The 57,671-nt window shown below is 70.6% G+C and carries 51 protein-coding genes (1 of these 51 running past the window's edge); 22 read left to right on the forward strand and 29 right to left on the reverse strand.

Annotated elements, in window-relative coordinates:
- Positions 1–207: 207 nt before the first annotated feature.
- The 5 genes from KLK06_RS56755 to KLK06_RS56775 all read right to left on the reverse strand — a co-directional run bounded on the left by KLK06_RS56755 (position 208) and on the right by KLK06_RS56775 (position 8,205).
- Positions 208–1,389: a hypothetical protein gene (locus tag KLK06_RS56755; RefSeq protein ID WP_214644224.1), complete on the reverse strand. Its 1,182-nt coding sequence runs from the start codon at positions 1,387–1,389 to the stop codon at positions 208–210.
- A gap of 154 nt (positions 1,390–1,543) precedes the next feature.
- Entirely contained in the window at positions 1,544–2,782 is a 1,239-nt protein-coding gene (locus KLK06_RS56760) for a glycosyltransferase (protein ID WP_214644225.1), read from the reverse strand.
- On the reverse strand, positions 2,779–4,116 hold the full coding sequence (locus KLK06_RS56765; RefSeq protein ID WP_214644226.1) for an MFS transporter: 1,338 nt from the start codon (positions 4,114–4,116) through the stop codon (positions 2,779–2,781). The genes KLK06_RS56760 and KLK06_RS56765 overlap by 4 nt, the downstream gene beginning before the upstream one ends.
- Complete coding sequence (locus KLK06_RS56770; protein WP_214644227.1) at positions 4,113–6,542, reverse strand: MMPL family transporter; 2,430 nt, start codon at positions 6,540–6,542, stop codon at positions 4,113–4,115. Before KLK06_RS56770 ends, KLK06_RS56765 begins: the two co-directional genes overlap by 4 nt.
- Positions 6,535–8,205, reverse strand: a complete 1,671-nt coding sequence (locus tag KLK06_RS56775) for a fatty acyl-AMP ligase (protein WP_214644228.1) — start codon at positions 8,203–8,205, stop codon at positions 6,535–6,537. Before KLK06_RS56775 ends, KLK06_RS56770 begins: the two co-directional genes overlap by 8 nt.
- A gap of 188 nt (positions 8,206–8,393) precedes the next feature.
- Here KLK06_RS56775 and KLK06_RS56780 point away from each other — a divergent pair, with 188 nt between their 5' ends.
- The gene (locus KLK06_RS56780; RefSeq protein ID WP_214644229.1) at positions 8,394–9,644 is read left to right on the forward strand and encodes an MFS transporter; all 1,251 of its coding nucleotides are present in this window, start codon (positions 8,394–8,396) and stop codon (positions 9,642–9,644) included.
- Here KLK06_RS56780 and KLK06_RS56785 read toward each other — a convergent pair.
- Both KLK06_RS56785 and KLK06_RS56790 read right to left on the reverse strand, forming a co-directional pair.
- Entirely contained in the window at positions 9,603–10,139 is a 537-nt protein-coding gene (locus tag KLK06_RS56785) for a hypothetical protein (RefSeq protein ID WP_214644230.1), read from the reverse strand. The genes KLK06_RS56780 and KLK06_RS56785 overlap by 42 nt on opposite strands.
- A gap of 102 nt (positions 10,140–10,241) precedes the next feature.
- A complete protein-coding gene (locus KLK06_RS56790; protein WP_214644231.1) occupies positions 10,242–10,793 on the reverse strand; it encodes a hypothetical protein in 552 nt (183 codons plus the stop codon).
- 165 nt (positions 10,794–10,958) lie between these two features.
- Here KLK06_RS56790 and KLK06_RS56795 point away from each other — a divergent pair, with 165 nt between their 5' ends.
- The 7 genes from KLK06_RS56795 (at position 10,959) to KLK06_RS56825 (ending at position 17,496) form a co-directional block, all read left to right on the forward strand.
- The gene (locus KLK06_RS56795; protein ID WP_214644232.1) at positions 10,959–11,588 is read left to right on the forward strand and encodes an IclR family transcriptional regulator; all 630 of its coding nucleotides are present in this window, start codon (positions 10,959–10,961) and stop codon (positions 11,586–11,588) included.
- 78 nt (positions 11,589–11,666) lie between these two features.
- On the forward strand, positions 11,667–12,836 hold the full coding sequence (locus KLK06_RS56800) for a homogentisate 1,2-dioxygenase (RefSeq protein WP_214644233.1): 1,170 nt from the start codon (positions 11,667–11,669) through the stop codon (positions 12,834–12,836).
- Complete coding sequence (locus tag KLK06_RS56805) at positions 12,833–13,588, forward strand: hypothetical protein (protein WP_214644234.1); 756 nt, start codon at positions 12,833–12,835, stop codon at positions 13,586–13,588. The genes KLK06_RS56800 and KLK06_RS56805 overlap by 4 nt, the downstream gene beginning before the upstream one ends.
- Positions 13,585–14,688 (forward strand): fumarylacetoacetase, encoded by a 1,104-nt coding sequence (fahA, locus tag KLK06_RS56810; RefSeq protein WP_214644235.1) that lies wholly within the window; start codon positions 13,585–13,587, stop codon positions 14,686–14,688. Before KLK06_RS56805 ends, fahA begins: the two co-directional genes overlap by 4 nt.
- Before the next feature lie 70 nt (positions 14,689–14,758).
- Positions 14,759–15,916, forward strand: coding sequence for an Ig-like domain-containing protein (locus KLK06_RS56815; protein ID WP_214644236.1), 1,158 nt, complete (start codon positions 14,759–14,761; stop codon positions 15,914–15,916).
- A 72-nt stretch (positions 15,917–15,988) separates the two neighbouring features.
- Entirely contained in the window at positions 15,989–16,420 is a 432-nt protein-coding gene (locus KLK06_RS56820) for an NfeD family protein (protein WP_214644237.1), read from the forward strand.
- 2 nt (positions 16,421–16,422) lie between these two features.
- A complete protein-coding gene (locus KLK06_RS56825) occupies positions 16,423–17,496 on the forward strand; it encodes an SPFH domain-containing protein (protein WP_214644238.1) in 1,074 nt (357 codons plus the stop codon).
- A 21-nt stretch (positions 17,497–17,517) separates the two neighbouring features.
- Here the strand turns inward: KLK06_RS56825 and KLK06_RS56830 are convergent, their stop codons facing one another.
- Positions 17,518–18,117 (reverse strand): hypothetical protein, encoded by a 600-nt coding sequence (locus tag KLK06_RS56830; RefSeq protein ID WP_214644239.1) that lies wholly within the window; start codon positions 18,115–18,117, stop codon positions 17,518–17,520.
- Positions 18,118–18,634: 517 nt separating this feature from the next.
- Positions 18,635–19,810 (reverse strand): Gfo/Idh/MocA family protein, encoded by a 1,176-nt coding sequence (locus KLK06_RS56835; RefSeq protein WP_214644240.1) that lies wholly within the window; start codon positions 19,808–19,810, stop codon positions 18,635–18,637.
- A gap of 177 nt (positions 19,811–19,987) precedes the next feature.
- On the opposite strand from KLK06_RS56835, the gene tdh reads away from it, so the two are divergent.
- From tdh to KLK06_RS56855, 4 genes are read left to right on the forward strand one after another with little or no spacing between them, the layout of a single operon-like run.
- Entirely contained in the window at positions 19,988–21,016 is a 1,029-nt protein-coding gene (tdh, locus tag KLK06_RS56840; protein WP_214644241.1) for an L-threonine 3-dehydrogenase, read from the forward strand.
- On the forward strand, positions 21,016–22,191 hold the full coding sequence (locus tag KLK06_RS56845; protein WP_214644242.1) for a glycine C-acetyltransferase: 1,176 nt from the start codon (positions 21,016–21,018) through the stop codon (positions 22,189–22,191). The genes tdh and KLK06_RS56845 overlap by 1 nt, the downstream gene beginning before the upstream one ends.
- A gap of 18 nt (positions 22,192–22,209) precedes the next feature.
- Positions 22,210–23,196, forward strand: a complete 987-nt coding sequence (locus KLK06_RS56850) for a LysR family transcriptional regulator (RefSeq protein WP_214644243.1) — start codon at positions 22,210–22,212, stop codon at positions 23,194–23,196.
- Positions 23,197–23,205: 9 nt separating this feature from the next.
- Positions 23,206–24,378: an MFS transporter gene (locus KLK06_RS56855; RefSeq protein WP_214644244.1), complete on the forward strand. Its 1,173-nt coding sequence runs from the start codon at positions 23,206–23,208 to the stop codon at positions 24,376–24,378.
- Between the two features lie 57 nt (positions 24,379–24,435).
- On the opposite strand, the gene KLK06_RS56860 is transcribed toward KLK06_RS56855, so the two are convergent.
- The 7 genes from KLK06_RS56860 to KLK06_RS56890 form a co-directional block, all read right to left on the reverse strand.
- The gene (locus KLK06_RS56860; protein ID WP_214644245.1) at positions 24,436–26,052 is read right to left on the reverse strand and encodes a GTPase; all 1,617 of its coding nucleotides are present in this window, start codon (positions 26,050–26,052) and stop codon (positions 24,436–24,438) included.
- Positions 26,049–27,812, reverse strand: coding sequence for an ABC transporter (locus KLK06_RS56865; protein ID WP_250907624.1), 1,764 nt, complete (start codon positions 27,810–27,812; stop codon positions 26,049–26,051). The genes KLK06_RS56860 and KLK06_RS56865 overlap by 4 nt, the downstream gene beginning before the upstream one ends.
- 9 nt (positions 27,813–27,821) lie before the next feature.
- Positions 27,822–28,478 carry a response regulator transcription factor gene (locus KLK06_RS56870; RefSeq protein ID WP_250907635.1) on the reverse strand — a complete coding sequence of 219 codons (657 nt, stop codon included), beginning with the start codon at positions 28,476–28,478 and terminating at the stop codon, positions 27,822–27,824.
- A 65-nt stretch (positions 28,479–28,543) separates the two neighbouring features.
- Positions 28,544–29,965, reverse strand: coding sequence for a HAMP domain-containing sensor histidine kinase (locus KLK06_RS56875; RefSeq protein WP_214644247.1), 1,422 nt, complete (start codon positions 29,963–29,965; stop codon positions 28,544–28,546).
- Positions 29,965–30,660, reverse strand: a complete 696-nt coding sequence (locus KLK06_RS56880) for a response regulator transcription factor (protein ID WP_214644281.1) — start codon at positions 30,658–30,660, stop codon at positions 29,965–29,967. The genes KLK06_RS56875 and KLK06_RS56880 overlap by 1 nt, the downstream gene beginning before the upstream one ends.
- Positions 30,661–30,674: 14 nt before the next feature.
- On the reverse strand, positions 30,675–31,865 hold the full coding sequence (lhgO, locus tag KLK06_RS56885; protein WP_308168999.1) for an L-2-hydroxyglutarate oxidase: 1,191 nt from the start codon (positions 31,863–31,865) through the stop codon (positions 30,675–30,677).
- The gene (locus KLK06_RS56890) at positions 31,862–32,884 is read right to left on the reverse strand and encodes an NAD-dependent epimerase/dehydratase family protein (protein ID WP_308169000.1); all 1,023 of its coding nucleotides are present in this window, start codon (positions 32,882–32,884) and stop codon (positions 31,862–31,864) included. Before KLK06_RS56890 ends, lhgO begins: the two co-directional genes overlap by 4 nt.
- A 39-nt stretch (positions 32,885–32,923) precedes the next feature.
- Here KLK06_RS56890 and KLK06_RS56895 point away from each other — a divergent pair, with 39 nt between their 5' ends.
- Positions 32,924–33,421, forward strand: a complete 498-nt coding sequence (locus tag KLK06_RS56895) for a GNAT family N-acetyltransferase (RefSeq protein ID WP_308169001.1) — start codon at positions 32,924–32,926, stop codon at positions 33,419–33,421.
- A gap of 70 nt (positions 33,422–33,491) precedes the next feature.
- Here the strand turns inward: KLK06_RS56895 and KLK06_RS56900 are convergent, their stop codons facing one another.
- A complete protein-coding gene (locus KLK06_RS56900; RefSeq protein ID WP_214644249.1) occupies positions 33,492–34,310 on the reverse strand; it encodes an NAD(P)H-binding protein in 819 nt (272 codons plus the stop codon).
- A gap of 55 nt (positions 34,311–34,365) precedes the next feature.
- Between KLK06_RS56900 and KLK06_RS56905 the strand changes: the two genes are divergently transcribed.
- Complete coding sequence (locus KLK06_RS56905) at positions 34,366–34,785, forward strand: helix-turn-helix domain-containing protein (RefSeq protein ID WP_214644250.1); 420 nt, start codon at positions 34,366–34,368, stop codon at positions 34,783–34,785.
- Positions 34,786–34,798: 13 nt separating this feature from the next.
- Positions 34,799–35,173 (forward strand): hypothetical protein, encoded by a 375-nt coding sequence (locus KLK06_RS56910; protein WP_214644251.1) that lies wholly within the window; start codon positions 34,799–34,801, stop codon positions 35,171–35,173.
- Here KLK06_RS56910 and KLK06_RS56915 read toward each other — a convergent pair.
- On the reverse strand, positions 35,170–38,400 hold the full coding sequence (locus tag KLK06_RS56915; RefSeq protein ID WP_214644252.1) for an AfsR/SARP family transcriptional regulator: 3,231 nt from the start codon (positions 38,398–38,400) through the stop codon (positions 35,170–35,172). The two genes, KLK06_RS56910 and KLK06_RS56915, sit on opposite strands and share 4 nt — an antisense overlap.
- 246 nt (positions 38,401–38,646) lie before the next feature.
- On the opposite strand from KLK06_RS56915, the gene KLK06_RS56920 reads away from it, so the two are divergent.
- Positions 38,647–39,207: a hypothetical protein gene (locus KLK06_RS56920; protein WP_214644253.1), complete on the forward strand. Its 561-nt coding sequence runs from the start codon at positions 38,647–38,649 to the stop codon at positions 39,205–39,207.
- 73 nt (positions 39,208–39,280) lie between these two features.
- Here KLK06_RS56920 and KLK06_RS56925 read toward each other — a convergent pair whose 3' ends face one another.
- Positions 39,281–40,138, reverse strand: a complete 858-nt coding sequence (locus KLK06_RS56925; RefSeq protein WP_214644254.1) for a helix-turn-helix transcriptional regulator — start codon at positions 40,136–40,138, stop codon at positions 39,281–39,283.
- 151 nt (positions 40,139–40,289) lie between these two features.
- On the opposite strand from KLK06_RS56925, the gene KLK06_RS56930 reads away from it, so the two are divergent.
- Positions 40,290–41,213, forward strand: coding sequence for an NADP-dependent oxidoreductase (locus KLK06_RS56930; RefSeq protein ID WP_214644255.1), 924 nt, complete (start codon positions 40,290–40,292; stop codon positions 41,211–41,213).
- A gap of 19 nt (positions 41,214–41,232) precedes the next feature.
- Here the strand turns inward: KLK06_RS56930 and KLK06_RS56935 are convergent, their stop codons facing one another.
- Together KLK06_RS56935 and KLK06_RS62870 are read right to left on the reverse strand one after the other, a co-directional pair.
- Complete coding sequence (locus tag KLK06_RS56935) at positions 41,233–42,240, reverse strand: hypothetical protein (protein WP_214644256.1); 1,008 nt, start codon at positions 42,238–42,240, stop codon at positions 41,233–41,235.
- A gap of 7 nt (positions 42,241–42,247) precedes the next feature.
- Positions 42,248–43,522: an MATE family efflux transporter gene (locus KLK06_RS62870; protein ID WP_214644257.1), complete on the reverse strand. Its 1,275-nt coding sequence runs from the start codon at positions 43,520–43,522 to the stop codon at positions 42,248–42,250.
- A 52-nt stretch (positions 43,523–43,574) separates the two neighbouring features.
- Here KLK06_RS62870 and KLK06_RS56945 point away from each other — a divergent pair, with 52 nt between their 5' ends.
- Complete coding sequence (locus KLK06_RS56945; RefSeq protein WP_214644258.1) at positions 43,575–44,543, forward strand: aldo/keto reductase; 969 nt, start codon at positions 43,575–43,577, stop codon at positions 44,541–44,543.
- 95 nt (positions 44,544–44,638) lie between these two features.
- Here KLK06_RS56945 and thpR read toward each other — a convergent pair whose 3' ends face one another.
- The 4 genes from thpR to KLK06_RS56965 all read right to left on the reverse strand — a co-directional run bounded on the left by thpR (position 44,639) and on the right by KLK06_RS56965 (position 48,476).
- Positions 44,639–45,196: an RNA 2',3'-cyclic phosphodiesterase gene (thpR, locus tag KLK06_RS56950; RefSeq protein WP_214644259.1), complete on the reverse strand. Its 558-nt coding sequence runs from the start codon at positions 45,194–45,196 to the stop codon at positions 44,639–44,641.
- A 22-nt stretch (positions 45,197–45,218) separates the two neighbouring features.
- The gene (locus KLK06_RS56955; protein ID WP_214644260.1) at positions 45,219–46,442 is read right to left on the reverse strand and encodes an MFS transporter; all 1,224 of its coding nucleotides are present in this window, start codon (positions 46,440–46,442) and stop codon (positions 45,219–45,221) included.
- 23 nt (positions 46,443–46,465) lie between these two features.
- A complete protein-coding gene (locus tag KLK06_RS56960) occupies positions 46,466–46,918 on the reverse strand; it encodes a MarR family winged helix-turn-helix transcriptional regulator (protein WP_214644261.1) in 453 nt (150 codons plus the stop codon).
- A gap of 115 nt (positions 46,919–47,033) precedes the next feature.
- Positions 47,034–48,476: an NCS2 family permease gene (locus KLK06_RS56965; RefSeq protein ID WP_308169003.1), complete on the reverse strand. Its 1,443-nt coding sequence runs from the start codon at positions 48,474–48,476 to the stop codon at positions 47,034–47,036.
- 82 nt (positions 48,477–48,558) lie between these two features.
- On the opposite strand from KLK06_RS56965, the gene KLK06_RS56970 reads away from it, so the two are divergent.
- On the forward strand, positions 48,559–48,774 hold the full coding sequence (locus tag KLK06_RS56970) for a DUF2530 domain-containing protein (protein ID WP_308169004.1): 216 nt from the start codon (positions 48,559–48,561) through the stop codon (positions 48,772–48,774).
- 91 nt (positions 48,775–48,865) lie between these two features.
- Complete coding sequence (locus KLK06_RS56975) at positions 48,866–50,374, forward strand: alpha/beta hydrolase (protein WP_214644263.1); 1,509 nt, start codon at positions 48,866–48,868, stop codon at positions 50,372–50,374.
- A gap of 45 nt (positions 50,375–50,419) precedes the next feature.
- Here KLK06_RS56975 and KLK06_RS56980 read toward each other — a convergent pair whose 3' ends face one another.
- Together KLK06_RS56980 and KLK06_RS56985 are read right to left on the reverse strand one after the other, a co-directional pair.
- A complete protein-coding gene (locus KLK06_RS56980) occupies positions 50,420–53,470 on the reverse strand; it encodes a sacsin N-terminal ATP-binding-like domain-containing protein (RefSeq protein WP_214644264.1) in 3,051 nt (1,016 codons plus the stop codon).
- Positions 53,471–53,571: 101 nt separating this feature from the next.
- On the reverse strand, positions 53,572–54,372 hold the full coding sequence (locus KLK06_RS56985) for a DUF3027 domain-containing protein (RefSeq protein WP_214644265.1): 801 nt from the start codon (positions 54,370–54,372) through the stop codon (positions 53,572–53,574).
- Positions 54,373–54,541: 169 nt separating this feature from the next.
- On the opposite strand from KLK06_RS56985, the gene KLK06_RS56990 reads away from it, so the two are divergent.
- Entirely contained in the window at positions 54,542–56,152 is a 1,611-nt protein-coding gene (locus tag KLK06_RS56990) for an MFS transporter (protein ID WP_214644266.1), read from the forward strand.
- Here the strand turns inward: KLK06_RS56990 and KLK06_RS56995 are convergent.
- A complete protein-coding gene (locus KLK06_RS56995; RefSeq protein WP_214644267.1) occupies positions 56,149–56,544 on the reverse strand; it encodes a cold-shock protein in 396 nt (131 codons plus the stop codon). The genes KLK06_RS56990 and KLK06_RS56995 overlap by 4 nt on opposite strands.
- A 91-nt stretch (positions 56,545–56,635) precedes the next feature.
- Positions 56,636–57,256 carry an HAD family hydrolase gene (locus tag KLK06_RS57000; protein ID WP_308169006.1) on the reverse strand — a complete coding sequence of 207 codons (621 nt, stop codon included), beginning with the start codon at positions 57,254–57,256 and terminating at the stop codon, positions 56,636–56,638.
- Between the two features lie 102 nt (positions 57,257–57,358).
- Between KLK06_RS57000 and KLK06_RS57005 the strand changes: the two genes are divergently transcribed.
- A protein-coding gene (locus tag KLK06_RS57005) for a hypothetical protein (RefSeq protein ID WP_214644269.1) crosses the window boundary here: on the forward strand, positions 57,359–57,671 show its 5' portion. The gene runs 125 nt beyond the window's last position; the window shows 313 of its 438 coding nt (coding positions 1–313); its start codon is at positions 57,359–57,361; its stop codon lies off the right edge, out of view.

Below are 57,671 nucleotides of genomic sequence, written 5' to 3' on the forward strand. Positions count from 1 at the left end.
CGTACACACTCCCGCCGCTCCTGCTCCGCAGGCGTGTACCCACCCCTTTGCCCGTACCGCATACCTCGGTCGTACCGCACCAAAAGCGATCCGTCACGAGGCTAAGACTCTACGCATTCAATCTGTGTATCGGAAATAACGACAGAAGCGCGCCTCCGGCAGAGCCGAAGACGCGCCTTTTCTCATGTCGGTGAACGCCGCCGTATGTCAGGCGGTGTGCAGATACACCTGGCCGAACACCTCGGACAGCTTCTTGAGGTCCGTGTCCGTGTCGACTTCCGGCGCCGACGGGTCGTAGATCGTGGCCAGCCGGGGACGGATCGAGGTCAGCTTCTTGAGCTGCTCCCAGGTGGCGTTCTCCGCCCACTTCTCCCCGTACAACCTGCTGACCTGCCCCTGGTCATTCTGCCAGCGGGACCAGAGGTTGACCGTCTCGGCGGCGTCGGCCTGAAGCGGCGCGGCGATGCGGTCGGTGATCGACTTGGCCGCCTGCTCGGTGGTGAGCTGCGGCGAGCCCACGGTGGCGAAGCCGGCGTCTTCCGCGGCGATCTGACCGTACGCGTCCCACGCGCGCGCCCTGACCTGGATCCACTGGTTGCGCTGGGCCTCGGTGGCGTCGATCTTCCAGGTGGCGTACTCCGTCGCCAGGTGCCCGCCGTCCAGGGCGAGCTGGTCGACCAGGCCCTTGGTGAGCCAGGCGCCGATCCGCTCGGGGTCGAGCAGCGGGTACTTCTTGGTCATCTCGGTCTTGCACGCGTCGTTGGCGCCACAGCCGAGCAGCGGCACCACCGTGTGCACGGCCAGCTTCTTGCCCGGCGCGAGGTTGCGGAGCGTGGTCGTGGCCTCCGTGACGAACTTGTCCATCTCGTCAGCCGTCTCGAACGTCTTGTTGAACCCGAGCTGCGAGCTGAACCTGATCCCCACGGCCCCCTGCTGCGCCGCGACCGCGGCGACCTTCTTGGCCGCCTCGGCGAGCTTGCCCGACTTCCAGTCGTCGGCCAGCTCGGTGTCGATCCAGACGCGCATCCCGGCCGCGGCGGCGGCCTTGACGGCCTGGCCACCGGCGGTCTTCTCGGCGGCCTGGATCTCGGCCGCCGACAGGCCCTCGGGGTTGACGAAGCACTCTTCGCCGGACTGGCACTCGGGCGAGCCGCCGTCCTCGGCGCCCTCGACATCGGGCGAGTCGACGTCGTGCAGCTCGCCGTCGCCCTCGGAGTCGCTGGCGCACTCGTTGCCGGCTTCGGTGCAGTCGACGGTGATCGGGGCCAGCGGGCCCGCCTCTTGCAGGTGCTCGCCGTCGTTCGCGAGCCAGAAGTTGGCGATGTCGACCGCCTCTTCCGGCGTGGCCATCCAGCGGCAGACGACGTAGGCCGGCGTGTCACCGGACATCAGGTCGTTACAGCTACGCGGATCGTCCTCCGACCAGGCTGGAACGCCTATGCCTAACAGTGAGAGTGCCAATCCGATGACGAAAATCTTCCTCAGTCGCATGGCGCCTTACTCCAAGGGGTGATCGTGGACACATCGCACAATATCTTGATGATCAGTAACCTTCAATGAGATCAACGGCGTTCTTCACCCCGCGTTCAACCTTTAGTAGTTTCCCGAGTTGCGCCGCTTTTTCGTGATATTCCGGTATGGCTTGCAGCCGCGCGGCCAATGACCGCCCGCTCAGCGCCCTGATCGGCAACGGCGGCGGCCCCGCCCCCAACGCCGCCACCCTCCGCCCCCAGAACGGCTGGTCGGAGAAGAAAGGGCAGACGACATTGGGCACGCCGGCCGCCAGCCCCGCCGCCGTGGTCCCCGCCCCACCGTGGTGCACGACGGCGGCCATCCTCGGGAACAGCACCTCATGCGCCACCTCCCCCGCCGGGCAGACGTCCGCCGATGCCGCCACGGGCAACCCCTGGACCACCGCCCGCATCCCGGCCAGCCGCAATGCCGCGACCACCTGCTCGGCGACCGCCTCCGGCTCGTCCGGCACCATGCTCCCGAAACCGACGTACACGGGGGGCGGCCCATCGTCCAGGAAGCCGGCGAGGTCGGAGGGGAGCGAGCTGTCCGGCTCGAGTGGAAGGCGCCAGTAGCCGGTGAGGTGCACATAGTCGGGCCAGTCGGGCGGCCTGGGCACCACCAGCGGGCTGACCCCGCACAGCACCGGCACCCGATCCCGCCGGTCGGCCGCGAACGGGCTGCCCCGCAACGGCCGCAGCCCGAGCACCTGCCCGCGCAGCCGGTTCACCATGGGGCCCAGCATCAGCCAGCCGAGCCGTTCGACCACGGCATAGCTGGCCCGGTTGCCGATCCTGCCCAGGGTCCGGCGCGGGATCAGCGGGTTCGGGAACTCGCCGGTCGGCTCGCTGGGCTGGAACTGCAGGATCCCGTACGCCATGCCGTACCTCTCGTGCAGGTGCCTGCCGAAGGAGCCGAGGGCGGGCGCGAGGACCAGTTCGGCGTTGGCGCAGGCAGCGTCCACCTCGGCGAGGACAGTCGAGGCGAGGGGCTCGACGACGGCTCTGAGGCCTCGCACGAACCCCAACGGCCCGCTCCGCAACCACGCCTGTCCTTCCTCGCTCTCCACGATCGCGACCGGATCCGCCGTCAGCGCCGCGAACCGCCCGCCAACGCCTCCCGGGGGCTCACAGCGCCCGGCCGCCAGGTGTTGGTAGCGTTCCGGCGCCACGAGCGTGACCTCGTGCCCGCGCGCGCCGAACTCCCGAGCCAGCGCCACGCACGGCTGAATGTCTCCCCGCGATCCCAATGCCAGCACCGCGACCCTCACGGCAGTGCCAGCAAGGCGATCAATGCGCCCAGGAGGACGAGGGCCGCCGCCACCAGTAACCCGAGTGCGTACCCCTGAGAAAAGCTCCCGGCCTCGTGCACGATCACCCCAATAGCCGAAATCCCCAACAGGCCGGAAATCTCACGACTTACGGAGAAGATCCCACCCGCCACCCCGGCCCGAGACTCCGGCACCGCCCCCAGCACAGCCGACCCCAGCGGCATGGTCAACGCCGATCCCACCCCGATCGCGCAGACGGCGGGCCCCAACCGCTCCCACCCGTCCCCCGCCTCCAGGAACGCCGCCACGACCATCCCACCCGCCACCAGCACCAGCCCGCAGGCGACCGTCCTCCCGCTCCCCAGCCACCGCTCGACCATCGGCACCAGCGGCGTGACGACCACGACCAGCAACGCCAACGGCACGAACGCCACCCCAGAGGCCGTCGGCGTGAACCCGAGCACCCCCTGCAGGAACAGCGCGGTGTAGAAAAACACCCCATTGACCCCGAGCCCCCACAGCACCTGAGCCAGCACCCCACCCGCGAAACTCCTGACCGCGAACAGCCCCAGCTCCACCATCGGCTCCCGCGCCCGACGCTCCACGACCAGGAACAGCACTCCCCCGCCCGCGCATCCGGCCACCGCGAGCAGGACGGGCGGCGACGCCCAGCCGTACTCGCCTCCGTGGATCAGCGCGAACGTCCCGCAAGCCAGGAACACCACCGACGCCAGCGACCCGGGCACGTCCACCGTGCGCCGCTGTCCGGAGTGCGTTTCCGGTATCGCGACGGCGGCCAGTGCGATGACGGCCGCCCCCATGGGCACGTTGATCAGGAAGACCCAGCTCCAGTGGGCGTACTGGCTCAGGTACCCGCCGACCACCGGCCCCAGCGCCAGTGCACCGGCGCCGGACGCCATCCAGACGGCCACCCCCAGCGAGCGATCCGCCCAGCCCGCCAGTACGGCCAGCGTCGCGGGCAGGATGAGCGCCGCCCCGGCCCCCTGAGCCAGCCGCGCGGCGACCAGCGGCTCGATCGACGTGGCCAGCCCGGCAGCGAGCGACGCCCCGGTGAAGACGGTGAGTCCGGCGAGCAGCACCTTGCGCCGCCCGTACACGTCGGCCAGGCGGCCACCGGCGATCATGAGGCCGGCGAACGTCAGGATGTATCCGGTCGCGACCCATTCGAGCGCGCTCAGGCGGGTGTGGAGATCGCGCTGGATGCTGGGCAGGGCGACGGTGACCACGGTGTTGTCCAGCGTCGTCACAAACCCAGCCAAGCCGACGACCGTCAGGAGCAGCCGGGAGCGGGCGGGGGCCAAGGCCAGGGTCACGTGTCCACCTCCGCCCAGGTCCAGCCGGGTCCGTCGGGGTTCGCCCTGACGACCCTGGTACGACCGGCGGTGACCTTCTCCCAGGTGGGCCGCTGCGTCCCGGAGCGGAAAGCGTCCGGGTTGTCGGCGGCGGTGCTGTAGGGCCGCTTTCTGACCGGGCGCGAGGCGTGGAGCGGTGTGACGGGAGCGGGGTCGTTCCCGGGGCGGAGGCTGAGCGCTGTCCCAGGGCGCTGCTCCTCCGGCGGCGAAGATTCACGGAGCTCGATCCGCCGATGAACCCCCCGCAACACCCCCGGCAGCCACCAGTTCACCCCACCCAGCAACCGCATCGTCGCCGGCACCAGCAGCGCCCGCACGAGCGTGGCATCCACCACGATCGCCACGAACATCCCCACCCCGAGCAGCTTCACGATCGTGATCCCGGCCGTCGAGAAGGCCCCGATCACCACCAGCAACAGCAGCGCCGCGCTGGTGATGACGCCCCCGGTCCGCTGCAAGCCCGTCGCCACCGCCGCCGTGTTGTCGCCGGTCCGCAGCCACTCCGCCCGCACCCTCGACAGCAGGAACAGCTCATAGTCCATCGACAGCCCGAACACCACCGCCAGGATCAGCACCGTCACCGTGGCCTCGATGGTCCCCGTGGACGTGAAGTGCAGCCACGGCGCCAGGTGACCGTCCTGGAAGGCCCAGACGATCACGCCGAACGAGGCCCCGATCGAGAGGACGTTCATGAGCAGGGCCTTGACCGGCAGGACGACGGAGCCGAAGGCGGCGAACAGGAGCAGGAACGTCACCCCGCCGACCACCAGCGCCATCCACGGCAGCCGGCCGAGCAGGCTGGACATGAGGTCCATCTGGGCGGCCGTCGGGCCGCCTACGACGATCTGGCGGACGTTCGGCTCCGGGGCCATCGATCTGATGAGCGTCACCAGGTGCTGGGCCGCGTCCGACATGGGGTCGGAGGAGTAGCGGACCGCCAGGCGTACCGCGCCGTTGGGCTGGGAGAGGCCGGCGAGGTCGACGCCCGTGACCCCGGGCAGCTCGCGCAGGCGGTCGGCGAGGGGTTTGGCGTCGGTGGGGTCGATCGGGGTGACGGCGCTGATCGGGGAGTAGCCCTGGCCGAGGGGGCCGGGGGCGGCGGGACGGGTGGTGAAGGAGCGTTCGATGAGGACGTGGACGTCGATCGTGGCCATCGAGTTCTTGGCGAAGTCGCGGTCGACGGTCTCGGCGACGCGGCGGCTCTCGGCGGTGGCGGGCAGGACCCGGTGGTCCACGTTGCCGAACCGTACGTGGGCGAACGGCCCGGCCAGCGCGAGGAGCACGGACGTGACGGCGACCAGGTAGAGCACGGGCCGTTTCAGCACACTGGAGGCGATCGCGTGCCAGACCCCGGCGCCCGCGCGGGCCGCGCCGAAGCGGGGGGTGAGGCGGATGGCGTCCACGCGGGGACCCAGGACGGCGAGCGCGGCGGGCAGGACGACCAGCGCGGACACCATGGCCACCAGCACCACGGCCGCCGCGCCCAGCCCGATCGAGCGCAGGAACATCTGCGGGAACAGCAGCAGTCCCAGCAGCGAGGTCGCCACGGTCAAGCCGGAGAAGGCGACGGTACGGCCGGCCGTCGCCATGGTGCGCACCACGGCCTCACGGGTCGGGAGGCCGGAGCTGATCTGCTCGCGGAAGGCGGTCAGCACGAAGAGCGAATAGTCGATGGCCAGCCCGAGCCCGAGCATGGTGACGACGTTCAGCGCGAAGACCGAGACCTCCGTCACCTCGGTCAGCAGCCTGAGCAGCACGAGCGCGCCGAGTACGGCGAGCAGCCCGACGAGCAGCGGCAGCCCGGCGGCCACCAGGCTGCCGAACACCACCACGAGCATGACCAGCAGCACCGGCATGGAGATCGCCTCGGCGCGCGCCAGGTCGGCCGCCGTCTGGTCGTTGAGCTCCTTCAGCAGCGGCACCGAGCCGCCGACCTGGACCTGGAGGTTCGCGACGGGCAGCCGGTCCTTGATGGCGGCGTACGCCTGCTGCTTGGCGCCTTTCAGGGTGATCAGGGCGTAGGTGGCGTGCTCGTCGGTGGACATCAGCTCCTTGGAGCCGGTGGTCCAGTACGTGGCCAGCTTGCGGACGTACTGGGCGGGCAGGGCGCGCAGCGAGTCGTGCACGGCCTTCTTGAAGCGCGCGTCGCGCACCTTGACCTGCGGGTGCCGGTAGAGGACGACGACGTCGGGGGTGTTGCCGCTGTACCAGGCGTCGTTCCAGCCGGCGGCGGTGGTCGAGTCGGCGGCCGGGTCCGCGAAGCCACCGTCGGCCATCCGGCCGAACAGCTGCAGCCCGAAGGGCGCGGCCAGGATGGCCGCCACCAGGCTCAGCACCAGCAGCGTCCACCTGCCGCCGTAGATCAGGCGCCCCGCCGACTCAAACAAGGGCGCCCTCCAGGTACGCCCGCAGGCAGGCCCGCCGGGCGATCTTGCCGCTGGTCGTCCTGGGTACGCCGCCGGTGCCCGTCAGCACGAAGTCGTGCACGGATAAATCATGAAATTTCCGGACCGCTGCCCGTACCTGGGCCGCCACCTCGGCCGGATCGGCCTCCGCACCCCCACGCGACCGCTCGGCCACCACCACGAGCCGCTCGGTCTCTTCTCCCGGCACGGAGAAGGCCGCCACGTGGTCGCGGCGTACGGCCCGGTGCGCCTCCTGGACGGTGACCTCGATGTCCTGGGGATAGTGGTTGCGCCCGTCGACGATGATCAGGTCCTTGATCCGGCCGGTGATGTAGAGCAGCCCGTCGTACACGACCCCGAGGTCGCCCGTCCGCAGCCAGGTGCCGTCCTCGCCGTCCAGCACCGCGCCGAACACCTCGGCCGTGCGCAGGGGATCGCGCCAGTAGGCGCGCGCCACGTTCGGGCCCTGGACCCAGACCTCCCCCACGTGCCCGTCCGGCAGTGCCCGGCCGCGCTCGCCGACGACGCGCACCCGCTGACCTCCTGCCCGCCCGCACGACACCAGCGTGGTGAGGTCCCCGAACCCGCCGTCGTACGGCACGGCGCGGCCGTCGCGGAGCGCGTCGCGGTCGAAGGCCGTGGCCACGACGGCCTCATCGGGCCCCATGCCGGCGACGAAGACCGTGGCCTCGGCCAGCCCGTACGCCGGGGTGTGCGCCTCCGGCCGCAGCCCGCACCCGCCGAACGCGGCGTTGAACGCCTCGACGGTGCCGGGCCGTACCGGCTCCGCGCCGTTCAGCATGACCCGCACCCCGGACAGGTCCAGCCCCTCTTTGTCGGCCGCGCCGACCCTGGCCGCCGTGTACTCGAACGCGAAGTTGGGCCCCCCGGTATAGACGTCGTCGAACTCGCTGAGCAGCCGCAGCCAGCGCACCGGATGCATGACGAACGCCACCGGATCCATGAACGCCACCTGGTTGCCCGCCACCATCGGCAGCGCGACCGTCGCGACCAGCCCCATGTCGTGGAAGAGCGGCAGCCAGAGCGCCGCGACCGAGGTACGCGGCTCGGCCCGGAACAGCTCCCACAACTGCGCGGCGTTGGCCGCCAGGTTGCCGTGCGTGATCTCCACACCGGCGGGCGCCCGGGTGGAGCCGGAGGTGTACTGCAGGTACGCGAGATCGCCCGGCTCGACCCGTACGGCCGCCCACTCGTCGGCGAGCAGGTCGGAGACCGTGTCGACGGTGACCACCGCGGCCCCTGCGGCGAAGTCCCGCACGCCGGGCAGCGCGGCCGTGGTCGTGAGCACAGCGACCGGATCGGCGTCAGAGTAGGCGCGGGCCAGCCGGTCAGCGTGCCCCGGCAGGTCGGGCGCGAACAGCGGCACCGCCACGACCCCGGCGTAGAAGGTGCCGAGCACCGCCACCACGTACGCGAGCCCCTGGGGAGCCAGGATCGCCACCCGTTCGCCGGGCCCCGCGACCTCGCGCAGCCGTACGGCCAGCGCCCGCGCTTTGAGGTCGGCCCGAGCCCAGGTCAGCGTCTCGCGGGACCCGTCGCCCAGGTAGTCGACGAACGTGTAGGCGGGCGCGTCCGGGATCTCCCGCGCCCATCGCGCCACGCGCTGGATCAGTGCCTCGGGCATGCCCGGGTCCCCTCGCCGACTACAGGAACCTAGAAAATTACGGCAGAAGGAGCCTCGATTCTTGCCAAACGCCGGCACATTCCCCTTTCGGTCTTGTCAACGGCGTGACAAGCAGCGAGATATCCGGACGACAGCGATACCACGAACCCGCACAATAGTGAGCGTTTGGGCGATTAGGGGGCCACCAAGTGCACGGCTATCTTCACGATCTCGGCCTGCTCCGAGATCGGCGGTTCACGCTGCTGTTGACCACCAGGACCATGTCGGTGCTGGGCAGCGCCTTCGCTCCCGTGGCGCTCGCCTTCGGCATCCTCGCCCTGCCCGGCGCGGACGCCACCACGCTCTCGGTGGTGCTCACCGCCGAGGCGCTGCCGATGGTGGTGTTCATGCTGGTCGGCGGGGTGATCGCGGACCGGTTCCCCAGGTACAGGGTGATGATGGTCAGCGAGTTACTCAGCGCGCTGGCCTTCTTCGCCCTGGCCACGATGATGCTGACGGGCTGGACCCCGCTGCCCGCGATGGCGGCCGCCGCGGCGGCCAGCGGAGTGGCGATGGCGATGCTGTTCCCCGCGCTGACCGGCATCATCCCCGAGGTCGTGCCCGCCGACCGGCTGCAGGCCGGCAACGCGCTGCTCGGCCTGGGCGCCAACAGCTCGCGGGTGGCGGGCGCGGTGCTGGGCGGCGGCACGGTCGTGCTGTTCGGGGCCGGGTGGGCGCTGGCCGTGAGCGGGCTGATGTTCGCGGTGGCCGGGGCGCTGATCGCGGCGCTGCGGCTCACGCCCGGCCGGCGGGACGCGGCGGCCAAGCATTCGGTGCTGGCCGACCTGCGTGACGGGTGGCACGAGTTCAGGTCCCGGCAGTGGATCTGGGTGGTGGTCGCGCAGTTCTCCGTGCTCGTGATGGCGCTCCAGGCGGGTCACGGCGTGCTCGGGCCGCTGCTGGCCAAGGAGAGTCTGGGCGGGCCCGCGGCCTGGTCGGCGTTCCTGGCCGGTGAGGCGGTGGGCACGATCGTGGGGGTGATCGTCTCGCTGCGCGTCCGGCCCAGCCGGCCCATCCTGGTCGGGACGCTGCTCTGCCTGCCGTCCGCCCTGCCGTACGTGCTGCTGGGCGGCGGCGCGCCACTGTGGGCGATCGTGGCGGGCGCGTTCGTACTGGGCGTCTGCTTCGACGTGTTCGGCGTGCTGTGGCAGACGACCATGCAGCGCGAGATCCCGCCGGAGTCGCTGTCGCGGGTCAGCTCGTACGACGCGCTGGGCTCGATGATGTTCGGCCCGATCGGGCTCATGCTGGCCGGGCCGGTGGCGAACCTGGTCGGCACGCGGGCGGCGCTGCTGGGCTGCGCCGCCCTCGTCGTGCTGTCCACGCTCGCCGCGCTGCTGTCTCCCGGAGTGCGCAACCTACGCGCGCCCGTTCCGGTCGCCGAGAGCGTGCCGGGCTGAGTCACCCTGGGCCAGGTCGCGCCGGGCCGAGCGGAAGTACGCGTTGGCCCTCGGCTGGAACATCAGCGCCACGGCGCCGAGCACGGCCAGCACGTGCAGCACCCGGCTGCCGGCGAACATCAGGCCCATCGCGTCGGCCCCGGCGAATGCCTCGGCGAGGGAATGGCCGTCCATCAGCCATTGGATGGGCTCCATGACGAGCGAGAGCGTGCCGAACACGCCCAGCGTCACCGCCAGCGTCCAGCGGGCCCAGTTCCTGCCCTGCCTCAGGCGCAGCGCCAGGAAGACGGCCGTGACGAAGACAGCGAGCCGGATCCCGACGCCGGACAGCAGCTCGCCGGCCGAGGCCGTCCCCGTGGACAGCAGGTCGCCGACGACCAGGACGGTCTCGAACACCCCTGCCGCGACCGCGACCAGCCACAGCGTGGCGGCGGCCTGCACGGTGGGGGGCGGCTCGGTGGGGTTCGGCGCCGAGCGGGGCTTGAGCATGGTCATGACGGGCCTCCAGGGTGATCGCTTCCCGGCCAGTGTGCGCCGCGCGACCCCTCCGGATCAGGCCCGCCGTCCCCCGAATGCCTGGTCAGGCTGGCACTACCGTCAGATGACGATCAGCGTCACCACCACGCCCGCGCAGTTGCCCGCCAGGCAGATGCGGACGGGCACCTCGGACACCCCGGCGGCCTCCGGGATGCCGCCGATGTGGCCGTCGGGGCCGATCGTGACGCCTTCCGGCAGCTTGCCGTGGTCGGTCAAGGAGAACGTGGGTGGCACGCCCGTGGGCCCGCCCTCGATCGTGATCTGCTCGTCGTAACGGTTGCCCACCTTGCCGGGGAAGGCCAGCGCGCTCGGCTGCCAGGGCATGTTCCGCAGCACGACGATCGTGATCTGCTGATCGACGCAGTCCTGGCCACGGCAGAGCCGGACGGGCGCGGCGAAGGTGCCGGGACGCTGGGGCATGCCGTGCAGCCGACCCGCGGCGTCCAAGGTCACGCCCGGGGCGAGAGCGGCAGGACGGATGGTGAGGTCGTCCTCGAACGGCATCAGGTGATCATCCACCTCGATGCCCTGCGTGACGTAGAAGACGGTCTCGACGAGCCGCTTGGTCGGGGGATCCACGTGCAGGACGGGCAGGTCGCGCGACACGGCCACGGTCCGCGTGACCTCCGAAGGCAGTGCGGGAACCAATGCACACAAACCCAACCCGCCAACAACCAATCCCCACGCCAGCCGCATTTCGCCCCCCGGTCTGTCTCCCCGATACGTACCCCGGCACCGCGCAGCGTTACTCCTGGCTCACGCGTAGATAATCGGCTCATGGCCGCTGAATCCGCCCAGACCCTGGAACGCGGGCTCCGCCTGCTGAGACTGCTCGCCGACGGCAAGGGCGGGCGGACGCCCACCGAGCTGAGCGCCGAGCTGTCGCTGTCGCGGCCGGTGGTGTACCGGCTGGTGACCACGCTGCTCAGCGAGGGGTTCGTGCGCCGGGACGCCGAGGGGCGGGTGCATCTCGGGTTCGGGGTGCTCGTGCTGGCTCAGGCCGTACAACCGCTGCTTCGGGCGGCGGCGCTGCCGACGCTGCGGCGGCTGGCTGAGGACGTCGGCGCGACCGCGCACCTGACCGTCGCGGAGGGCGACGACGGGCTGGCCGTGGCGGTGGTCGAGCCGTCGTGGACGAACATGCACGTGGCCTACCGGGAGGGGTCGCGTCACTCCCTGCTGCTGGGCGCCGCCGGGCAGGCGATCCTGGCGCTGCGCGAGGGACGGGCCGACTATCTCGTGACAGAGGGGCAGTTGCAGGAGGGCGCGCGCGGCATCGCCGCGCCCGTGGCCGGGCTGCCGTGGCTGGAGGCGTCGGTCGGCGTGGTGACGTTCGGGCCGCTCGACGAGTCGGCCGGGCTGCGCGTGGTCGAGGCCGCCGTCGAGCTGGCCGGCGCGCTGGGTTGACATCGCCCGCCCCATGGCGGACGGTGGTTGCAGATAGAGGACACAGATGTCCGATAAACGGACGCTCGGGAGGCGACGATGCCTTACTACCGCGTCGTGGGCGAGGTGCCCCGCAAGCGGCACACCCAGTTCAGGCGGCCCGACGGCGGCCTCTACGCCGAGGAGCTGATGGGCGAGGAAGGCTTCTCGTCGGACTCTTCGCTGCTCTACCACCGTTACCTGCCGACCGCGATCGTCAAGGCCGAGGCCGTCACGCCGCCGGCGGACCTCCGCCTTGACCCGAACCTGCCGCTGTCGCCGCGCCACTTCCGCACCCAGGACCTCAGCAGCGCGGGCGACCTGGTGGCGGGGCGGATGCAACTGGCGGGCAATGCCGACGTCCGGTTGTCGTACGCCACCAGCGACCGGCCCAGCGAGCTCTACCGCAACTCCATGGGCGACGAGTGCGTGTACGTCCAGGCGGGCCGGGCCCGCTTCGAGTCGACGTACGGCGTCATCGAGGCCGGCGCGGGCGACTACATCGTCATCCCGACCGGCACGATCCACCGGTGGGTGCCCGACGGCCGGGTCAACGTGCTGGCCATCGAGGCGTCCGGGCACATCAGGCCGCCCAAGCGCTACCTGTCCCAGTACGGGCAGTTCCTGGAGCACGCCCCCTACTGCGAGCGTGACCTGCGCGGCCCGGCCGAGCCGCTCGTCGTCGAGGGCGAGGAGGTCCCGGTGCTGGTCCGCACCCGGGGCGGGCTGACCAGGCTGGTCTATCGCAACCACCCGTTCGACGTGGTCGGCTGGGACGGCTACCTGTACCCGTTCGCGTTCAACATCAATGACTTCGAGCCGATCGTGAAGAAGACGCACGCGCCGCCGCCGGTCCACCAGACGTTCGAGGGGCCGGGGTTCGTGGTCTGCTCGTTCTGCCCGCGCCCGCTGGACTTCCACCCCGAGTCTGTGCCGATCCCCTACAACCATCACAACGTCGACTCCGACGAGTTCATGTTCTACGTGGGCGGCGACTACTCGGCCCGCCAGGGCTCCGGCATCGACGTCGGCTCGATCTCGCTGCATCCGGCCGGCTTCACGCACGGTCCGCAGCCCGGGGCGGTGGAGGCGGTCATCGACGCGGTCAGCCGCGGCATCACGACCACCAGCGAGATGGCCGTGATGATCGACACCTTCCGCCCGCTCGACCTCGGCCAGGCCGCTCTGACCTGCGAGGACCCCGGCTACGCCTGGACCTGGGCCCGATGAACCTCTACATCGCACTGATCGACGACGCGGGCCTGTTCCCGCCGACCTCCCTGCACATGTCGGAGGCGCTGGCCCGCCACCAGCGCGACCAGGAGCGGGCCTCCCAGGTGCTGACCCACCGCTTCCTCTGCCCCGCCAGCCGCCTCGACGGGCTGCGCCGCGAGGACGCACCGCCGCGCCGGATCGGGCTGATCGTGGACACGCCGGAGATCCCGCCGTTCGACGATCTGCCCGTGGACTCGGTCGAGATCCGCGTGGACGCCCTCGCCCTGCTGCCCGAAGGCGGCCTCCCGCCGGGCGTGCGGCTGTTCGTCGAGGTGCCCGCCGGGAAGTACGTCGCCGACAGGCCCGAGGGCGCCGCGCTCAAGGTGCGCTGCGGCGGCTCGACCGCCGAGGATTTCCCGCCGGCCGAGCATCTCGCGGCGTTCATCCGGTTCTGCGCGGAGCACGACATACCGTTCAAGGCCACCGCCGGGCTGCACCACGCCGTACGTCATTTCGACCCCACGCTCGGCGTCGACCGGCACGGCTTCCTCAACCTGCTGCTCGCCGTCTGTGAGGCCGTGGAGCAGCGCGACCCCGTGCCCGTGCTGCGCACCACGGATGTGAGCCACCTCGTACGACTGGCCCGCGCCGTGTCCGAGGAGACGGCGAAACGGGCCAGGGCGCTGCTGGTGAGCTACGGCTCGTGCAACACCGGCGCACCACTGGACGATCTACGCGTGCTGGGACTGATCGAGGAGGACGCGTGACCTGGGGTGCCGACAATCTGCCCTACGGGGTGTTCTCCCGGCGCGGCGAGGCGCCACGGGTGGGCGTGCGCTACGGCGACCGGGTCCTCGACCTGGCCGCCGCGCTGCACGACGAGGTCTTCGCCGCACCCACCCTGAACCCCTTCATGGCCAGGGGGCGCACCGCCTGGCACGACACGAGAACGCTGATCGCCAACAAGCTCACCTCCGACCTCGCGATCACCGAGCCGCATCTGGTCCCGCTGGACCAGGTGCGGCTGCACATGCCGTTCGAGGTGGCCGACTACGTCGACTTCTACTGCTCGCTGGAGCACGCCACCAACCTCGGCCGGATGTTCCGGCCCGGCACCGAGGGGCTGCTGCCCAACTGGCGGCACCTGCCCGTCGGCTACCACGGCCGGGCGGGCACGGTCGTGCCGTCCGGGACGCCGATCACCCGGCCGCACGGCCAGCTCGGGGCCGGGCGGTTCGGGCCGTCCGCCAAGCTCGACCTCGAAGCCGAGCTGGGCTTCGTGATCGGCGTGCCGTCCGAGCTCGGCACGCCCGCCGGGGCCTTCGAGGACCACGTGTTCGGGGTGACGCTGGTCAACGACTGGAGCGCGCGCGACATCCAGGCATGGGAGTACGTGCCGCTCGGGCCGTTCCTGGGCAAGTCGTTCGCCACCTCGATCTCGCCGTGGATCACGCCGCTGGAGGCGCTGCCCCGGATCCCCGGCCGCGCGCAGGATCCCGAGCCGCTCGACTACCTGCGCAGGCACGGCGACTGGGGACTGGACGTCGCCGTCGAGGTGTCGCTCAACGGCGAGGTCGTGTCCCGTCCGCCGTACTCCGGTATGTACTGGACACCGGACCAGATGCTCGCCCACATGACGGCCAACGGCGCCGCCCTGCGGACCGGCGACCTGTTCGCGAGCGGCACGATCTCCGGCGAGCAGCGCGAGGAGCGGGGCTCGCTCATCGAGCTGACCTGGAACGGCACCGATCCGATCAAGCTCTCCGGCGGAGAGACCAGGACATTCCTGGAGGATGGCGACACCGTGACGATCAGAGCCACGGCCGGCGGCCGCACCTTGGGGGAGGTTTCCGGAACAATCCGATAGATGACCTAGCGTGCTCATTCCATGACTCTCCGCTAACCTGGGTACCCCCTTCCCGGAAAGCAGGATTGACATGCGGCGCGCCGCGGCCATTCTTCTCGTGGCCCTCCTCCTCACCGCGGGCTGCGGCTCGGTAACCGCCGAGCGGCCGGCGCCCGCGCCGCCCGTCGTACAGGTCTCCCCGGCCTTCGACGCGCTGCGCGCCCGTACGGATCAGGGCCTGGTCGTCAAGGCGCAGGGCGGCAAGCTCAGCCAGGTGCTCGCCTTCGTGGCCGGCGCACCGGTGCCGGGCACGCTCGACGCCTCCCGTACGACCTGGCGCTCCTCCTGGACGCTGGCCCCCGGGTCCGAATACACGGTGACCGCCACCGCGGCGCGTCCAGGCGCCCCGTCGACGGTGGCCATGGGCCGCTTCCGCACCCGCGCCGTCGGCCATACGTTCCAGGTCGCCTCCGTCACCCCGCTGCCCGGAGAGACCGTCGGCGTCGGCATGCCGATCATCCTCGACTTCGACACCCCGGTGCACGACAAGGCGGCCGTGGAGCGGGCGCTGGAGGTCAAACCCGCCACCGAGGGCGCGTGGCGCTGGGTCGGCGACACCCGGGTGATCTACCGCACCCGCGACTTCTGGACGCCTGAACAGCAGATCACGGTCACGGCCCACCTGACCGGGGTGCGCATGGCGCCGGGCGTCTACGGCGTGACCGACCGCACGTTCGCCTTCACCGTGGGCCGCGAGCAGTCCAGCTCGATCGACACCCGGACCCACCAGATGATCGTCAGGCGCGGCGACCGGATCGCGCAGCGCATGGCCATCAGCGCGGGCATGGCCACCACTCCCGAATACACCACGACCAGCGGCATCCACCTGACCATGGACAAGGGCAACCCGGTCCGCATGATCTCGCCGGGCCGCGTCAAGGGCGAGCCCGGCTACTACGACGTCCTGATCGACCATGCCGTGCGCATCTCCAACAGCGGCGAATACGTCCACGCCAAGAACAACGTGTGGGCCCAGGGCCACGCGAACGTCAGCCACGGCTGCGTCAACGCCCGCCCCGACCAGGCGGCCTGGTTCTTCGCCAACTCGCTGCGCGGCGACCCGGTGACGATCACCGGCACCGCCCGCCCACTCCGATGGGACAACGGCTGGGGGTTCTGGCAACTGCCGTGGGAGAAGTGGCGGCAGGGCAGCGCCTTCTACCGCCCCGCGCCCCTGCCACAGCAATGATTCCGGCATTACGGTAGGAGGGGGGAACCAGCCGAGTACCCAGGCCCGTTATGCCATCAGGAGGGCCGGAACATGGATGAATGGATCATCTGGATAATCCTGGCAGTCGTCCTAGGCGTGGCGGAGATCTTCACCGTCACCGCAGCGCTCGGTCTGCTCGGCGCGGCCGCCCTCCTCACTGCCGCGACCGCCGCCATCGGTCTGCCCGTTCCCCTGCAGCTGCTGGTCTTCGCCCTGTCTTCCACAGCCGGTCTGATCGTGATCCGGCCGGTCGCCATGCGTCATCTACGGCAGCCGCAACTGCAGCGCTTCGGCGTGGAGGCGCTGGTCGGCAGGCAGGCGTACGTCGTGTCGGAGGTCACCGGACGCGAGGGCAGGGTACGCATCGGCGGCGAGGAGTGGTCCGCGCGCGCCTATGACGAGACCCTGGTAATCCCCACGGGGGCGACCGTCGATGTCATAGAGATCGAGGGCGCCACAGCCCTCGTATATCCCCGGGAGTGACCATGGACCCGCTGTTGCTGGTCGGACTGTTCGTCATACTGTTCGCGGTGTTCACGGTGCTCAAGGCCGTGCGGATCGTGCCCCAGGCACGCGCCCGCAACGTCGAGCGCCTCGGCCGCTACAACCGTACGCTGAAGCCGGGACTCAACTTCGTCATCCCGTACATCGACCGTGTCTACCCGATGATCGACCTGCGCGAGCAGGTCGTGACCTTCCGCCCGCAGCCGGTCATCACCGAGGACAACCTGGTCGTCGAGATCGACAACGTCCTCTACTTCCAGGTCACCGATCCCCGGGCGGCGGCCTACGAGATCGCCAACTACCTCCAGGCGATAGAGCAGCTCACCGTCACCACCATGCGTAACGTCATCGGCGCCATGGACCTGGAGAAGACGCTCACCTCCCGTGACAGCATCAACAGCCAGCTACGCGGCGTGCTCGACGAGGCCACCGGCAAGTGGGGCATCCGCGTCAACCGCGTGGAGGTCAAGGCGATCGACCCGCCGAAGACCATCAAGGACGCGATGGAGAAGCAGATGCGGGCCGAGCGGGACAAGCGGGCGGCGATCCTCAACGCCGAGGGCCAGCGCCAGTCGCAGATCCTCACCGCCGAAGGCGACAAGCAGAGCAGCATCCTGCGCGCAGAAGGCCAGCGCACCGCCGCCATCCTGCAGGCCGAGGGCCAGTCGCGGGCCATCGACCAGGTCTTCCAGGCGGTCCACCGCAACGACCCCGACCCCCAACTGCTCGCCTACCAGTATCTGCAGATGCTGCCGCAGCTCGCGGCGAGCCCCGGCAACACGTTCTGGGTGATCCCCAGCGAGGTCACCTCGGCGCTGCAGGGCGTGTCGAAGGCGTTCACCGAAGCACTGCCCAGGTCGGCGGCGACGCGGGACGAGATGCCGGAGAACTCGGCGGCGGACGAGGAGGTCGCCAGGGCCTCGGAGGCGGCGGCGGAGGCCGTGGCCGACGCCCAGGACCACGACAGCCCCAACGGGCCTCGCCAGCTCACCCAGGGCGTGCAGGACCCGTCGGAGGCCTTCCCCGACCTGGAGAAGGAGCACCAGGAGCGCTGATCCGGCCGGTGCCCGCCGCGATCACGTGGCGGGCACTTTCGCCTCCCCTTGGGTGACTGTGGCCTCGACCTTGGCTTCGACGAGGGTGGGACGGCAGGCCGCTTCGAACAGATCCCGCACCTGAGACGCCCGGTGCACGATATTGGCCCGGCAGGCCAGCTTGACCGCCGCGTCGGCCAGGGTGACGTCCCGGTTTGCCTCTGGAACGTTGTCGCCCATTTTGGTCCGCAGCCACTCGGAAATCTCCGCCCAGGAGTAGAGGCTGATGTTGTCAGCCTCGATCAGCGGCTCGGGGAAGCCGCCGGGCCCGCGCTGCCCGTTCGCCAGTTGCCGAAAGCTGGCCTGCGTGCGGCCACCGTGACGCCGGGCCGCGTCGCCGAGCGTCACCGCGTCACCTTGCCCCACTCCGACGGCCCACAGCTTGTCGACCGAACTGATCTGGATGAGCACGGAAGCGATCGCCTCCAGGAGACTCTCCCCTTCGCGCTCGCACATGAGGTAGACGCCGCCATCCGGGTCCCCTGCCACAGCGCAGTCGTCCAGACCCGCCTCGTAGAGGGTGTCCGTCTCTTCGTCACTGGGCGCCCGGTTGAGCATGACGCGGAAGTTCCAGGTGTTCATGAGCCCTCCTCTCTCGTGCCGCACTCAGCATGCTCGTGAGCCCATTCGAGAATGCTCTTGGCATGGTTTCCCGGATTACGTGGCGTCGACCACACCTTGAAGGGCGCGGCTCCGCATGAGCACTGGACACACCCCCAGCGATGCCCGTTGTGGTCCTCGACCACGGTCAATGTCTGGATCTTGCGCAGCCTCTTGAAGGCCGCGTTGATCTCATTGTGTTGATGTCTTCCTCGACCAACCATGTTCTAACTGTGCAACAGTGTTGCACAGTTAGAACGGCATTTCCAAGCCAGGAGCCCCAACCTGCACCTTGGAGTGACAGGTCCACCTGTTGAGGCTGGTCATACATAGCCTCGACGGCATGGACAGCGACAACAGCACCGCCTACCCCGTGTGGTCAGTGCGACAGCGGCGCGTCCGTGGTGTCGATCAGCGTGCAGTTGGCGACCAGGCCCTCGGCGACGCGCGCCCAGATGCCCGCCACGACGGAGCCCTGGACATCACCGACGCACACACGTCAGGATTCCAGCTGTCCACGATCGAAGTACGCCGCCAGTTCCGGGTCGATCGGCGGGACGTCGTACGGCATGCCGCCGTCGCGTAGCGACATCGTGGCCATGTAGCCGGCGGCGACGCTCATCCGCGCGGCCACTGGGGATGTGTCGGTGATGCCGCCGTCCCGGACGAAGCCGCAGAACTCTCGCATGATGTTCGTGTCGGCGCCGCCGTGCGAGCCGGTGGCGTCGGGCACCCGGTACGCGATGTCGCCGTCGCTCCGGTAGCCCGACGGGCCGGTGTTCCAGACCTTGACCGTGTCGCCGGGGCCGTCGCCGAAGTTCTCCAGCCGGCCCTCGGTGCCGATCACCGTGTAGTTGCGCACGTAGTCGGGGGTGAAGTGGCACTGCTGGTAGGCGGCGATGACGCCGTTGTCGAGGCGCATGTTCATCACCGACACGTCTTCGACGTCGACGACGTGGTTGAGGTCACCGCGGCTGGCCGGCGGCCAGTCGTACTCGCGTAGCCAGCCCTCCGGTCTGGGCGTGCCCGGCTCGCGGCGCGGCAGGTCGCCGTAGAGCATGAGGTCGCCGAGGGCGGTCACCCTGGTCGTGTAGCCGCCGGCGAGCCAGTGGATCACGTCGAGGTCGTGCGCGGCCTTCTGCAGGAGCAGGCCGGTGGTCCGGGTGCGGTCGGCGTGCCAGTCCTTGAAGTAGTAGTCGCCGCCGTAGGACACGAAGTGGCGCACCCAGATCGTCTTCGGCTCGCCGATGACGCCCTGCTGAATGATGTCGCGCATCAGCCGGACCACGCCCATGTGCCGCATGTTGTGCCCCACGTACAGCCGGGTCCCGGTCCGCCGCGCGGCGCGCAGGATGTTGTCGCAGCCCTCCACGGTGATGGCCAGCGGCTTCTCCAGGTAGACGGCCTTGCCGGCCTCCAGGCAGTCGATGGCGACGCGCTCGTGCGTGTCGTCGGGCGTCAGGACGATGACCGCGTCGAGGTCGCGGCGGTCGAGCAGCCGGTGGTAGTCCTCGGTCAGGAACTCCGCGCCGAACCTCTTCCCCCGGCTCTTGAGCACCGCCGGGTCGGAGTCGCAGAGCGCGGCCACGACCGAGCCCTGACCCGGCTGGTGCGCGTAGCGTGCCAGGTTGGCGCGGAGTCCGAGACCGATGATTCCGATGCGCAGGTCTTCCACCCAAGCGAGGCTAGCGCTCGTTTATGCAAATAACCAGCGCGAAAGCTGCGACATCGGGCACGCCGTACGAGTGGCGTGAAGGGAAGCTGCGGGGGCACTTAAGAATCCTTCGATGGACACGTCCCTAAGAGAGCGGGCACAGTGCGTTAGGTTCGGGGCAGAGGGAGAAATGGAACCATGAAAGCGCTGGTCAAGGAGCGAGCCGAGCCTGGATTGCGGCTGGCTGACGTGCCGGAGCCCACACCTGGTCCGGGCGAGGTGCTGATCCGGGTGCTGCGTACCGGCATCTGCGGCACCGACCTCCACATCCGGAAATATGACGATTGGGCGCGGCATACTCTGAAGCTTCCGCTGATCGTGGGGCATGAGTTCTCCGGGCACGTGGTCGAGGTCGCGCCCGGCGTCGAGGACATCTCCGTCGGCGACCTGGTGAGCGGCGAGGGGCACATCGTCTGCGGCAAGTGCCGCAACTGCATGGCCGGACGCCGCCATCTGTGCCGCAACACCATCGGGCTCGGCGTGAACAGGGACGGCGCCTTCGCCGAATACCTCACGCTGCCCGCCTCCAACGTCTGGGTGCACCGGGTGCCGGTCCATCCCGACGTGGCGGCCATCTTCGACCCGTTCGGCAACGCCGTACACACCGCACTGTCGTTCCCCCTGGTCGGCGAGGACGTGCTGATCACGGGCGCGGGCCCGATCGGGCTGATGGCGGCGGCGGTGGCCACGCACGTGGGCGCGCGCAACGTGGTGATCACCGACGTCAGCGAGGAACGGCTGAACCTGGCCGGCAAGCTCGGCGTCTCCCTGGCCCTGAACGTCTCGCAGACCTCGATCGCCGACGGCATCACGCGGCTCGGCATGCGCGAGGGCTTCGACGTCGGGCTGGAGATGTCCGGGAACCCGCGGGCCGTCCGCGACATGATCGCGAACATGACGCACGGCGGGAAGATCGCGATGCTCGGGCTGCCCGCCGAGGAGTTCGCCATCGACTGGGCCACGGTGGTGACCTCGATGCTCACCATCAAGGGCATCTACGGCCGCGAGATGTACGAGACCTGGTACAACATGTCGGTGCTGCTGGAGAAGGGCCTCGACCTGTCCCCGGTGATCACCGACCGCTACTCGTACCGCGATTTCGACGCCGCCTTCGACACGGCGGCCAGCGGCCGCACGGGCAAGGTCATCCTGGATTGGAGCGTTTGATGTTCACGAACGTACGCGATCAGCTGCGTGCGACGCTCGACGAGATCACCGAGGCGGGGCTGCACAAGCCCGAGCGCGTGATCACCACGCCGCAGAGCTCGCAGGTGAGCGTGGCCGGGCGAGAGGTGCTGAACTTCTGCGCGAACAACTACCTCGGCCTGGCCGACAACCCCGAGGTGGTCGCCGCCGCCAAGGAGGCGCTCGACCGCTGGGGCTTCGGGATGGCCTCGGTACGGTTCATCTGCGGCACTCAGGAAGTGCACAAGGAGCTCGAAGCCCGCCTTTCGGACTTCCTCGGCCAGGAGGACTCCGTCCTTTACAGCTCGTGCTTCGACGCGAACGGCGGCGTCTTCGAGACGCTGCTCGACGCGCAGGACGCGGTGATCTCCGACGCCCTCAACCACGCGAGCATCATCGACGGCATCCGCCTGTCGAAGGCCCGCCGCTACCGCTACGCCAACCGCGACATGGCCGAGCTGGAGGCCAGGCTGAAGGAGGCGTCCGACGCGCGGCGGCGGCTGGTGGTGACCGACGGCGTGTTCTCCATGGACGGCTACTTGGCGCCCCTGGCCGACATCTGCGACCTGGCCGAACGCTACGACGCGATGGTCATGGTCGACGACTCCCACGCGGTCGGGTTCGTCGGGCCGACCGGACGCGGCACGCCCGAGCTGCACGGCGTCACCGACCGGGTGGACATCATCACCGGCACCCTGGGCAAGGCGCTCGGCGGGGCCAGCGGCGGCTACGTCGCGGCGCGCAAGGAGATCTGCGAGCTGCTGCGCCAGCGCTCCCGCCCGTACCTCTTCTCCAACTCGCTCGCCCCGGTCATCGCCGCGGCCTCGCTGCGCATCCTCGACCTGCTGGAGACCTCCAGCGAGGCCCGTGAGCAACTGCGCGCGAACACCGCCCGGTTCCGCGCCAAGATGACCGAGGCCGGGTTCGACATCCTGCCCGGCGACCATCCGATCACGCCCGTGATGATCGGCGACGCCGCCGAGGCCGGGGCGATGGCCGAGCGGCTGCTGGAGCTCGGCGTGTACGTGATCGGGTTCTCATACCCGGTCGTGCCGCACGGCCAGGCCCGGATCCGGGTCCAGCTGTCGGCGGCCCACTCGGCCGAGGACGTGGACCGCGCGGTCGACGCCTTCATCCAGGCCCGCACGTCCCACTGACCTGAGTATTCTCGCTGCGTGATAGACACGCGGCGGCTGCGTACGTTGCGCGCGGTGGCCGACCATGGCACGGTCACCGCCGCGGCCGCCGCGCTGCACCTCACCCCGTCGGCCGTATCCCAGCAACTCGGGGCGCTGGAGCACGAGGTGGGCCACCGGCTGTTCACCCGCGACGCGCGCGGCGTCCGCCTGACCGCGGTCGGCCAGATCATGCTCACCCACGCCAACGAGGTGCTCGCCCAGCTCGAACGCGCCGAAGCCGAGGTCGCCGCCTACAGCACGGGCGCGGCGGGCGAGGTGACCGTCGCCTGCTTCGCCACCGCGATCAGCGCCGTGCTCTCCCCCGCCATCACCGCCCTCCGCACCGGCTCCCCGGGGCTGCGGGTACGGGTGCTCGACGCCGAGGGCGACCACAGCCTGACCATGCTGCTCGACGACCGGGCCGACCTGGCCATCGCGGTGGAGTATCGCGGCGCCCCGGACGCGGCCGATCCCCGCCTGCACCGATCCGCCCTGTACGCGGAGCCGTTCGACCTGGTGCTCCCCCAGGCTCACCCCCTGGCGGGCGCCGGCGGCCCGCCCCCGGCGGACGCGGTCCGGCTCGGCGATCTCGTCGGCGAGACGTGGATCGGGCCCTACCCCGGCAACCCCGTCCACGACGTGATCACCTTCGCCTGCGAACAGGCGGGCTTCTCACCGAACTTCGCGCACTGCTCCGACGACTTCCGCGCCGTGGTGGCACTGGTCGGAGCCGGCGCGGGAGTGGCGCTGGTACCCAGACTGGCCCTCCGCGACATGGTGCTGCCCGGCATCGCGGTGCCAGGTGTCGCGGTGCCTGGCGTGGCAGTGCCCGGTGTCGCGGTACGTCGGACGGCGGGTCCCGAGCGTCGGGTCTTCGCGGCCGTGCGGCGCGGTGCCGAGGCGCATCCTCTTCTTCGGCCCCTGCTCGACACTCTGCACACGATCGCCGACTCCCTCGGGGGCCGGGGGAAACGTTTGGGTTAGTTTGGGCGCATGGGGCAGGGCGTACCGTACCGGAGGCTGTTCGCCCTGCCGGGTGTGACGGCGCAGGCCGTCCTCGGGTTCCTGGCCCAGCTCACGCAGCAGGTCGCGCCGGTGGGGATCGTGCTGGTGGTGCAGGCTTCGAGCGGCTCGCTGGTGCTGGCGGGGCTGGCCGCGGCGGCGTTCGCCATCGGCGCGGGGATGGCCAGGCCGGTCCAGGGGCGCGTCATCGACCGGCGAGGGCCGCGGGGGGTGCTGGCCGTCAGCGCGTTGGCGCACGTCATGGCCCTGATCGCGGTGGTGGTCGGCGCCGGGTCCGGCTGGCCGGGGTGGACGATCGTGGCCCTGGCCTGGATGGCGGGGGCCGGACTGCCGCCGGTCTCGGTGACCATGCGCGTCGAGTGGGGCGCCAGCCTGGCCGCGGAGGGCCGTACCGCTGCCTACAGCCTCGTGTACCTGGTGCAGGAACTGGCCATCCTCACCGGCCCGCTGCTGTTAGGGGTGCTGATCACGCTGGCGTCGGCGTCGCTGGCGCTGGGTGTGGTGGCCGTCGCCGCGGGGGCGGGCACGCTGGCCTTCTCCCGGGCGCTGCGGGTCACCGATCCCTCGCGGTCGGCGGGGCGGGGACAGGTGTTCCGGCATCTCGGGATGCGGTTGCTGCTCGTCGTGATGGTACTGCTCGGCGGGGCCATCGGCGCGCTGAACGTCGGGGTGCCCGCCCTCGCGGCGGCCCGGGGCATTCCGGCCGCGACAGGCCTGCTAGTGGCGGCGCTGTCACTGGGCGGCGTCGCCGGGGCGGCCGTCTACGGCGCCCGCCGGTGGACGGCCGCCCCCGCTCGCCGGCTGACCGGGCTGCTGCTGGTCTTCGGTCTCGCGCTGGGGCCGCTGGTGCTGGTGTCGTGGCTGCCGTTGTTCTGGGTGGTGCTCTTCGCCGGGGGGCTCATGCTCAATCCGGCGCTGACGACCACGTCGCTGCTGGTGGACGAGCTCGCGCCAGGGGCGCAGGCGGAGGCGTTCGGGTGGGTGTCGACGGCGGCGGGCGTGGGGGGCGCGGTGGGGGCGGGGGTGGCCGGGGTGGTGGGGCAGCAGTATGGGCCGTCGATGCCGTTCCTGGTGGCCTCCGCTTTCGCCTGCCTGGGCGCGGGCCTGTCGACCCTCCTCCTCGGCCCCGCCGGCCGCCCCTGACAGACCGTCAGGCCGCAGGAAGCGGGTCAGGCGCGGGTGATCGCTTCAGGAAGCGGGTCAGGCACGGGCGCGGGTGATCGCCTCGGTAAAGCGGGTGTGCCTGGCCAGTTCGCCTTCCACCGGCTCCAGTACGTACTCGGCGCCGACCTGGGCGATGGCCGACCGCAAGGCCTTCGCCACGCGACGCGCCCGGCGATGCCCGCCCGCCCAGGCCGCCAGCCGGGACAGCAACGCGATCACCACCCCGACGAGCGCACCCCCGCCGAGCAGCACCGTAGGCCACGGCACCACGCCCAGCGTCGGCAGGGGCGGCTGGGGCAGGCGCAGATAGTCCATGCCGAACAGCACCCCCAGCCACAGCCCACCGGCGACCATGACGGCGAACACCAGCCACTGCAGCATCCCCACCACCCGCCACCACCTCGGCCGCTTGGTCGCCCCGAGCGAGGTCGTCGCCACCGCCCGGTCCACGGCGTCGGCCAGCTCCACGGCCCGGGACCGCGCCGCCTGCCGTACCGCCGCCGCCCACACCCCCGCCAGGTCACCCGCCGCCGCCTCGCCGACGTCACGGATGGCGGTCTCGACCTGTGCTTTCTGTACGGCCGAAGCGACCGGAACAGACGTACGACCGACGATCTCCCGCTCGGGTGAAGTGGTGCTCGTGCCGATGCGCAGCCTGCGCAACGGGTCGGGCCGAAACCGCCGGACCCACTTGGTGACGGGCCAGCCGGTCGCCACCACGGCCCGGTGCCGGTGCCCCTTCCGTACGGCAGCCACGACCAGCGGCACCCCGGCGGCCTCGGACAGCGCGTCCGTGAGCGGCTTCCCCAACCCGGCCACCGCACCGGCGTCCGGGAGCGGCGCGGCGGACTGGTCGGCCAGGTGGTCGGCGACGGCGGACACGTCGGCGGACAGGCGGGCGGACCAGGAGCGACGCTCGGCCACCCGCTCCGCCAGGAGCATGCGCAGCTCGGCCAGGCCCGCACCCGTACGCGCGGAGGCACCGAGGATCGGCACCCCCGCCAGCCCGTCGTCGTCCAGGAGGCGGCGCAGGTCACGCAGGCACCGGTCCACCGCGTCGGGCGGCAGGCGGTCGATCTGGTTGAGCACCACCACCATCACGTCCCGGTGTCCGGCCAGCGGGCGCAGGTAGCGCTCGTGCACCGCCGCATCGGCGTACTTCTGCGGGTCCAGCACCCACACCAGCAGATCCACGAGCTCCACCAGCCGGTCGACCTCCAGGCGGTGCGTCAGCCGGATGGAGTCATGGTCGGGGAGGTCTAGCAGGATAAGTCCGGAAAAATCGGGACCGACAGCGGCCGGGGTGTGCCGTTGGGGGATCTCCAGCCAGTCGAGCAGCGGGCCCGCCCCCGTCCCGTCCCACAGCGCCGCCTGCGCGGTCGAAGTGGTCGGCCGGGTGACGCCCACAGCCGCGAGCTCGTCCCCGGCCAGCGCGTTGAACAGCGACGACTTCCCGCTGCCCGTGGCCCCCGCCAGCGCCGCCACGGTGTGGTCCACCGACAGGCTGCGCCGTACTCCGGCCCGTTCGGCCACCGCCCGCGCGTTGGACACCACGTCGGCCGGCAGCCGCCCCTCGGCCAGCTCGGCCGCCTCCAGCAGCGCGGCCAGCCGGGAGTCCAGCGACGGCCCCTCCTTGCGGCGCAGCAGCTTCACGACCCCTCACCTTCAGCGAGACCTTCAGCGAGATCTTCAGCGACGTCGACCGGAGCCGTGCCCGACGGCAGTTCGGTGCGATGGGCGCGGACCGATTGGGCGGCCTCCCGCAGGGCGCCCGCCGCCCCGGCCGGTGGTTCGACCGCCGCCAGCAGCTCGGTGAACCGCCCGGCCTCCTCCTCCAGCAGTCTCCGCACCCGTTCCCGCAGATCCTCGCGCGCCTGGACGGTCAACGTACGCACCGCCTGATCACCGAACACCGCCTCCAGCAGCTTCTGCGACAGCACGCTCGTCCCACCCGCGATCCCGACCTCGATCCCGGTCAACCCACCCGTGGAGGCGAACACGGCCAGCATCAGCAGCAAGCCGGCCCCGTTCACCCCGAAGGAGGCGATCCGGGCCGTGGTGCGCTTCTCGGCGCCCTCGTGGCGCACCAGGTCGAGGACGTACTCCTGCCATCCCCGCACCGCCGCCGAGGCCCGTTTACCCAGGTCGGGGGAGGTCCGGCCCAGCCGGGCCGCGTCCACCGCGCCGACGTGGGCGATGATCCCGGGACCGCCGGGCGCGGCCGACCAGCCCTCCAGGCTGCGCTCGGCGGCACTGTCGGCGGCGCCTCTGATCAGCGTCTCGACGCCGCTCTCCAGCGCGTCTCGCAGCGACGCGGCCGGCACCCGCCCGGTGAAGAAGCCGACGACCCGGTCACGCAGCCAGCCCACCCGGCTCTCCAGCGAGCGCATCAGGTCGCCGGTGCCGATGAAGTCCTGCCAGCGGGCCAGTACCTCGCCGCGGAGCAGCGACCCGTCGCGCATGCCCTCGTCGAAGTCGGCCAGCCCGCCCGAGTAGGCCCCCACGACGATGGACCGCAGCGCGTCGAACCCGGCCTGCTGCCGTGTGACGGCGTCGGCCAGCAGCGGCACCCGCGCGACCAGGCTGTCAAGCGCCCCGGACAGCGTCTGCCGGACGACCCGGGACCGTTCGGCCGCGTCGGCGGCCAGCTCGGTCAGCCACGCGGAGATGGGCGACACCAGCGCCGCGGGCAGCCGCGCCTTCTCCGACGGCAGCGCCGCCTCGGGCACGGTGAACAGCCGGGTGCCGGCGAGACCGTTCTCGACCAGCAGGCGTTCGAGGTCGCGGGTGACGGGCTCGACGGCCTCGGCAGGCACGCGGTCGAGCACGAGGGCGAGCGCCGTGCTGCGTTCGCGCGCCGAGCGCAGGAAGCTCCACGGCACCTCGTCGGCGTAACGGGCGGCGGTGGTGACGAACAACCACAGATCAGCGGCCGCCAGCAGTTGCGCGGCCAGCTCGCGATTCGCGGTCACCACGGAGTCGATGTCGGGCGCGTCGAGCAGCGCCAGCCCCGCGCCGAGCGACGGAGAGGTGACCACCCGCAGCGCCCCGGCGGCCGATCCGGTGCCGCGGGACATTCCGGGGAGCACGTTCTGGCCCATGAACCAGTCGCGGTCGGCCGGGCTCACCACCAGCGTCGGCACCAGCGTGGTGGGCCGCAGCACGCCCGGCTCGGCGACGTCGGCCCCGACCAGCGAGTTGACCAGCGTCGACTTGCCCGCCCCGGTGGAGCCGCCGACCACGGCGAGCAGCGGCGCGTCGATGGCCCGCAATCGGGGCAGCAGGTAGTCGTCGAGCTGGCCGGTGAGCTCCTTGAGCGCGCGCCGGTCGTCGGCGGCCGCACCGATCTCGAGCGGGAACAGCTCGCGATCGAGCCGGTGGCGCAACTCCTGCAACGCGCCCAGCAGATCCATAGGACCACGCTAGCCCGCCGGCGGCTCCCGCAGCACATAACCGACGCTACGCAGCGTGTGGATGAGCCTGGGCTCGACGTCGTCGACCTTGCGCCGCAGATAGGAGACGTAGGACTCGACCACACCGGCGTCGCCGCCGAAGTCGTAGTTCCACACGTGGTCGAGGATCTGCGCCTTGGACAGCACCCGGCCGGCGTTGGACATGAAGTAGTGCAGCAGCTTGAACTCCGTGGGCGACAGCCGTACCGGCCGCCCGTTGCGCCAGACCTCGCGGGCCTCCTCGTCCAGCTCCAGGTCGGCGACCTGCAGGCGGCTCGCGGGCGCGTTCTCCCCGCGCGTACGCCGGAGCACCGCGCGGATCCTGGCCTGGACCTCTTCCAGGCTGAACGGCTTGGTCACGTAGTCGTCGCCCACCCCCAGCCCGAAGATCTTGTCCTCGGTGGCGTCACGGGCGGTCAGGAAGAGCACCGGCACACCGATCCGCTTGGCCACCTCGAACCCGTCGAGATCGGGCAGCATGACGTCGAGCACGACCAGGTCGGGCGTGGTCCGCTCGGCCACTTCGACGGCCTCGTAACCGTCGGCGGCGGTCAGCACCTCGAAGCCGGAGAAGCGCAGGCTCGCGGACAGAAGGTCCCGGATACTGGGCTCGTCGTCCACCACCATGATCAGCGCCTCGGGTTTAGTCACCTACCCAGAGTGACTCAGGAGGCTGAGGAATACCTGAATGCTCACTCCAAGGCGAGTGGGAGTTCGACCCGGAATGTGGAGCCCGAGCCGGGCGCGCTGTCGAGCAGCACCGTGCCGCCGTGCGCCTTCACCAGCGCCTGCACGATGGCCAGGCCGAGCCCGCTGCCCCGGTCGTCGCCCGAACGCTGGCGCGACCTGGCCGAGTCGGCCCGGTAGAACCGCTCGAACACCCGCTCAACCTGCTCGGGCGTGAGACCGGGCCCCTTGTCGGCCACTTCCAGGAACGCTGTGTCGTCCCCCGCCCCGACGCGTACCGTCACCGGGGTGCCCGGCTCGGTGTGGGTCAGGGCGTTGGTCATGAGGTTGGTGACCACCTGGCGCAGCCGTACCTCGTCGCCGGAGACGATCAGCGCCGCGCCGCCGACGACGTCCAGGCTGATCACCCGGTCGGGCGCCAGGATGCGCGCGTCGTGCACCGCGTCGGCGGCCAGCGCCAGCATGTCGACCGGCCGCATGCGCAGCGGGCGCTGCTGGTCGACGCGGGCGAGCAGCAGCAGGTCATCCACCAGCAAGCTCATCCGGCCCGCGGCCTTCTCCACGCGCTGCATCAGCTCGGCGGCGTCGGCCTTCTGGTTCTGCCTGGCGTACTCGGCGAAACCGCGGATCGAGGTGAGCGGGGTGCGCAGCTCGTGCGAGGCGTCGCCGATGAACTGGCGCATCCGGTCCTCGGAGCGGCGGGCGGCCGCCTCGGACGCGGACCTGGCGGCGAACGCGGCCTCGATCTGCGCGAGCATCCCGTTGAGCGACAGGGCCAGGCGGCCCACCTCCGTACGCGGGTCGCCGGCCGGCACCCGGCGGCCGAGCTCCCCGCCCGCGATGGCCTCGGCGGTGCTCTCGATCTCGGTCAGCGGGCGCATGCTGCGCCGGACCATCGCGACGCCCACGACGGCGAGGATGAGCAGGATGCCGCCGCCGCCCAGCAGCTCGATGAGGCCGAGCCGCCGGGTGATGTCCCTGACCTCCTCCAGGTCCGCCGCGATCACGTACTCGCCCGCTGGTATCGAGGTCTGCAGCACCCGCCACTCGCCGTCGCCGCTGACCGCCCGCGTCGTGTAGAGGCCAGGTCCCGGCGATTGCGACAGCACCGGCCTGGGCCTGGCGTCCACGTCGCGGTCGCCGAACACCGGGGCCAGCGTGCCGCCCGGCGGCTGGACCAGCACGATCGTGTCGGACTCGATCAGCGCCATCTTGTCGTTGGTCTCTTTGCCCCGCTCCCGCTTCTCCTGGTCGTGCTTGAGCTTGTTCTCCACGCGTACGGCGAGGAGCTGGATCTGGCTGTCGACGCGGTTCATCAGGTAGCCGTGCAGCACGGAGACGCTCACCACGCCGATGAAGGTCAGCCCGACGCCGAGCAGCGCCAGCATCGCGGCGATCAGCTTGATCCTGAGCGGCAGGCCGCGCATCACGGACTCGGCGGCAGCCGCAGGACGTATCCGACACCGCGCAACGTGTGAATGAGCCGCGGGTTGCGGTTGTCGATCTTACGGCGGAGCACCGACACGTAGGACTCGACGATCCCGACCTCGCCTCTGAAGTCGTAGTCCCAGACGTGGTCGAGGATCTGCGGCTTCGACAGCACCCGGCCCGCGTTCGTCATGAAGTAACGCAGCAGCTTGAACTCGGTCGGCGACAGCGACACGGCGTTGCCACCGCGCCACACCTCGTGGCTCTCCTCGTCGAGCTCGATGTCGGCGAACGTCAGCCTGGGCGGCGGCGCCTGCGACTCCCCACTGGTACGGCGGAGCACCGCGTGGATCCTGGCGACCACCTCTTCGAGGCTGAACGGCTTGGTGACGTAGTCGTCGCCGCCGATCGTCAGCCCACGGATCTTGTCCTCGGTCTCGTCGCGGGCGGTCAGGAAGACCACCGGCACGTGCACGCCCCCGCCGCGCAGCCGCCGCACGATCTCGAAGCCGTCGAGGTCGGGCAGCATGACGTCGAGGACGACCAGGTCAGGGCGGTGCCGTTGAACGGCGGTGACGGCGTCCAGGCCGTTCTTGACGGTGGACACGTCGAAACCCGCGAACCTCAGGCTCGCGGCGAGGAGTTCGAGGATATTGGGGTCATCCTCGACGATCAGTAGTCGCGCTTCCATCATCTCCAAGCATGCACTCAACGGACGAGTGCTGGGACAATTCCGGCGATGTGCCTGGCAATCGCCAGGCTGGAGGTGGCCGCGGGAGACGGCGCGTTGCGTACCAGCACGACCCTGCCCTGTACGTCCACGGCGAAGTCGTCGACCAACCGGCCGTCCTTCGCCACGGCCTGGGCGCGTACCCCGCCCTCGGTTCGCCGCAGGTCGGAGGCGGTGAGCTCGGGCACGTAGCGGCGCGCGGCCCGGACGAAGGCCCCCTTGACCAGCGAGCCGTGGACCTCCTTGAGGCCGGTGCGCCAGTGCTGCCGGGCCATGCGCAGCGTGCCCGGCCAGCGCAGAATCTGCCAGGAATTACGGAGGTTTAGTCCCCGATAACCCTCATACGCGAGCGCCAGCACCGCGTTCGGCCCGACCAGGACCTCACCGTCGATGTGCCTGGTCAGATGGACGCCGAGGAACGGGTACCGAGGGTCGGGCACCGGGTAGATCAGGCCGCGCACCAGGTCCTTGGCCGCTCCCTCGAGCGCGTAGTACTCACCCCTGAACGGCACGATCCTGATGTCGCCCGGCCGTCCCGCCATCCTGGCCACCGCGTCGGTGCTCAATCCCGCGCAGATCACCAGCCGGTCGAAGGCGAACCGCCGCCCGGCGGCCAGCACCTCGACGCCCCTGGCGGTCTCCCTGATCGCCCTGACCGGGTGCTCGAGCCGTACCGAACCGCCCAGCTCGGCCACGTCGAGCGCGAGCCGGCGCGCGACGGCGGGGAAGTCGGCGATCGCGGTGTGCGGCGAGTGGACCGCGCCGACGCCGACCGCGTGCGGCTCGATCTCGCGCAGGGCCAGCGCGTCCAGCTCGACGATGCCGGGGACGCCGTTCGCCCTGGCCCGCTCGGCCAGCGCCGCGAGCCGCGGCCGCTCGGCGCCGGTGCAGGCCACGACCAGCTTCCCGACCTCCTCGTACGGCAGGCGGTGGTGCGCGCAGTACTCCTTGAGCAGCGCGACGCCCTCGCGGCAGAGCGTGGCCTTGAGCGAACCCGGCGGGTAGTAGATGCCCGCGTGGACGACACCACTGTTGTGGCCGGTCTGGTGCGCGCCGACGCTGTTCTCCTTTTCGAGAACGGTCACCTCGGCACCCCTGGTGGTGGCGAGCTCGCGGGCGACCGCCAGGCCGACGATGCCGGCCCCGATGACGCCGATCTTCTCTGTCACGGCGCCAGTCTGCCGACTCTGCGCGGATCCAGGTGGCCTTCAGCGGCAAGCCACCGCAATGTATCCGAAACGGTGTCTTCCACCGGGCGCAGGGTGAGCTCGAGGTCCTTGAGCGCGGGGCCGTCGTCGGTGGGGACCAGGGTGAGCATGAAGTCGGCCGCGTCACGGGTGAGCGGATAGTCGATGGGCACCAGCCGCTTGAGCCGGTCGAGCAGCGCGGCCATCCCGCGCAGCAGTCCACCGGGCATCCGGTAGGTCCGGCCCGCCCGTCCCGTCACCTCCGCGCATATTTCCGCCAACTCACCCCAGGTACAGAAATGTCCCCCAAGCAGGTAGCGGCGGTCCCGGCGGCCGGGCGTGAAGCAGCGGGCCAGCGCGACGGCCAGATCCCGGACGTCCAGCACGCTCACGCCGCCCGGCACGACCGGCCACCCCCACCGCAGGCCGGCGCGGAGCCCCTCATTGAGCGCGTCGAGCGTCGGCTGTCCCGGCCCGGCGATGCCACCCGGGTACACGATGGTCACGTCGCCCAGTTCCCTGGCGTACCGCTCGCCCTCGACCTTGGACCGGCCGTAGGCGTTCCTGGGGCTGGTCAGCGGGCTGTCGGCGGTGATGAGCGGCTCGGCGGGCGGCACGAACACCGCGATCGTGGAAACGTGCACGATCGGATCCAGTCCCAGCTCGGCGGCCTGCCCGAGCACGTTACGCAGCCCGACGACGTTGGACCCGTGCAGGTCCGTCCCGTGCCCGGTGACCCCCATGTCGGCGGCGGCGTGCAGCACCGCGTCACACCCGTCCAGAGCGGCTCGTACGGCCGGCGCGTCACGGATGTCCCCCTGACGGACCACCCACTCCCCGGCCCCCAACACACGTCGCACTTTTTCCGGATTTCTCGCCAAAAGGCAGGGCTCATGTCCGGCAGCGATCAGGGCCGCGACCGCGTGTGAGCCGACGAACCCCGAGGCACCGCTCACCAGGACACGCATGCCATGGAAGCTAGCGCTTACTTGGTATTCCATCAACCGCCCGAAGATCGAACCTGCCCTAAAGTGGGCAGAGTGCAGGAAATCGTGACATACGTCGAGATGACCGCTGCCGATCAGCTGAATCCAGGCGCGGTCGTACCCGGTCTCGCCTTGGAGTCCTTGGACCGCGACTCGCCGCTGGTCATCGACCTCCAGTCCCGGATCGGCGCGCCCTACGGCTGGCAGAGCGCGCGACGGAGCGAACACCAATGGGCCACCTGGCTCGCCCAGCACCCTGCGCGGGCGTTCTCGCTACTGTCCCTGAACGGTGAACCGGTAGGCGCGGCCGCCTACGACGTCCACCCCGGCGAGGAGGTCGAGATCGAGACCTTCGGGCTGCTGCCCGAGTTCACCGGCAAAGGCCTGGGCGGATACGCGCTGACGCTGACCGTCCAGCGCGCGTGGCGGTTGACCCCCTCCGTGCGGCGGGTCTGGCTGCACACGTCCAGCCTGGATCATCCCCACGCGCTGCCCAACTACCGTCGGCGCGGCTTTCACACGTACAAGACCGAGATCGGCGAACGCGGCTAGGTGGTGCGGGCCGGCCGACGTGTGGTGCTCGCGGCCGGCCGTGCGAGAACGCCGTCCTCACCCGGACGCGTTATTCGAAGGCCGCGACGTTGCGCTCCGCCCACTCGGCGAAGGTGCGAGGCGAGCGGCCGAGGAGCCGCTCGACGTCGGGGCTCACCTGCTGCTCGGCGGCGGACGGTGCGCCGAGGGCGCCGAGAGTGGCCTCCACGACCGGCTCGGGCATGTATCGCAGCATCTGGTCCCGCGCCTCCTCCCGGCTCTGCTCAACGAACCGCACCGGCTCGCCCAGGGCGTCCCCGATCGCCGCGGCCTGCTGCCGGGGTGAGATCGGCACCGGTCCGGTCAGCGTGTAGACGTTGCCCTCGTGGCCCGGCTCGCGCAGTGCGACGGCGGCGGCCTCGGCGATGTCGGCCGGATCGATGGCCGGCACCGCGACGTCGCCGAACGGCGCCCGGACCAGCCGTTCCGCGCGGACCGAATCGGCCCATTGGACCGCGTTGGAGGTGAAGTTGCCCGGCCGCAACATCGTCCATTCCAGACCCGACCGCTTGACCGCGTCTTCCAGACGCGAGGGGTGGCGTCCCGTGCCCACGCCATGCGAGGACAGCAACACGACCCGCCTGACGCCGGCCGCCCGCACGACGTTCATGACGTCACCGAGATCGCCGTTCGCCATGAAGTCGGGGGAGGTCAGCAAGAACAGCGCTTCGGCTCCTTGGAGGGCCGGCTTGAGGCTCGCCGGCTCAGCCAGGTCGGCCTGCTGGTGCCGCACCCCCTCCGGCACCTCCGAGATCTTTCGTGACACCGCCGTCACCTGCTCGCCGCCCGCGACAAGCGCCTCCACGAGCGGCCGCCCGACATTGCCCGTTGCTCCAGTTACCAGAATCATGTTTGGAAGCTACTAGCGCCGTGATAGTAGGTACCTAGAGGAAAGTATTGGCATTGTGACCAACGACACTGCTTGGGCGACCCCCGTCGACGTCCCCCCGGAACAGGCGTGCCCGATCACCCCGGTGGTCGACATCGTCTTCAGCCGCTGGACCACCCCCATCCTTTGGGTGCTCCACGAATACGGGCGGCATCGATTCGTGGAGCTGGAACGCCGTATCACCACCATCACCCCCAAGGTGCTGACCGATCGGCTGCGGCAACTGGAACGCGACGGGCTCGTCGTGCGCACCTACCACCCCGAGGTTCCGCCCCGGGTGGAGTACGAGATCACCGCATTGGGGCGAAGTCTCTCGCCGGTGTTCGAAGCACTCGCCGAGTGGTCGGTCAACATAGGCGAGGTCGAGCAGGCCCGGCTGGACTACGACGCCAGGAAGCCGGTCGGCAGCCGTCGAGAGCGCGGAAATCGAACGTGAGTACGATGGATTCATGTATCTCCCGCCGGAGTGGCCGCCCGAGGTCCGTCCGCCCAGCGTTCCCGAGTGGGAGACCTCGGCCGTGTCCTGGTTGCTCGACGCCGTCCCGCCCGACTATCGGGCGTATGAGGTGCTGCGGCGCCACCCGATAGCGCTGGCCAGAATGGCGCTTCATCACGTCAATTCGGCTATTGAGGCGGCCAGGGCGGGATACCGGGGTGCCGCCGTCGAACTGAAGCCCAGCCTCCCGCCCCATGCTGTTGAGGCAGTGCTCGACGTCTATCGCCAGGAAGGTCCGCGGCTGGTCCGCTTGGCCCGCTCCATCGAGGTCGTCGAGCGAGCTCTCCGCGGCGAGGGTTTCACCGCGTTGCTGCGCGATCCCCGCTAAGGAGATCGCAGGTCGTCAGCCCGGCGAGCGTCGGCGGCCGGCCGCGAACTGAGCAAGGGGGTAACGGCGCCTTGGCATCGGGTGCGCGATGAGGCCGCTCGTTCGAGCGCCATCGCCGCCTTGTCCGCCAGACCGGCATGGCGATGAGCGGGGACCGCGCAGGTCGCGGTCTCGGCGGCGAGCAGGTGCTGACCGAGCTGGGCGAGGGCGTCGGTGGCGCCCGAGAGTGCCGCGCCATCGGCGTGTTCGAGCCCATGGGCCGCTCTCACCAGCACGTGGCTCATGGGCGTGTCGAGTGCGGTGTTGAGCTCGTCGAGCCGGTGGAGGTCGCCCTCTCCGCCGAGGCGTAGCACGTCGTAGCGGGCCATCGCCTCGACGCTGGGGAGTCCGATGCCGCGGGCCAGACCGGCCGCGTACCGGGCGGTACTCACCGCGTCGGTGAGCCGGCCTTCCGCCGCCAGCGTCCAGGCGTTGCCGAGCACGATCCACGGGGAGAAGAGCCGGTTGGCCTCGTTGCCGGTCTGGTCGGCGCGGTCCATCCAGGCGCGCGCGTCGTCCGCCGCGCCGCCCAGAGCGGTGGCCGTGGCCAGGCCGGCCAGGAAGAGATGGGTGAGCCGGAGGGTGTCGCGGCCGTCGAGCGCGTTGATCGCTTCCCTCAGGGATCGGCCGGCGTCGGCCGGTCTGCCCTGCGCGCATTCCACGAGCCCACGGAAACCGAGGTGGCCGGCCGACATCATCGGGCTCTGCCCGGACAGCACCTGCCGATATCCCTCGTCCGCGACGCTCCATGCCGCGTCCAGCTCACCCATGGCCAGGTACGCCAGAGACCGGGCGACGCCGAGCTCGACCACGCCCCAGGGCAACTCCGCCTGGCGCGCTTCGGCCAGGGCCAACCCCCGCTCGTGATAGCCGGCGGCGTCCACGGCCCGCCCGAGGAAGCCCGCGGCCCCCGTGGCCGCCGCGGTGGCCCAGATCATGGCCTGCGCACTCGCCGAGTCCGAGGCCAGCAGCCGGTCGGCGACATCCAGCACGGCCGCGCAGCGCCCGTCGAACAGCAAGATCCAGGTACGGATTCCCTCGGCCAGATCCTCCCCCGGCCGGCCGCGCAGGAGATCCAGCGTCTGCTCGGCGGCGACGGCGTCGGCGTTGCCCCAGTACATGGTCTCGGCTCGGGCGAGGGCCCACGGGAGCAGTTCGTCGCCGGGCGGGGGCTGCTCCGGTAGCACGGCTGCCGCCTCGGCGCTGCGGCCACGGTATTCGAGCACCTCGGCCAGCAGCGCGTCGGCGTCCACGGAGGGCTCGGCGTTTCTGGCGGCTCGCGCGAGGCGTTCGGCCAGGGCGAGATCCGCCCGGTTGATGGCCTCGCGGGCGCCGGTCCGCACGATGTCGGCGCGTACCACCGCGCCGCCTTCGACCTGCCAGAGCGCGGCCCGCAGCAGGTCGTCGCGACGGCGCAGCGGGGTGTCCAGCAGCGCGCCCGCGAGCCGCCACCAGAGCTGCCGGGCGCGGCCGGCCGATAATCGGGCACGCAGCACCTCGCCGTAGAGCGGGTGCGCGAGTCGTACCTGGACGCGGTTGCCGGCGCGCCCGGACACGGCCAATCCGTGTGCCTCGGCTTCGTCGATCGACGCCGGATCCACCAGCTGTGTCAGCAGCGCCAGCGGGAGCGGCTCGCCACACGCCAGCAGCTCCAGCACCATCGGGGTTCGCGAGCCGAGCGGGCGCAGGCGATCGGCGAGCAACTGCTGGATCGCCCCACGGGGACGGTAGTCGCCCGCGAGGTGCCACACGCCATGCGTCTGGCGCAGTGCGTGGTCGGTGATGGCCGTCGACAGCAGTTCGCGCAGCGCCAGAGGGTTGCCCGCCGCAAGGTCGCCCAGCCGGCGCCGGGTGACCCCGTCGACGTCCCCCATGAGCGTGTGGTCGAGGAGCCGGTCCACGGCAGCCGCCGGCAGGCTCCCGAGGTCGAGCCACGGCGCCTGGCCGTCCTTCCACAGCATCGTGATCGTGTCGGGGACGGGCGCTCCCGCGCGGCAGGTCGCCACCACGAAGGCCAGGTGCTGGACCGCGAGATGGCCGATCAGGGCCGCCGATCCCGTATCGAGCAGGTGCGCGTCGTCGACGCCGATGACCACGCGCTGATCCCGGCCGTACTCCCGTATCCGCGCGGCCGCCGCCGCCAGCACCGGCAACCCATGGCCTGCCGGAATCTGGTCGGCGGGGAGCAGGTTGGCCACCGCGCCGAACGGGATCGCGGCCAGCGAACCCGTCGCCGCCACCCACTCGGTGCGGCAGCCCTGCGCCTGCGCCTGCTCCAGGATCTCCCGGGCCAGCCGGGTCTTGCCGATGCCCGCCTCGCCCGAGATCACCACGCCCTTCGCAGCACCCCGCCGCAGACACGACCGGATCGTCTCCAGCTCTTCGTCCCGCCCCACGAACGGCCAGCCCTCTATGGGCCCCACCTGCGGCAGCGTCGGCCCGCCCGGCAGCGTCGGCGCGGCGGGCAGCCGGCCCGGCACCGCCCGCGACCCCGTTGTGGCCTTCTGCCCGTTTTCCATGAGGATCGCCTGCTGCAGCTCTCGCAGCCGCGGCCCCGGCTCCAGCCCCAGCTCGGTCCGCAGGACGCGACGCGCCCGCTGGTAGGCCTCCAGCGCCTCGGCGCGCCGCCCGCACCGGTCCAGGGCCGTCATCAGCAGGGCCCAGCGCCGTTCCCGCAGCGGGTTCTCCCGTACCAGGCGATCCAGCTCCTCAACGAGGTCGGCGTGCCGGCCCAGCCGCAGCCGCGCATCGGCGTGCTCCTCGACCGCCCCCAGCCGCAGTTGCTCCAACTGCGTCGCCCGCGCCTCCACCCACCGAGTAGGCGGCACATCCGCCAGCACCGGCTCGGGAGTGTGCCACACCGCCAGCGCCCGGCCCAGCCCTGCCGCGGCGCTCTCGAGTCGGCCCGCCTCCAGCTCGCGCCGCCCCGACGCCACGCCTCGTTCGAACACCACCGCGTCGATGTCGCCGTCGTCGTCGGCGAGGAGCTCATAGCCGCGCCGTCGCCCGGCCAGGACGTCACCGCCCACGAGCCGGCGCAACCGCGTGACGTACGCGGCGATCGTGTTGATCGCCGTTCTCGGTGGCCGCTCACCCCACACCGCGTCCACCAGCCGGTCCGTGCTCACCACTCGCCCGGCCTCGACCAGCAGCACCGCCAGGACCACCCGCTGCTGCTCGGCGGCCACCCGTGCCCACCTGTCGCCTGTGTGGACCTGTAACGGACCCAGCATCCGAAAGCGCATCGCCCCGTGCCTCCCCATCCGACACCGCCGCGAACATTTCGTCAGAAGACGGCGTGCGGATGACGGGCGGAGTCATCGCCAGGTCATAGCCAGGTCATGCCATCGCCATAGCGTCCCCGTCAGGTGATCGCGCCACGTCGATCACCGGCCCGGTCGGCCACCCGCGCCGACTCGACCCAGGAGGGAAGAATGCTCATGAAGATCCGCCGGCGACACCGCTCCCCCGCAGTCATCGCCCGAGCCGCTTCGCTGCGCGTCCTGAGCGTGCTTGTGCTGGCCATCGGCCTGTGCACAGTGGTGGCTGCGGAGACCTCCACGGCGGCCTCCGCCGCGCGGTGCAAGACAGCCGCGCACGTGTACATCAATGGGGGATACATCAAGTACGAGACCGACCCCATCGACGGCCCCATCGCCGACTTCACCGTACGGAACGGCCAGACGTACAACGTCGGCGGCAACGGCATCACCCCGAGCGAGGACCCCTTCTGGGCCTTCTACCGCGTGTCCGACGGTGCGCACGTGTCCACCATCATCGGTAACCGGACCGGGGGCAACTGCGTGTCCAACCAGAAGACGTTCATCTCCACGCTGACGCCCGACACCTACATCATGCGGGCCTACTACTACGGCGGAAACAGCGGTGTGACCATCTCCGGTCAGGCCCAACTCCGCATGATCGTGCTGCCCGCGCTCAACACCACCGCCCGGCAATCCGGTGCCGCGAACCTCGACAACGACGCCTCGCGATAGCCCACCACTCGCCAGTCCGCCGTCCCTCCTATGGTTCGAGGGGCGGCGGTCTGACGTATTCCCGATGGAGAGATCAGCGGCGTTCGGGAGCCGCGGGGGTGAAGTCGTCGTGGCCGAGGACGCGGAGCAGGCTCAGGTGGTCGATGTTGGGTGTGCCGGGCGGCGGGGTGAAGATGAGGAGTTTCTGGTCTTCGGCTGGGCTGAGGAGCGTTTCGCATTCGAGTTCGAGCGGCCCGATGGCGGGGTGGTTGACGCGCATGCGGCTGCTGCGCCGTACGGCGACCTCGTGCAGATCCCACAGATCGGCGAACTCAGGACTGGCGGCCCGCAGTCTGGTGACGAGCCCGGTGGAGGCGGCGTCGCTGCCGCGCCGGGCGATGGCGGCGCGCAGGTCCGCGACGTTGGCGCGGCTGTGCTGCCGGCGTTCGTCAGGTGAGTAGATCTGGCGGATCGTGGGGTCGGTGAACCAGCGCCACACGAAGTTGCGGTCTTGTTCGCGGACCGAGCAGACACAGCCGAGGAGCGCTTCGGCCATGGTGTTGTGCGCGAGGAGGTCACCGATGTCGTTGGTGATGTGCGCCGGGGTCTCCTTGAGCTGGTCGAGCAGATAGAGCAGGCCGGGCCGTACATGGTCGCCCGCCAGCCGGCCGGCCGGCGGCCGGTGCCCCGCCAGCAGGTAGAGATGGTCGCGCTCGTCCTCGGTCAGGCGTAGCGCACGGGCGAGCGAGGCGAGGATCTGGGTCGAGGGCTGGGGACTCCGGGCCTGTTCGAGCCGCATGTAGTAGTCAGCGGACATCCCGGCGAGCTGGGAGAGCTCCTCACGCCGCAATCCGGGCGTGCGACGCCGTGGCCCGGCCGGCAGACCTACCTCCTGAGGGCGTAGCCGTTCCCTGGAACGGCGCAGGAAATCGGCGAGCTCAGGGCGGTCCATGTCCATCTCACCATCATCGCCGAGCCTTCCCCCAGGTCAGCACGGCCAGCCTGGGACTGCCGATCCTAGGGAAGCCTGTCCGCTCGTGTTCGCTGCGGACCCCTGGCAGCGTGGTCAGTGCCAGCCAGGACACAAGATCAAGGAGCATGGGATGTCCAAGGCAGTGAGATTTCAGCAGTACGGCGGCATCGAGGTTCTGCGGGTCGTCGAGGTGGACCGGCCGGTCCCCGGACCTGGCCAGGTCCTGGTGCGGGTCGAGGCGGCGGCGATCAACCCGGGGGAGGCGATGATCCGTAACGGAGCGCTGCATGACCGTTGGCCGGCGACGTTCCCCTCCGGTGAGGGCAGCGATCTGGCCGGGGTGGTGGCGGAGGCCGGCGCGGGGGTCGACGGGTTCACCAGCGGTGATGAGGTGATCGGGTTCACCCACAACCGGGCGAGCCATGCCGAGTTCGTCGTCGTGGAGGCCGCCGATCTCATCCATCGACCCGCGGACGTCTCCTGGGAGCAGGCCGGATCGCTGTTCGTGTCGGGAACCACGGCATACGCGGCGGTACGGGCGGTTGCGGCGGGTCCGGGCGACACGGTGGTGATCTCCGGTGCCGCCGGTGGAGTGGGGTCGATCGCGGTCCAGCTCGCTCGCGACACCGGAGCCGACGTGATCGGGCTGGCGAGCGAGGCCAACCACCAGTGGCTCGCCGACCATGGAGCGGTCCCCATCGCCTATGGCGAGGGTGTCGCCGACCGCATCAGGGCCGCCGCCCGTGGCGGGAAGGTCGATGCCTTCATCGATGCCTTCGGCGCCGACTATGTCGAGATCGCGCTCGACCTCGGAGTCGCTCCTGAGCGGATCGACACGATCATCAACTTCGAGGCCGTCGAGAAGTACGGGGTCAAGGCCGAGGGAAACATGGCCGCGGCCAGCGCCTCGGTGCTCGCCGAGCTGGCCGCGCTGATCAGCGCGGGCCGGCTGGAGATCCCGATCGCCGGTACGTACGGCCTGGACGAGGTCCAGGACGCCTTCCGCGAACTGGAGAAGCGCCACACCCGGGGCAAGATCGTGCTCAAGCCGTGAGGTGTCGGGTGGCCGCCACCTACCGGGTGCGGCGGGCGACTAACGCGATGACGCCGGTGGCGCCCACGGCGGCGGCCAGCCAGATCAGCACGTCCCTCGGGCTGAGCCCCTTGGCCGGCGCCGGTCGGGCGGACGGCGAGGCTGCCGCCTTCGAGCGGGGAGACGCCGAGGTGGACGGCCGGGTGGACGGCAGCGCGGCCGCGGGCAGGGCCACCTGATAGACCGGGCTGCGGACGCCCTCCGAGCCGGTCAGCAGGCTCTTGCCGTCGCTCGTGTAGGCGATGGACTCGGCCTGTTTCAGCTCCGGCATCGACACCTTGGCGATCGACTCCCCCGTCGGCCGGTAGACCGTGGCTGAGAAGTACGTACGGATGACGTACGACGTGCCGTCGGGCGCGTACGCGGCGTCCGTCGCCATGATCGGAGCCGCGCCCACCTTGCGGAGCACGTTGACCCGGTCGGTCCTGAGCTTCTTGGGCGCCTGGTAGACCGACCCCGAGAACTCCTTCGACACCACGAAGAGCCGTCCGGTCAGCGGGTTGACCATGATGCCTTCGGCGTTCCTGGCGCCGTCGGCGTATCGAAACCGGTAGCGGACCGCCGGAAGGGTGGCATCCTTCAAGCTCGACGGCTCCATGACCTTATAGACGGAAACATCCGGCCAAGCCCCGTTCAGGTTGTCGCCGATGTCGGCGAACCACAGCACCCCGCGCCCCGTGGCGGCATCCTTGCTCGCGGCCATCGCCTCCCAGTCGCGAGCCTGCGCCCCCTGGACACGGAACGTCGCCCGCGTCCGCCCATCGGTCCCGACCGCGTAGAACGTCGGCGACGCGGAGCTGTCGTTGTGCGTGTAGAAGACGCCCTCCCGCGTCGGCGACACGGCCAGCCCGCTCGACTCGGTGATCCGCGGATCCTTGAACGTGAACAGCTTCTTCTCGTCGTCATCGGCGAAGGCCGGACTCGCGGCCATGAACACGGCGAACACCGCGATCACCCCGGCGGTCGTTCGCAGCAAAAGATCCCCCACCCCGCCATCATGCCCCAACGGACGCCGCGCCCACCCGCGCGCTGTGCCGGTGAAATCCGGTGCCCTGCAGCACGACCAGCACACCGTTGGTCACCGCCATGAGCCACCACAGCCCGACGAGACCCCAGGCACCGGCCACGGGTGCGGCGACGGCCACCATCACCCCGTAACCGGCGGCGAAATAGATCAGACTCGCCCCCGACCGCTTGAGCGCGGTGAGCCCGATGCCCTGAACCGCCTGCGCCCCATCGGCCGTCGAGGCCAGCAGCATCAGCGGCAGCAGCGCCGCGGCCCGCTCCCGCACGCTCGGGTCATCGCTGAACAGCACCAGCACCGAGTCACCGAACCCGAGCAGCACGGCCGCGGCGACCGCCGTCCCCGCCAGCGCGAGCAGTGCCGCGGTCCGGTTGGCCCCGCGCGCCTCCGTCACGTCCCGGGCCCTGGCCACCTCGGGCACCGACGCCTGCGCCACGGAGATCGAGAACAGCATGATGAACGCGGTGAGCGTGCTCAGCACCGCGTGCGCGGCCACGTCACGCGTGCCGGTCGCGCTCGCGGCGAAGGTGACGACCCCGAGGCCACCGAACTTGATCAAGACGGTCCCGGCCAGCGGGATGCTCACCCGGCCGAGCCGGACGATCTCCTTGATCCGCGGCCGGCCCTGGCCGACGCGCGTGCCGAGGGCGCGGCGCAGGCAGAGGTTCGAGACGGCCACGCCCGCGACGCCCGACAGCAGCCAGGCCACGCCCACGCCGGTCAGGCCGAGCGGCGGCACCAGGGCGACCGTGCAACCGATCATCGCGGCCGTGGCCGCCAGGCTGGACCAGAGCACCTGACGGCTGTGGCCGAGCGCCACGAGCACGGTGTTGGCCCCGCCACCCGAGGCGAACACCAGCAGGTAGAGCGCGAGGAGCCAGGGCAGCGACCCCAGCTCGGCCACGACCTCGGCGGGCGCCCCGGTGGCGCGGGCCAGCATCGGCACGCAGAGCACCGCGAGCGCACCGGCCGTACCCACTAAGAGGGTGAGCCAGCGCGCGTCCCGCAGGATCGGCACGGCCGCCGCGGGCGAGTCCTTGAACGGCGCGACGAACGGCGCGAGCCCGCGCAGAGCGCCCACGACGGCGGCGGAGGCGGGGTTCAGCACGGCCGACATGACCGCGAAGGCGGCCAGCGTGACGGTGGCGTGCCTACCGAGCACGGAGGTCACCACAAGCGTGCCGAGCGTGGTGGTGACCATGGAAAGGAACAGGGGCACCGCGGCGCGTAGGATGCCCGACCTCACCCAGCAGACCCTACTTGGCTGGAGTGCACTCCAGGTATTTAGGGTGGAGGTCATGGATTATGTGAACCTCGGACGCAGTGGCCTCCGGGTCAGTCCACTCTGCCTCGGCACCATGAACTTCGGCCCCGTGACCTCGGAGGAAGACTCCTTCGTCATCATGGACAGGGCCCATGAGCTGGGCATCAACTTCTTCGACACGGCCAACGTGTACGGCTGGAAGCAGGGCGAGGGGATCACCGAGCAGATCCTCGGCCGCTGGTTCGCCAAAGGCGAGGGCCGCCGGGAGAAGACGGTCATCGCGACCAAGCTCTACGGCTCGATGGGTGACTGGCCCAACGACAACCTGCTGTCCGCACTGAACATCCGCCGCGCCTGCGACGCCTCGCTCAAGCGCATGCAGACCGACTACATCGACATCTACCAGGCCCACCACGTCGACCGGAACACGCCGTTCGACGAGTTCTGGGAGGCCATGGACGTCCTCAAGCAGCAGGGCAAGATCCTGTACGTGGGTTCGTCCAACTTCGCGGGCTGGCACATCGCCAAGGCCCAGGAGACCGCGGCGCGCCGCAACTCGATCGGACTCGTCAGCGAGCAGAGTCACTACAACCTGCTCACCCGCGCGGTCGAGCTGGAGGTGCTGCCCGCCTGCCAGGACTACGGCCTCGGCGTGATCCCGTGGAGCCCGCTGGCCGGCGGCCTGCTGGGCGGCGTGCTTCGCAAGATCGACAAGGGCCGGTCGGCCGCCGACCGCATGGTCACGGAGCTCGAGAAGCACCGCGACAAGATCGAGCAGTACGAGAAGTTCTGTGACGAACTCGGCGAGGACCCCGCGCACGTGGCGCTCGCCTGGCTGCTGAAGCAGCCCGCGGTCACCGGACCGATCATCGGCCCGCGCACGCTGGAGCAGCTCGACGGCAGCCTGCGTACGCTGGAGATCGAACTGGACGAGCAGGCGCTGGCCCGCCTCGACGAGATCTTCCCCGGGCACCGCCCGGCGCCGGAGGACTACGCCTGGTAGCTCAGGTCAGCAGGGCGCCGATCACGACGATCAGCAGCAGGAGGCCGAGCACTACGGGCAGCAGCCATTGGCGAGGACGGTCCACACTGTGGAGCCTAATCGTGCTCGGCGGGTGCCAGGTCCCATTCGGCCAGTGACTCGTACCTCACCTGCGCGCCCTGATGGCTGCGTACGAGATGCACGGACTCCGCCCGCCAGGCCGAGCCGCTGAATCCGGACAGTGACTCGACGAGCGGGCGGAGATCCAGCTCCGTCTTCGCCCGCGCGAGCGTCAGGTGCGGGTGGAAGCGCTTCTCGTCGGTCTGTACGGCCCCCGCCCGGCGGGCGCCCGCCTTGACCGACTCCGACAGCCGGATCATCGGGTCGCCGGAGAGCCCGGCCCAGAACACCCTGGCCCGGCGGGCGGACGAGAACGCCCCGAACCCGCTGAAGGCCAGGTCCAGGCTGGCGTACCGGCGCACGGCGCGGGCCAGCCGTACCTCCAGCTCCGGCAGGACGCGCTCAGGCACCTCGCCGAAGAAGGCCAGCGTGATGTGCCAGGTGGCGCGGTCCGGCCAGCGCAGGCCCGGCACCTGCCCGACATGCGGCTCGATGGCCCGCTCGATCTCGTCGAGCACTTCATCGGGCGGCATCAGCGCCGCGAATAACCTCATGCCACCCGATTCTGCAACCTGCTCAGGCGACAGCCAGCACCGGCTCGCTCACCCGGGCCGCGATCAGCTTCGTCAGCATCACCGCGACCCCGGTGCCGACCAGCACGAGCACCCCGGAGAGCATGACGCCCGCTCTGGGGCCGCCCAGCTCGGACAGCCAGCCGACCAACGGGGCGCCGATGGGCGCGCCACCGGTGAAGACCAGCATGTAGATGCCCATGACGCGGCCGCGCATGTCCGGAGCGGTGGCGAGCTGGACGCTCGCGTTCGCGGCCGTGTTGATCGTGATCAGCGCGATGCCGGTGGGGATCAGCAGCAGCAGGTACACGGGATAGAACGGGGCGAGCCCGGTCGCGATCTGGAACAGTCCGAACCCGATCGCACCGGCGATCAGCATCTTGCGTGACGGGCGGGCCCGGCGCGCGGCGAGCAGTGCTCCGCCCAGCGCGCCGACGGCGAACATGCTGGAAGCCAGGCCGAACGACGAGGCGCCCGCCTTGAAGACCTCGCGGGCCATGAGCGCGATCGACATCGAGAACGACTGCGAGAACATCGACACGAATCCGATCAGCAGCACCGGCATCAGCAGTTCTTCGCGATGCAGCACGTAGCTCAGCCCCTCGCGGAGCTGGCCCTTGGCTCTGGGCACGGGAACGGAGAGGTTCAGCTCGGACTTCCGCATGAAGATCAGGCTGGAGATCACCCCGGCGAACGTGACCGCGTTGATCAGGAAGAGCGGTCCGGTGCCGCCGAACAGGAAGATGAGCACCCCGGCGATCGCCGGTCCCATGACGCGGGCCAGGTTGAAGATGGAGCTGTTGAGCGCGATCGCGTTCGACAGGTCCTGGCGGCCCACCATCTCGACCACGAACGCCTGCCTGGTCGGCACCTCGACGCAGGAGATCAGGCCCAGCGTGAACGCCATCAGGTAGACATGCCATACCTGGGCGGTGCCCGTCATCGTCAGCACACCGATGACCAGAGCGAGCACGGCCATCAGGGACTGCGCCACGATGAGGATCGGGCGCTTGGGGTAGCGGTCGGCAAGCACGCCGCCGAAGAGCCCGAACAGCAGCATCGGCAGAAACTGCAGCGCGGTCGCCAGGCCGAGTGCCGCCGCGCTGCCGTGGGTCAGATCGAGCACCAGCCAGTCCTGGGCGGTGCGTTGCAGCCAGCCGCCGACGTTGGACACCGCGCCACCGGCTGCGAACATGCGATAGTTACGTACGCGGAGTGACCGGAACATCCCGGTCTTGGGTTCTTCAGGCTCTAGATCCTGCTGAGCTTCTCCAGAATCGGCGCCGCCTGCCGGAGTATTGACCGCTCCTCCGCCGTCAGCTCCTTCAACCGCTGGCTCAGCCAGGCTTCCTTGAGACGTCGTTCCTCCCTCAGCAGCTTCTGGGCGGGCTCGGTCACGGTCACGGTCACTTGTCGCCGGTCGGTCGGGTGCGGGGTACGCGTCACCAGACCGCGTTCCTCGAGCGCGGCGATCACACGAGTCATCGAGGGTGGTTGCACCTTCTCGAGCTCGGCCAATTCGCCGGGGGTTATCGCGGAATGCCGTTCCACCGCGGAGAGCGTCGCGAACTGCGTGGGAGTCAGCGAGTGCGCTGCCGCTTGTCGTCGTAGCCGCCTGGTCAGCCGCGCCAGCGACACGCGCAGGGCTGTGGCCAGGCCTGCGTCGCTGCGCAGGTTTATCTGGGACTGGTTCTTGGTTAGCATGAGTCATTACCTTTGCTAACTATACTGCATTCCACGTTATTTCCCTACCTCACGTTTCATCTCACTCCTTGATACCCAGAGGCCGCCCCTCATGCGACGGACGGCCTCACCAGCGTCAGACCCCGAAAAGTACCCTGATCGGGCCGAGGGCGAAGTAGACCACGAACAGCGCCGCGACGACCCACAGCAGCGGGTGGATCTCCCGCGTCTTGCCCTTGACGATCTTGATCAGCACGTAGCTGAGGAAGCCGGCGCCGATGCCGTTCGAGATCGAGTACGTGAACGGCATGACGACGATCGTGAGGAACGCCGGGATGGCGATCTCGAAGTCAGTAAAATCGATCTCACGGATCGAGGTCATCATCAGGAAGCCCACCACGATCAGCGCGGGCGCGGCCGCCTCGTACGGCACGATCTTGACCAGCGGCGCGAAGAAGATCGCCACCAGGAAGAGCAGTCCGGTGACCACGCTGGCCAGGCCGGTCCGCGCGCCCTCGCCGACCCCCGCGGCCGACTCGATGTAGGTGGTGTTCGAGGAGACCGAGCCCGCGCCGCCGGCCGCCGCGCCGAGCGAGTCGACGAGCAGGATCTCCCGGGTACGCGGCAGCATCCCGTCGGCGTCGACCAGACCGGCCTGGCGGCCGACCCCGACGATGGTGCCCATCGTGTCGAAGAAGTCGGTGATGAGCAGCGTGAAGACGAACAGCACGGCCAGGATCACCGAGACCCGGCTGAACGCGCCGAACGGGTCGAACTCCTTGAACAGCACCAGCGGGTTGTGGAAGCCGATGATCTGGTCCGGCAGGGCGGGCACGTTCAGCATCCAGCCGCCGGGGTTGGTGTCGGAGACCTGGCCGGCCTTCGCGATCGACTCCACGATGATCGCCAGCACGGTGGTGCCGACGATGCCGATCAGGATCGCGCCTTTGACCTTGCGGGCCACCAGCGCCGCCGTCACGAGCAGCCCGACGACGAAGACGAAGATCGGCCAGGAGGTCAGGGTGTTGTGGATGCCCATCTCCAGCGGCGGCCCCGCGGCCACGCGGCGGACGAAGCCCGCGTCCACGAAGCCGATCAGCGCGATGAACAGCCCGATGCCGACGCTGATGGCGGTCTTGAGCTGGCTCGGGATGGCGTTGAACACCGCCACCCGGAAGCCGGTCAGCACCAGGACGCCGATGATGATGCCCTCAAGGAAGACCAGCCCCATGGCCTCCTCCCAGCTCATCACCGAGGCGATGTTGAAGGTCACGAAGGCGTTGAGCCCCAACCCCGCCGCCATGGCGAACGGCACCCGGCCGATCACTCCCATGAGGATGGTCAGGACGCCCGCCACGAACGCCGTGCCCGCGGCCACGAGGGGCAGGTTCGGCGTCGAGCCGTCGCCGATGAACTGGTGCTGGACGTCCTTGCCGGTGGCGATGATGATCGGGTTCAGCACGACGATGTAGGCCATCGTGAAGAACGTGGCCAGCCCGCCACGGACCTCACGGGAGATCGTCGAGCCTCGTGCGGAAATTGCGAAGAACCTGTCGATACCGCTATTTGTGTCACTCACGGGCGAAGAGTGACAGTCTGCGTCATCTGCGAAAAGTGGCGGTGATCGGATCGAGACCTGATTGGAAGCTAGGCTGGATCCCGTGAAGCAGGAATGGCGTCCGGACCCGGAGCCCATCGAGACCAACGACACCGCGACAGTCGCCGCGGGCACGGTCGTGTGGGCGGTCGCGCTGGTCGTGCTGCTGATCTTCCGCCCGGCCGCCGAACAGTCGTGGTGGATCTGGACCTGCGTCGCCGGGGTCGTGCTCGGGCTGATGGGCCTCTGGTACGTGCACAGGCGGGCGTCCCGGAGCTGACATTCGTCATCTCTGGCTGATCCCCGAAGTCAGCTGAAAGTGCTGTTTTACCGCACTACCTGCGGAAAAGCCGGCTGATCATGCTGTAGGCATGAAGAAGACCTCATTCCCCGCGCTTCTGTGCGCGGCGACTATCGCGAGCATCGTCCTCGCGGGCTGTGGAACAGCGGACAAGCCCGATGCCAAGCCAACGGCGAGCACCGCCGCCGCACAGTCGGTGAAGGACACCGGCACCGTCGCCTGGAGCCCGTGCACCGGCCTGCCCGGTCCCGACGGCAAGCCCGCCGCGCCCGACCCGGCCGTCGAATGCGGCAAGATCGCGGTGCCACTCGACTACGCCAAGCAGGACGGCGAGCAGATCGACCTGGCCCTCATCCGCGTCAAGGCCTCCGGCGACCGGCTCGGTTCGCTGGTCTTCAACTTCGGCGGCCCCGGCGGCTCGGGGGTCGACATGCTGTCCATGGCCGCCAAGATCTTCGGTGGCCTGGGCACCCGCTATGACCTGGTCAGCTTCGACCCGCGCGGCGTCGAGCGCAGCGCACCCGTCAAGTGCGGCGACAGCGTCGAGAAGTGGATCTCCGTGGACCCGGCGGGTGACCAACTGGACAAGATCGCCAAGGAGTTCGCGGCCTCCTGCGCCAAGAGTTCCGGCAAGCTCCTCCCGCACGTCGGCACCGTGAACGCCGCGCGGGACCTCGACCGCATCCGCGCCGCGCTGGGCGACGAGCGGCTCAACTACTTCGGCATGTCCTACGGCACACACCTCGGCGCCGTGTACGCCACCCAGTACCCGAAGAACGTCGGCCGGTTCGTCCTCGACGGCGCCCTCGACCCGACCGTCACCTTCGCCGAGCGCGCGAAGACGCAGACGGCCGGCTTCAAGCACGCGTTCGACGCGTTCGCCGCCGACTGCGTGAAGCAGGGCTGCGACCTCGGCGCCGACCCCACCGCCGTGCGGAAGAGCATCGAGACGCTGCTGAACGGCCTACGGGACAAGCCACTCAAGGTGGCCGACCGGAAACTCACCAAGGGTCTGGCGGGCACCGGCGTCGTGGCCGCTCTCTACTCCAAGCTCAGCTGGCCGATGCTGGAGCAGGCGGTCGCCGCCGCGACCAAGGGCGACGGCACGCAGCTCCTCGCCCTGGCCGACTCCTACACCGGCCGCAAGGCCGACGGGACGTACTCGACGCTGATGATCAGCGTCCTGGCGATCGACTGCGTGGACAGCGCCGAACGGCCGAGCCCGGCCGACATCGACAAGGTCGAACGCGAGACGGGCAAGATCTTCCCGCCCATGCGCTCCGGGGGCCTCGGCTCGATCTGCGCGCACTGGCCGGTGCCCGGCAGCGACGAGTCCAAGAAGATCGACGCCACCGGCTCCGCCCCGATCCTGGTGATCGGCGGCAAGGGTGACCCCGCCACGCCGTACCAGTGGGCGCCCAAGCTCGCCGCGCAGCTCAAGACCGGGGTCCTGGTCACGTACGAGGGTGAGGGGCACGGCGCCTACCTGAGCGGCAGCACCTGCGTCAGCCGCCTGGTCGACGCCTACTTCCTCACCGGCAAGAACCCCGGCGCGAACGCCACCTGCCCGGCGGCGTGAACCCTCGTGACGCTACGGGCAGGTCGGCGCTGTGACAGGTCGGCGCTACGACAGGTCGGCCTCGGCCAGCAGGAGCGGCACGGCCGTGGGGTCGTGCAGCAGCGCGGCCACCGCGAGCCGGTCGTTCCACTGGCCCGTCGCCCAGGCCAGGCCGCGCGCCAAGCCGTCGAAGCCGGTGCAGTGCACCGAGCCCTCGAAGAACCGCCACGTGCAGGCGACACCGTCCACCAGCAGCTTCTCGTGCTCGACGTAGGTCTCGGGGGCCGTCGGGAGCAGGGAGCGCACCTCGGGCGGCACGGGACGCCTCTCGCCTTCGGACGTGACCTCGCCCTGGGCCAGCTCACCGGCCAGCGGCAGGTCGAGCAGCTCGGACAGCGACTCGGCCAGGTCGTACGGGGCCAGCACCAGAGGCCGGTCGGTGACGAGCTGGAGCAGGTCGGGGGCCTCGACCACGACGGCGTCGTCGGCCGCGGCCACCACGATGTCGCCACCGAGCACGGCCCGCACCCTGCCGGGTGGCGCCACCCGGGAGGGCTCCACCGCCGCCAGCGCGATCCACAGGGCCCGCAACTGAGCCCGGTCGACCTCGATGGACTCGTCCGCCATCAGGTCGAGCAGCTCTTCGGGGCCGCCATGGCCGGCGAGCAGCTCGGCCAGCGTGGTGCGTACGCCGAGCATCCCCAGCGCCACCTCGTCGAGCCCGCCGGGGGCGTCGCCGTAGAGGCCCTGGAGCAGCGGGTCGGCACCGGGCAGCCGCAGCTCGCGGGGCCGGTGCCCGTCCAGGACGGGGTGGTTGGCCAGCCACCACGCCGTGTAGGACGGCACCTCGACGCCCTCGACCCGCAGCGGGTGCAGGGCGGCACGCAGCGGCGGTCTGGTCAGCAGCGCCAGCGCGGCGGGCCAGTCGGCGACCAGCTCCAGATCGCGCACCGCGACGAACTCCGGCACCACGGGCGGCACGTCGAGCTCCGGCAGCAGGTGGAGCACGTGGTCGAGCCAGTCTTCCTCGCCGTCGAGGTCGTGATCGCAGTCGTCGTGGTCGAGCAGCACGTCGGAATCGTGCGCCACGGCGAACCCGTCGAGCACGCCCACGGCTTCGAGCACCCGTGAGCCGTAGGTCTCTTCCAGCTCCGGCGCGGCCACGCCGAGGTGCGTGTCGGGCTCCAGCAGCCCGGCCAGCGCGCCGTCGGCCAGCATCAGCTCGCCCGCCGGGTAGAGCTCGCCGTCGCTGCCGCGCAGCGCGAGCTCGGCCAGCCACGGCGCCTCTCCGGGCACCAGCGAGGCGGCCGCGACCAGGGAGAGCACGGCCCGCGCCACGGGCTCGGGCTCGGGACTGTCGAGCGACTGCCTGACGGCGGCCTTGGTGAGCGGGTCTTCGAGGATCGTCCGGGGCGTGGCCTCGGCGGCGCCGAGCCGGAGCAGCGCCGCGTGCGCCGCGTCCGGATGCACGATCCGCAGCCCCAGCGGCGTCAGATCGAGGCCGTCGCCGGACAGGTCGAGGCGGGTGCCGCCGAGGTCGAGGATGAGGGTGCCACGCGGGCCGCGGACCAGGCGGCCGTCGGCGAGCGGCACCGGCAGCGCGCCCAGCGACTCGGGGTCGTCGGCCGGCAGCACCTCGTAGAGCGAACGCCACCACGACGGATCCCGCGCCTCGACCGCCTCACCGGACAGCAGGTCGACGACGTCGGCCAGCTCGACCCGGCGCACGCCGAGCGAGCCCATCGCCGGATGCCGGGCGGGCCACCCCGCGGGCAGCAGGCCGGGCACGAAATCGGCGATGGCGGCCAGCAGCTCGCTCGACCCGGCGACCACGGCCGCCTCGCGGCCGGCGACGACCCAGCCGTCCTCCTGCGGCTCCCTGGCCGGGTGCTCGACCTGCCACTCGGCGTCGGGCTCGTAGACCTCGGCGTCGGCGAACGACGGTGTGTGCACGGCCGGGGCCGGCGCGGACAGGGCCGGGAGCAGCGGGGTGGCGGGCAGGCGGCGCAGAATGGCCCGCCGGATCCTGGCGTCGAGCTCGCCCTTGCCCATCAGGGCGGGGACCAGGTCGAGCAGCTTGGGGGTGCGCGGGAGCTCGCCGAGCAGCCTGACGTAGGCGTCGGCGGCCCGCTCGACCAGGAAGTCGGTCAGCGGCCCCTTGGCGACGTGCCGCCGGTCGGTGGCCATCGGGAACGACGCGATGAGCAGCGCCGGCAGGTCGAGCGGCTCGTCGCTGGGCGTCGGCGCGTGCACCACCGGCGGCACCCCGGCCGGCAGCGGGCGGGGCTCCTCCGTGCCCGCGACGGGGACGGCCCAGCGGAGTGACCAGTAGGGGCGGGCGCGCTCTTCGGTGGGCCGGTCGGCGAACAGGGCCGCCACCTCGTCGGGAGTGAACTCGCCCGACTCCGACACCAGGCGCCACCCGTCGGCCGTCACCTGGCGCACCGAGCCGTCGAGGTCGATCTCGATGGTGGTCAGCGCGGGCATGCCGAGCAGCAGCGCGGGGCTGGTCTCCGCCAGCATGCGCCGGACCGCCGCGATCGACGCGTCGTCGCGCAGCGGCAGTCGTACGAGCGTGTCGAACCCCTGCGGCACGTCGAACGGCTCGGCCGCGAACGGCAGGCGCAGCAGCGGCACGTGTCCGCTCCGCGAGTCGAGCTCGGCCGCGAGCCCCGGCACCGAGGCCACCGCGGCGGCCGTCTCCGTACGCGACCAGCGGACGGCGCCCGTCTCGCGCGAGCTGATCGACGGCTCATCACAGACCGACACGACCGCGGCGAACCCGACGCCGAACCGGCCCGCGGCGCCCGCTTCGTCACGCTTGCCGGAGACACGCAGCGTCGACAGCCCCTCCACGCCGGTCGCGTCGAGCGGGGCGCCCGTGTTGGCGGCGGTCAGCACGTCGTCGCGCAAGGTCAGCCGGAGCACCCCTGGCACGCCGGCGCGCAGCGCCGCGTCGGCGGCGTTCTGGGCCAGCTCCACGATCAGCCGGTCGCGGTAGCCGCCGAGTGCGAAGTCCTCCTCGGCGTTGGCGTCCTCGCGGAACCGGGCGGTCGAGGCCGTCCACGCGGCGAGCACGGCGGCTCGCGTCCGGTCGGTGCCAAAGGTGTCGGTCATCTGTCACGATCCTGGTCGCAGGTGTGGCGGGCGCCGGCACATGTCCGGGACCCGCCGATGGGGGGCCACCGTAGGCTAGCGGCCCTCACCGACATTCGCGGTCAGGAGTGGCCGAGCTCCTCGGTGGCCGTTCCGTCGACGGAACCGGCCTCCTCTTCCATCAGGTCGAAGCCCATGTCGTCAAGGATGGGCAAGGCCTGCTCGACGGACGGCGGCATGACCGCCGCCTCCGAGTGGGCCCCGCAGCCGTGGTCGGCGGCGACCACCTTGCCGTCATCGGGGGCGTACTCATTGGCGCAGACCCCGAACACCTGCCGGAGCCCACCCGCGAGCGGCCAGTAGAAACCACAGGTGGAACACTGCGCGGGTGCGGCGTGTGCGATCGGCGTATGCGGCCCGTGCTCGCCCGAGTGCCAGCGTCTGGCAGCTCGGTCCCTGCCGATGACCGAGAGCACACGTGCCCGGCCCAGGCCGTACTCGAAAATCGTCTGGTGATCGGTCTCGTCGTCGGTCTTGGCGAAACCCGGCTCCAGCCGGTCGTCGTCCTCCGGGCTCGGCAGCAGGTCGCCGACGCCCAGGTCGCCGGGGCGCAGGCGCTCGCTCCAGGGCAGCCACTCGGGCGCGAGCAACGCTCCCGCCCCGGGCAGCAGGACGGCCTCGCTCACCGTGACGTTCTTCGCCCGCGAGGCACGGGTCACGGTGACGGCCCAGCGCCAGCCGCGGTAGGCCCGGTCGAGGCAGGCGAAGTAGTGGGTGACGATGCGGTCGCCCTCGCCCTCGTAACCGAGGTGCTCACCCGGCTCGCCCGGCCGCGCGAGCTCCTCCGCGGCGGCGCGCGCCAGGTCCACCGCGGCGACGCACGCCTGGTCGGGCGGGGAGACGCGGGTCCGGGTGCGGGTCATCTGTCCGCCTCCGCCGCAAGGTGCTGTTGGCTCACACCTCATTCTCACCCATGGCCGGACCTGAAGGTGCCCACACCGACCATCCCGGACCCACTTGAGACTCATCAAACGCCCATCCCCGGGCGATCCGCCGCCGTGAGCGAGCCCGGATCGGGTAAGACTGGTAAGCGTGCAAGGAGGCTGGGACACCACTCGCGAGATCTCGCGGCGCGTGGGGCGAGGTGTCGCCGACGCGGGCCGCGCCACCGCGCGCGCCGGCCGGGCCACCGTACGCGCGGGAAAGGCGACCGCCGGCGGCACCGCGCGGGCGGGCAAGGCCACGGCCAGAGGGGCGCAGAAGGTCGGGCAGGCCACCCGCCGCCTCACCTACGCCAACGGCGCCGACCGCACCGGGCTCGGCCGCCTGATCGAGCTCACCGCCGGCCACAGCGGCGGCGACGCGCTGGTCACGGTCGCGCTCGCGAGCACCGTCTTCTTCGGCGTGCCCGTCGGCGAGGCTCGCGGGCCCGTGGCGCTCTATCTGGTCATCACGATGCTGCCGTTCGCCCTGCTGGCGCCGTTCGTGGGGCCGATACTCGACCGGTTCAGGTCGGGCCGGCGCTACGTCATGGCGGGCACGCTGTTCGGCCGCGGCCTGCTGTGCTTCGCGATGGCCGCCGCCGTGGGGCCCGGCGACCTGCCGACGCTGTTCGTCGGGGCTCTGGGCGTGCTGGTGCTGTCGAAGGCGTACAACGTCTCACGCGCGGCCATCATGCCGAGCGTGCTGCCCGCCGACATCACGCTGGTCTCGGCCAACGCCCGGGTGGCGCTGTTCTCGCTGATCTCGGCGGGCGTGATGGTGCCGGTCGCCGCGGGCCTGACCGCGTGGCTGGGCAGCGCCGCGGTGCTGCGCACGGCGATGGTCGCCTTCCTGCTGATCGGCGTCCTCGCCGTACGGCTGCCGCGCCACGTCGACTCTCCCGAGCTGGAAGAAGAGGAGGCGGGGGGCAGGCCACTGCGCTGGCGGACCCTCCTGAACGTGGGCCCTGCGGTGGCCGAGGCGGTCTGGGCGAACGTGGCCATCCGCCTGTTCTCCGGCTTCCTGCTGTTCTTCCTGCTGTTCCTGGTGCAGGACAAGGGCGTGCCGTGGCTGGCCGTACCCGACCCGTTCTTCGACACCACCAAGACGATCGCGCTGCTCGCGGCGGCGGCCGGGCTGGGCGGCCTGGTCGGCGCGATGGTCGCGAACTGGACCCGCAACCACTCCCCGCAGCTCATCACGCTGCTGACGCTGGCCGTGACCGGCGCGACCACGATCGTGGCCGCGGTGTTCTTCGGCCTCTGGACCGCCGTCGCGGTCTCGCTCGTCACCGCGTTCGCGCAGGAGCTGGGCAAGCTCGCGCTCGACGCGATCGTGCAGCGGGAGATCGGCGAGGAGGTGCGCTCGTCCACGTTCGGTGTGGTCGAGGCGGTGCTGCAGCTCGCCTGGGTGTTCGGCGGGCTGGTCGGGCTGGTGCTGTCACTGGCCGAGAGCAGCGCGGCCGGGCTGATCACGCTGGCCGTGGCGCTGACCGGCGCGTTCGGCTGGCTGATCGTCCGCCGGCGTCAGCGGATCCGCGCGGCCAGACTCGGCGCCGAGGGCCAAGCTGAGGGTCAAGCCCAGGACCAAGGCGTAGAGGACCCCGACGCACGAGACACCGACGTGCGGGACCAAGGCGCGTGGGACCAGCGCGCCGACCGGCGGGATCAGCGTGTCGACACCATCGACTCGACCAAGCCGCTGACGAACCCCCACGGCTAGGCGTCGAGGTCGTCGGCCACCGCTCTGAGCACCTGCGCGATCTTCTTGGCGTGCGCCGCGTCAGGGTGCTTGCCCCGCTGGTAGGAGGTCGAGACGTCGTCGAGGAGCTTGATCAGGTCTTCGACGATGACCACCAGCTCGTCCGGCTTCTTACGCTTGGCCTTGGGCTTGAGCTTGGCCAGCGTCGGCGGCTGCTCGAGGATCCGCACCGAGAGGGCCTGCTGGCCGCGGCGTCCCTCGGCCACGCCGAACTCGACCTTCTGGCCGGGCTTGAGCGGACCGGCGCCAGTGGGCAGCGCGGAGGAATGCACGAAGACCTCACCGCCGTCGTCGCGGGTGAGGAAGCCGAAACCCTTGTCGGCGTCGTACCACTTGACCTTGCCACTCGGCACAGGAGGAACCTCGTTCAAACAGTCGTAAAAGATGAATGGATGTAGGTTATGCCCCGCGAGGCTCGGTAGCGACCAGGAATATTCGTGGCATTTACCAGAGTTGGCCGGCCGAACGCCAACCGGCGAACCAGTCGGCGAATTCCGTCAGGTCCCCAAGCGCCACATCGGCTCCATGCTCACGCAGTTCGCCCAGCGTGTAAGGGCCGGTCGCGACCGTCACGCTGACGGCTCCCCCGGCCCGCGCGGCCTCGATGTCCGCCACATGGTCACCAACATAGGCGGCGGCGCCGAAGCGCGCGAGTGCCGAACCCTTGGCCGCCCCGAAGACCGCCCCGACGACCTCGTCGACGGCGAGCCCGAGCCTCTCGACGGTGCTGGTCGCGTCACGCAGGTTCTTGCCGGTCACGACGATGATCCTGCCTCCCTGCGCGCGTACGGCCTCGATGGCCTCCACGGCTCCGGCCATGGCCGTGTGCACGGGCACCCCGAGCTCCGGATAGAGCTCCCGGAAAAGGAGCACCGCCTCGGGAATCGCCTCCAGCGGCAGCCAGTTCGCCAGCTCGTGTTCGAGTGGCGGGCCGAGTCTGGTGATGATCGCCTGGCTGTCGATGAGCACGCCGAGGCGCGCCGAAAGCTCGTCGTACACGGCCGCGATGCCCGACCGTGTGTCCGCCAATGTCATGTCTAGGTCGAAACCCACCGATGTCTGCACAAGGTGGAGGATGCCAAACGAGTCCGCATTACCGGTAACGGCCCCTTGTTGTGGGACCGTTGGGAGTGGGAAGAAAGGAATTACTTATCAGGAGGAGTGGCCGTGACCGAGCCCCCCAAACCGCCGGAAGCGGGAGATCGGCTAGTCGCCGCCGCCAACCGGCCCAGGCCGCTGGAACATCCCGCTCCGCCCACCCAGCCGCGCCCGCACAGGCCCGCGCTGCCGCGACAGGTGACGGGACCGGTCAGGGTGTGGCGAGGCGTGGTGGCGTTCCTGGCCTCGGCCGTCCGGCTGGCGTCGCGGCTGGCCGCGTTGGTTCTGGCGCTGTACGCGATCTTCACGGTGTTCCGGGCCAACCCGGCCAACGTCTGGTACCAGTTCGTCGCCTCGCTCGCCTCGTGGTTGTCGGTGGGTC

Origin of the sequence: Nonomuraea sp. NEAU-A123, assembly GCF_018603905.1 — a bacterium.
Classification (GTDB): Bacteria; Actinomycetota; Actinomycetes; order Streptosporangiales; family Streptosporangiaceae; genus Nonomuraea.

Coding starts and splice junctions, on each gene's coding strand:
- thpR (WP_214644259.1), bottom strand. CDS start 45,196: ATGAGGTTATTCGCGGCGCTGATGCCGCCCGATGAAGTGCTCGACGAG.
- KLK06_RS56855 (WP_214644244.1), top strand. CDS start 23,206: ATGGGGCAGGGCGTACCGTACCGGAGGCTGTTCGCCCTGCCGGGTGTG.
- KLK06_RS56960 (WP_214644261.1), bottom strand. CDS start 46,918: ATGCTAACCAAGAACCAGTCCCAGATAAACCTGCGCAGCGACGCAGGC.
- KLK06_RS56845 (WP_214644242.1), top strand. CDS start 21,016: ATGTTCACGAACGTACGCGATCAGCTGCGTGCGACGCTCGACGAGATC.
- KLK06_RS56825 (WP_214644238.1), top strand. CDS start 16,423: ATGGACCCGCTGTTGCTGGTCGGACTGTTCGTCATACTGTTCGCGGTG.
- KLK06_RS56775 (WP_214644228.1), bottom strand. CDS start 8,205: ATGCCCGAGGCACTGATCCAGCGCGTGGCGCGATGGGCGCGGGAGATC.
- KLK06_RS56900 (WP_214644249.1), bottom strand. CDS start 34,310: ATGATTCTGGTAACTGGAGCAACGGGCAATGTCGGGCGGCCGCTCGTG.
- tdh (WP_214644241.1), top strand. CDS start 19,988: ATGAAAGCGCTGGTCAAGGAGCGAGCCGAGCCTGGATTGCGGCTGGCT.
- KLK06_RS56785 (WP_214644230.1), bottom strand. CDS start 10,139: ATGACCATGCTCAAGCCCCGCTCGGCGCCGAACCCCACCGAGCCGCCC.
- KLK06_RS56985 (WP_214644265.1), bottom strand. CDS start 54,372: ATGACCCGCACCCGGACCCGCGTCTCCCCGCCCGACCAGGCGTGCGTC.
- KLK06_RS56980 (WP_214644264.1), bottom strand. CDS start 53,470: ATGACCGACACCTTTGGCACCGACCGGACGCGAGCCGCCGTGCTCGCC.
- KLK06_RS56920 (WP_214644253.1), top strand. CDS start 38,647: ATGCTCATGAAGATCCGCCGGCGACACCGCTCCCCCGCAGTCATCGCC.
- KLK06_RS56910 (WP_214644251.1), top strand. CDS start 34,799: ATGTATCTCCCGCCGGAGTGGCCGCCCGAGGTCCGTCCGCCCAGCGTT.
- KLK06_RS56795 (WP_214644232.1), top strand. CDS start 10,959: ATGGCCGCTGAATCCGCCCAGACCCTGGAACGCGGGCTCCGCCTGCTG.
- KLK06_RS56875 (WP_214644247.1), bottom strand. CDS start 29,965: ATGCGCGGCCTGCCGCTCAGGATCAAGCTGATCGCCGCGATGCTGGCG.
- KLK06_RS56975 (WP_214644263.1), top strand. CDS start 48,866: ATGAAGAAGACCTCATTCCCCGCGCTTCTGTGCGCGGCGACTATCGCG.
- KLK06_RS56755 (WP_214644224.1), bottom strand. CDS start 1,389: ATGTCCGGTGACACGCCGGCCTACGTCGTCTGCCGCTGGATGGCCACG.
- KLK06_RS56815 (WP_214644236.1), top strand. CDS start 14,759: ATGCGGCGCGCCGCGGCCATTCTTCTCGTGGCCCTCCTCCTCACCGCG.
- KLK06_RS56925 (WP_214644254.1), bottom strand. CDS start 40,138: ATGGACCGCCCTGAGCTCGCCGATTTCCTGCGCCGTTCCAGGGAACGG.
- KLK06_RS56890 (WP_308169000.1), bottom strand. CDS start 32,884: ATGGAATACCAAGTAAGCGCTAGCTTCCATGGCATGCGTGTCCTGGTG.
- KLK06_RS56945 (WP_214644258.1), top strand. CDS start 43,575: ATGGATTATGTGAACCTCGGACGCAGTGGCCTCCGGGTCAGTCCACTC.
- KLK06_RS56830 (WP_214644239.1), bottom strand. CDS start 18,117: ATGAACACCTGGAACTTCCGCGTCATGCTCAACCGGGCGCCCAGTGAC.
- KLK06_RS56800 (WP_214644233.1), top strand. CDS start 11,667: ATGCCTTACTACCGCGTCGTGGGCGAGGTGCCCCGCAAGCGGCACACC.
- KLK06_RS56865 (WP_250907624.1), bottom strand. CDS start 27,812: ATGGATCTGCTGGGCGCGTTGCAGGAGTTGCGCCACCGGCTCGATCGC.
- KLK06_RS56820 (WP_214644237.1), top strand. CDS start 15,989: ATGGATGAATGGATCATCTGGATAATCCTGGCAGTCGTCCTAGGCGTG.
- KLK06_RS56870 (WP_250907635.1), bottom strand. CDS start 28,478: ATGGTGGTGGACGACGAGCCCAGTATCCGGGACCTTCTGTCCGCGAGC.
- KLK06_RS56930 (WP_214644255.1), top strand. CDS start 40,290: ATGTCCAAGGCAGTGAGATTTCAGCAGTACGGCGGCATCGAGGTTCTG.
- KLK06_RS56880 (WP_214644281.1), bottom strand. CDS start 30,660: ATGATGGAAGCGCGACTACTGATCGTCGAGGATGACCCCAATATCCTC.
- KLK06_RS56805 (WP_214644234.1), top strand. CDS start 12,833: ATGAACCTCTACATCGCACTGATCGACGACGCGGGCCTGTTCCCGCCG.
- KLK06_RS56955 (WP_214644260.1), bottom strand. CDS start 46,442: ATGTTCCGGTCACTCCGCGTACGTAACTATCGCATGTTCGCAGCCGGT.